At 71.1% G+C, this 55916-nt stretch carries 60 protein-coding genes (2 of these 60 running past the window's edge); 31 read left to right on the forward strand and 29 right to left on the reverse strand.

The features are described from left to right. The 5 genes from H295_RS0135920 to H295_RS0135940 all read right to left on the reverse strand — a co-directional run. Positions 1 to 53, reverse strand: partial view of a hypothetical protein gene (locus tag H295_RS0135920; protein ID WP_020140193.1) — the 5' end (the start) only. The gene continues 928 nt to the left of window position 1, outside the view; the window shows 53 of its 981 coding nt (coding positions 1-53); the start codon lies at positions 51 to 53; its stop codon lies beyond the left edge, outside the window. Further along, positions 50 to 898 carry a hypothetical protein gene (locus tag H295_RS0135925; RefSeq protein WP_020140194.1) on the reverse strand — a complete coding sequence of 283 codons (849 nt, stop codon included), beginning with the start codon at positions 896 to 898 and terminating at the stop codon, positions 50 to 52. The genes H295_RS0135920 and H295_RS0135925 overlap by 4 nt, the downstream gene beginning before the upstream one ends. Further along, entirely contained in the window at positions 895 to 1617 is a 723-nt protein-coding gene (locus H295_RS0135930) for a hypothetical protein (protein WP_020140195.1), read from the reverse strand. The genes H295_RS0135925 and H295_RS0135930 overlap by 4 nt, the downstream gene beginning before the upstream one ends. Positions 1618 to 1874: 257 nt before the next feature. After that, entirely contained in the window at positions 1875 to 2744 is an 870-nt protein-coding gene (locus H295_RS0135935; RefSeq protein ID WP_020140196.1) for a hypothetical protein, read from the reverse strand. Next, entirely contained in the window at positions 2741 to 3445 is a 705-nt protein-coding gene (locus tag H295_RS0135940; RefSeq protein ID WP_028810056.1) for a hypothetical protein, read from the reverse strand. Before H295_RS0135940 ends, H295_RS0135935 begins: the two co-directional genes overlap by 4 nt. Positions 3446 to 3618: 173 nt before the next feature. Between H295_RS0135940 and H295_RS0135945 the strand changes: the two genes are divergently transcribed. The 7 genes from H295_RS0135945 to H295_RS0135970 all read left to right on the forward strand — a co-directional run bounded on the left by H295_RS0135945 (position 3619) and on the right by H295_RS0135970 (position 7216). Beyond that, a complete protein-coding gene (locus H295_RS0135945; protein ID WP_020140198.1) occupies positions 3619 to 3981 on the forward strand; it encodes a DsrE family protein in 363 nt (120 codons plus the stop codon). A gap of 113 nt (positions 3982 to 4094) precedes the next feature. Continuing rightward, positions 4095 to 4823, forward strand: coding sequence for a DUF2993 domain-containing protein (locus tag H295_RS0135950; protein WP_028810057.1), 729 nt, complete (start codon positions 4095 to 4097; stop codon positions 4821 to 4823). Between the two features lie 217 nt (positions 4824 to 5040). Then, the gene (locus H295_RS48825; RefSeq protein ID WP_350751515.1) at positions 5041 to 5121 is read left to right on the forward strand and encodes an Ms5788A family Cys-rich leader peptide; all 81 of its coding nucleotides are present in this window, start codon (positions 5041 to 5043) and stop codon (positions 5119 to 5121) included. A 110-nt stretch (positions 5122 to 5231) separates the two neighbouring features. Next, positions 5232 to 6071 carry a sulfurtransferase gene (locus tag H295_RS0135955; protein ID WP_020140200.1) on the forward strand — a complete coding sequence of 280 codons (840 nt, stop codon included), beginning with the start codon at positions 5232 to 5234 and terminating at the stop codon, positions 6069 to 6071. A gap of 64 nt (positions 6072 to 6135) precedes the next feature. Further along, on the forward strand, positions 6136 to 6423 hold the full coding sequence (locus H295_RS0135960) for a DUF1416 domain-containing protein (protein ID WP_007382995.1): 288 nt from the start codon (positions 6136 to 6138) through the stop codon (positions 6421 to 6423). Between the two features lie 94 nt (positions 6424 to 6517). Then, a complete protein-coding gene (locus H295_RS0135965; RefSeq protein ID WP_020140201.1) occupies positions 6518 to 6778 on the forward strand; it encodes a DUF3099 domain-containing protein in 261 nt (86 codons plus the stop codon). 9 nt (positions 6779 to 6787) lie between these two features. Beyond that, positions 6788 to 7216: a VOC family protein gene (locus H295_RS0135970; RefSeq protein ID WP_051135672.1), complete on the forward strand. Its 429-nt coding sequence runs from the start codon at positions 6788 to 6790 to the stop codon at positions 7214 to 7216. Here the strand turns inward: H295_RS0135970 and H295_RS0135975 are convergent. Genes H295_RS0135975 through H295_RS0135985 form a run of 3 tightly spaced genes read right to left on the reverse strand, consistent with a single transcriptional unit; the run spans position 7209 to position 9652 of the window. Continuing rightward, positions 7209 to 8507 carry a hypothetical protein gene (locus H295_RS0135975; protein WP_020140203.1) on the reverse strand — a complete coding sequence of 433 codons (1299 nt, stop codon included), beginning with the start codon at positions 8505 to 8507 and terminating at the stop codon, positions 7209 to 7211. The two genes, H295_RS0135970 and H295_RS0135975, sit on opposite strands and share 8 nt — an antisense overlap. Continuing rightward, on the reverse strand, positions 8504 to 8764 hold the full coding sequence (locus tag H295_RS0135980) for a MoaD/ThiS family protein (protein ID WP_020140204.1): 261 nt from the start codon (positions 8762 to 8764) through the stop codon (positions 8504 to 8506). Before H295_RS0135980 ends, H295_RS0135975 begins: the two co-directional genes overlap by 4 nt. Before the next feature lie 39 nt (positions 8765 to 8803). Beyond that, complete coding sequence (locus tag H295_RS0135985; protein WP_028810058.1) at positions 8804 to 9652, reverse strand: alpha/beta hydrolase; 849 nt, start codon at positions 9650 to 9652, stop codon at positions 8804 to 8806. Positions 9653 to 9771: 119 nt separating this feature from the next. On the opposite strand from H295_RS0135985, the gene H295_RS0135990 reads away from it, so the two are divergent. The 6 genes from H295_RS0135990 to H295_RS0136015 all read left to right on the forward strand — a co-directional run bounded on the left by H295_RS0135990 (position 9772) and on the right by H295_RS0136015 (position 15494). Next, positions 9772 to 10539 (forward strand): response regulator transcription factor, encoded by a 768-nt coding sequence (locus H295_RS0135990; RefSeq protein ID WP_020140206.1) that lies wholly within the window; start codon positions 9772 to 9774, stop codon positions 10537 to 10539. A gap of 119 nt (positions 10540 to 10658) precedes the next feature. After that, positions 10659 to 11681 carry a LacI family DNA-binding transcriptional regulator gene (locus H295_RS0135995; RefSeq protein ID WP_078616851.1) on the forward strand — a complete coding sequence of 341 codons (1023 nt, stop codon included), beginning with the start codon at positions 10659 to 10661 and terminating at the stop codon, positions 11679 to 11681. A gap of 132 nt (positions 11682 to 11813) precedes the next feature. Next, on the forward strand, positions 11814 to 12977 hold the full coding sequence (locus H295_RS0136000) for a S1C family serine protease (protein ID WP_020140208.1): 1164 nt from the start codon (positions 11814 to 11816) through the stop codon (positions 12975 to 12977). Positions 12978 to 13005: 28 nt separating this feature from the next. Continuing rightward, a complete protein-coding gene (locus H295_RS0136005; protein WP_020140209.1) occupies positions 13006 to 13197 on the forward strand; it encodes a hypothetical protein in 192 nt (63 codons plus the stop codon). A gap of 99 nt (positions 13198 to 13296) precedes the next feature. Beyond that, positions 13297 to 14034 carry a response regulator transcription factor gene (locus tag H295_RS0136010; RefSeq protein ID WP_020140210.1) on the forward strand — a complete coding sequence of 246 codons (738 nt, stop codon included), beginning with the start codon at positions 13297 to 13299 and terminating at the stop codon, positions 14032 to 14034. Beyond that, positions 14031 to 15494 carry a sensor histidine kinase gene (locus H295_RS0136015; protein ID WP_028810060.1) on the forward strand — a complete coding sequence of 488 codons (1464 nt, stop codon included), beginning with the start codon at positions 14031 to 14033 and terminating at the stop codon, positions 15492 to 15494. The genes H295_RS0136010 and H295_RS0136015 overlap by 4 nt, the downstream gene beginning before the upstream one ends. A 15-nt stretch (positions 15495 to 15509) precedes the next feature. On the opposite strand, the gene H295_RS0136020 is transcribed toward H295_RS0136015, so the two are convergent. The 8 genes from H295_RS0136020 to H295_RS0136055 all read right to left on the reverse strand — a co-directional run bounded on the left by H295_RS0136020 (position 15510) and on the right by H295_RS0136055 (position 24182). Then, entirely contained in the window at positions 15510 to 16268 is a 759-nt protein-coding gene (locus tag H295_RS0136020; protein ID WP_020140212.1) for an enoyl-CoA hydratase/isomerase family protein, read from the reverse strand. Continuing rightward, the gene (locus tag H295_RS0136025; RefSeq protein WP_020140213.1) at positions 16265 to 17515 is read right to left on the reverse strand and encodes a cytochrome P450; all 1251 of its coding nucleotides are present in this window, start codon (positions 17513 to 17515) and stop codon (positions 16265 to 16267) included. The genes H295_RS0136020 and H295_RS0136025 overlap by 4 nt, the downstream gene beginning before the upstream one ends. Before the next feature lie 92 nt (positions 17516 to 17607). After that, a complete protein-coding gene (locus H295_RS0136030) occupies positions 17608 to 18963 on the reverse strand; it encodes a cytochrome P450 (protein WP_020140214.1) in 1356 nt (451 codons plus the stop codon). Between the two features lie 10 nt (positions 18964 to 18973). Further along, complete coding sequence (locus H295_RS0136035) at positions 18974 to 19534, reverse strand: GTP-binding protein (protein WP_020140215.1); 561 nt, start codon at positions 19532 to 19534, stop codon at positions 18974 to 18976. A gap of 1 nt (position 19535) precedes the next feature. Further along, on the reverse strand, positions 19536 to 19919 hold the full coding sequence (locus H295_RS0136040) for a DUF742 domain-containing protein (protein ID WP_028810061.1): 384 nt from the start codon (positions 19917 to 19919) through the stop codon (positions 19536 to 19538). Then, the gene (locus H295_RS0136045) at positions 19912 to 20757 is read right to left on the reverse strand and encodes a roadblock/LC7 domain-containing protein (protein ID WP_020140217.1); all 846 of its coding nucleotides are present in this window, start codon (positions 20755 to 20757) and stop codon (positions 19912 to 19914) included. The genes H295_RS0136040 and H295_RS0136045 overlap by 8 nt, the downstream gene beginning before the upstream one ends. Next, positions 20754 to 21947, reverse strand: a complete 1194-nt coding sequence (locus H295_RS0136050) for an ATP-binding protein (protein WP_051135673.1) — start codon at positions 21945 to 21947, stop codon at positions 20754 to 20756. The genes H295_RS0136045 and H295_RS0136050 overlap by 4 nt, the downstream gene beginning before the upstream one ends. A 435-nt stretch (positions 21948 to 22382) precedes the next feature. After that, positions 22383 to 24182 carry a bifunctional metallophosphatase/5'-nucleotidase gene (locus H295_RS0136055; protein WP_020140219.1) on the reverse strand — a complete coding sequence of 600 codons (1800 nt, stop codon included), beginning with the start codon at positions 24180 to 24182 and terminating at the stop codon, positions 22383 to 22385. Between the two features lie 145 nt (positions 24183 to 24327). Here H295_RS0136055 and mshD point away from each other — a divergent pair, with 145 nt between their 5' ends. Further along, positions 24328 to 25254 (forward strand): mycothiol synthase, encoded by a 927-nt coding sequence (mshD, locus tag H295_RS0136060; protein ID WP_020140220.1) that lies wholly within the window; start codon positions 24328 to 24330, stop codon positions 25252 to 25254. 158 nt (positions 25255 to 25412) lie between these two features. Here the strand turns inward: mshD and H295_RS0136070 are convergent, their stop codons facing one another. The 5 genes from H295_RS0136070 to H295_RS0136090 form a co-directional block, all read right to left on the reverse strand. After that, positions 25413 to 26072, reverse strand: a complete 660-nt coding sequence (locus tag H295_RS0136070) for a hypothetical protein (RefSeq protein ID WP_020140222.1) — start codon at positions 26070 to 26072, stop codon at positions 25413 to 25415. Positions 26073 to 26241: 169 nt separating this feature from the next. Continuing rightward, entirely contained in the window at positions 26242 to 27783 is a 1542-nt protein-coding gene (locus H295_RS0136075; protein WP_020140223.1) for a hypothetical protein, read from the reverse strand. After that, on the reverse strand, positions 27780 to 28640 hold the full coding sequence (locus H295_RS0136080; RefSeq protein ID WP_020140224.1) for an ABC transporter ATP-binding protein: 861 nt from the start codon (positions 28638 to 28640) through the stop codon (positions 27780 to 27782). The genes H295_RS0136075 and H295_RS0136080 overlap by 4 nt, the downstream gene beginning before the upstream one ends. Positions 28641 to 28719: 79 nt before the next feature. Continuing rightward, complete coding sequence (locus H295_RS0136085; protein WP_028810064.1) at positions 28720 to 29547, reverse strand: membrane protein; 828 nt, start codon at positions 29545 to 29547, stop codon at positions 28720 to 28722. Between the two features lie 38 nt (positions 29548 to 29585). Beyond that, positions 29586 to 30128: an RNA polymerase sigma factor gene (locus H295_RS0136090; protein WP_020140226.1), complete on the reverse strand. Its 543-nt coding sequence runs from the start codon at positions 30126 to 30128 to the stop codon at positions 29586 to 29588. Between the two features lie 122 nt (positions 30129 to 30250). On the opposite strand from H295_RS0136090, the gene H295_RS0136095 reads away from it, so the two are divergent. The 9 genes from H295_RS0136095 (at position 30251) to H295_RS47675 (ending at position 39079) form a co-directional block, all read left to right on the forward strand. Continuing rightward, entirely contained in the window at positions 30251 to 30643 is a 393-nt protein-coding gene (locus H295_RS0136095) for a GntR family transcriptional regulator (protein WP_020140227.1), read from the forward strand. Then, positions 30640 to 31563: an ABC transporter ATP-binding protein gene (locus tag H295_RS0136100; RefSeq protein ID WP_020140228.1), complete on the forward strand. Its 924-nt coding sequence runs from the start codon at positions 30640 to 30642 to the stop codon at positions 31561 to 31563. The genes H295_RS0136095 and H295_RS0136100 overlap by 4 nt, the downstream gene beginning before the upstream one ends. Then, a complete protein-coding gene (locus tag H295_RS0136105) occupies positions 31560 to 32501 on the forward strand; it encodes a hypothetical protein (RefSeq protein WP_020140229.1) in 942 nt (313 codons plus the stop codon). The genes H295_RS0136100 and H295_RS0136105 overlap by 4 nt, the downstream gene beginning before the upstream one ends. Next, the gene (locus H295_RS0136110; protein ID WP_020140230.1) at positions 32498 to 33244 is read left to right on the forward strand and encodes a hypothetical protein; all 747 of its coding nucleotides are present in this window, start codon (positions 32498 to 32500) and stop codon (positions 33242 to 33244) included. The genes H295_RS0136105 and H295_RS0136110 overlap by 4 nt, the downstream gene beginning before the upstream one ends. Before the next feature lie 725 nt (positions 33245 to 33969). Further along, positions 33970 to 36204, forward strand: coding sequence for an RNA degradosome polyphosphate kinase (locus tag H295_RS0136120; RefSeq protein ID WP_020140232.1), 2235 nt, complete (start codon positions 33970 to 33972; stop codon positions 36202 to 36204). Further along, positions 36185 to 37255, forward strand: coding sequence for a CHAD domain-containing protein (locus H295_RS0136125; RefSeq protein WP_020140233.1), 1071 nt, complete (start codon positions 36185 to 36187; stop codon positions 37253 to 37255). Before H295_RS0136120 ends, H295_RS0136125 begins: the two co-directional genes overlap by 20 nt. Beyond that, entirely contained in the window at positions 37252 to 37659 is a 408-nt protein-coding gene (locus H295_RS0136130; protein WP_020140234.1) for an NUDIX hydrolase, read from the forward strand. Before H295_RS0136125 ends, H295_RS0136130 begins: the two co-directional genes overlap by 4 nt. A gap of 311 nt (positions 37660 to 37970) precedes the next feature. Continuing rightward, entirely contained in the window at positions 37971 to 38804 is an 834-nt protein-coding gene (locus H295_RS0136135; protein WP_020140235.1) for a hypothetical protein, read from the forward strand. 98 nt (positions 38805 to 38902) lie between these two features. Beyond that, complete coding sequence (locus tag H295_RS47675) at positions 38903 to 39079, forward strand: hypothetical protein (RefSeq protein ID WP_020122926.1); 177 nt, start codon at positions 38903 to 38905, stop codon at positions 39077 to 39079. 42 nt (positions 39080 to 39121) lie between these two features. Here the strand turns inward: H295_RS47675 and H295_RS0136145 are convergent, their stop codons facing one another. Beyond that, on the reverse strand, positions 39122 to 39460 hold the full coding sequence (locus H295_RS0136145) for a metal-sensitive transcriptional regulator (protein WP_028810065.1): 339 nt from the start codon (positions 39458 to 39460) through the stop codon (positions 39122 to 39124). 200 nt (positions 39461 to 39660) lie between these two features. Here H295_RS0136145 and H295_RS0136150 point away from each other — a divergent pair, with 200 nt between their 5' ends. Further along, positions 39661 to 40281 (forward strand): DUF47 domain-containing protein, encoded by a 621-nt coding sequence (locus tag H295_RS0136150; protein WP_020140237.1) that lies wholly within the window; start codon positions 39661 to 39663, stop codon positions 40279 to 40281. An 8-nt stretch (positions 40282 to 40289) separates the two neighbouring features. Next, positions 40290 to 41288 carry an inorganic phosphate transporter gene (locus tag H295_RS0136155; RefSeq protein ID WP_020140238.1) on the forward strand — a complete coding sequence of 333 codons (999 nt, stop codon included), beginning with the start codon at positions 40290 to 40292 and terminating at the stop codon, positions 41286 to 41288. Between the two features lie 126 nt (positions 41289 to 41414). On the opposite strand, the gene pstB is transcribed toward H295_RS0136155, so the two are convergent. The 4 genes from pstB to pstS form a co-directional block, all read right to left on the reverse strand. Continuing rightward, on the reverse strand, positions 41415 to 42191 hold the full coding sequence (gene pstB, locus H295_RS0136160; protein WP_020140239.1) for a phosphate ABC transporter ATP-binding protein PstB: 777 nt from the start codon (positions 42189 to 42191) through the stop codon (positions 41415 to 41417). Positions 42192 to 42231: 40 nt separating this feature from the next. Further along, positions 42232 to 43281 (reverse strand): phosphate ABC transporter permease PstA, encoded by a 1050-nt coding sequence (gene pstA, locus H295_RS0136165; protein WP_020140240.1) that lies wholly within the window; start codon positions 43279 to 43281, stop codon positions 42232 to 42234. Then, positions 43278 to 44279 (reverse strand): phosphate ABC transporter permease subunit PstC, encoded by a 1002-nt coding sequence (gene pstC / locus H295_RS0136170; RefSeq protein ID WP_028810066.1) that lies wholly within the window; start codon positions 44277 to 44279, stop codon positions 43278 to 43280. Before pstC ends, pstA begins: the two co-directional genes overlap by 4 nt. 118 nt (positions 44280 to 44397) lie before the next feature. After that, on the reverse strand, positions 44398 to 45519 hold the full coding sequence (gene pstS, locus H295_RS0136175) for a phosphate ABC transporter substrate-binding protein PstS (RefSeq protein ID WP_020140242.1): 1122 nt from the start codon (positions 45517 to 45519) through the stop codon (positions 44398 to 44400). Between the two features lie 296 nt (positions 45520 to 45815). Here pstS and H295_RS0136180 point away from each other — a divergent pair, with 296 nt between their 5' ends. Then, complete coding sequence (locus H295_RS0136180) at positions 45816 to 47357, forward strand: FAD-binding oxidoreductase (RefSeq protein ID WP_020140243.1); 1542 nt, start codon at positions 45816 to 45818, stop codon at positions 47355 to 47357. Between the two features lie 9 nt (positions 47358 to 47366). On the opposite strand, the gene H295_RS0136185 is transcribed toward H295_RS0136180, so the two are convergent. From H295_RS0136185 to H295_RS0136195, 3 genes are all read right to left on the reverse strand, one after another. Beyond that, positions 47367 to 48065: a phosphatase PAP2 family protein gene (locus H295_RS0136185; protein ID WP_020140244.1), complete on the reverse strand. Its 699-nt coding sequence runs from the start codon at positions 48063 to 48065 to the stop codon at positions 47367 to 47369. A 169-nt stretch (positions 48066 to 48234) separates the two neighbouring features. Next, positions 48235 to 49242: an NlpC/P60 family protein gene (locus tag H295_RS0136190; protein ID WP_020140245.1), complete on the reverse strand. Its 1008-nt coding sequence runs from the start codon at positions 49240 to 49242 to the stop codon at positions 48235 to 48237. A 101-nt stretch (positions 49243 to 49343) separates the two neighbouring features. After that, on the reverse strand, positions 49344 to 50054 hold the full coding sequence (locus H295_RS0136195) for a trypsin-like peptidase domain-containing protein (protein WP_020140246.1): 711 nt from the start codon (positions 50052 to 50054) through the stop codon (positions 49344 to 49346). Positions 50055 to 50310: 256 nt separating this feature from the next. On the opposite strand from H295_RS0136195, the gene H295_RS0136200 reads away from it, so the two are divergent. The 5 genes from H295_RS0136200 to H295_RS0136220 all read left to right on the forward strand — a co-directional run. After that, entirely contained in the window at positions 50311 to 51183 is an 873-nt protein-coding gene (locus tag H295_RS0136200; RefSeq protein ID WP_020140247.1) for an alpha/beta fold hydrolase, read from the forward strand. 255 nt (positions 51184 to 51438) lie between these two features. Then, the gene (locus H295_RS0136205; RefSeq protein WP_020140248.1) at positions 51439 to 52782 is read left to right on the forward strand and encodes a S53 family peptidase; all 1344 of its coding nucleotides are present in this window, start codon (positions 51439 to 51441) and stop codon (positions 52780 to 52782) included. Between the two features lie 366 nt (positions 52783 to 53148). Further along, the gene (locus H295_RS0136210; RefSeq protein ID WP_020140249.1) at positions 53149 to 54432 is read left to right on the forward strand and encodes a S53 family peptidase; all 1284 of its coding nucleotides are present in this window, start codon (positions 53149 to 53151) and stop codon (positions 54430 to 54432) included. Between the two features lie 338 nt (positions 54433 to 54770). Beyond that, a complete protein-coding gene (locus tag H295_RS0136215) occupies positions 54771 to 55079 on the forward strand; it encodes a hypothetical protein (RefSeq protein WP_020140250.1) in 309 nt (102 codons plus the stop codon). Positions 55080 to 55277: 198 nt separating this feature from the next. After that, on the forward strand, positions 55278 to 55916 hold the 5' portion of the coding sequence (locus H295_RS0136220; protein WP_020140251.1) for a hypothetical protein. It continues 192 nt past the right edge of the window; only the first 639 of its 831 coding nucleotides appear in the window; the start codon lies at positions 55278 to 55280; the stop codon falls past the right edge of the window.

A 55916-nucleotide genomic window follows, 5' to 3' on the forward strand; every position in this document is an offset into this window, starting at 1 on the left:
TCCGCGGGGGCCGGGCTCGTGCTGTGGTCGGTTTCTTCTGCCTGGTGGGTCATACGGCCTCCCCCGGCTCCTCGATGCGGTCGAGCTGTTCGCGCAGGAACATGGTTATGCCTGTCTTCTGGAGGGGTTTCGCGCTGGTCGCGTTGAGGGTGACCAGGACGTTGCCCTGCGCGGCGACGCAGTACATGGACTGGAGGCCGTTCTTGCCGTCCTTCTTGTCCGACGGCGGCAGATAGCACGCCGCGTCCTTGTGCCCCTCGATCTTCGGGCCCTTGTCGAAGATCCCGAGGGCGTCGAGGAAGCCCTGTTGGGAGCGGGCGAGGCCGCGGACCGCCGTCGTACTCGCCATCTGGGCCAGCTGGACGGTCACCACGGAGGCCTGGTCCGTGTAGACGGAGGACAGCTCCTCGGTGCTGACGTAACTGCGCATCGCGATCCCCGAGATGCGCTGCTTGTCGATCCGCTTCTCCAGCTCCTTGCGCTGGCTGCGCGGCAACCCGCTGAGCGACTCCTTCGCCAGCGCCGTCGCCCGGGCCCCGCTGAGCTGCGCGTCGGATCCGAACTGCGCCATGTCCGGCCCCCGGCTCCAGCCGTCGGCCCCGTACGGCACGAGCATCGCGCCCAGTCCCTTCTGGGGCGCTGCCTTCGCCTCCCCGGCCCCGGCCCTGCCCCCCTTCGGGAACGTCCAGACGGGCGCGCCCGCGTCACGGTTCGCGCCGTTCACGGTGACGACCGTGAAGCCCACCCCCGCCACGACGGCCCCTGCCGCCACGACCGAAACGGCGATCACGGCGATACGGCCGCCCCGGCGCCCGCGACCGGCAGGGACCGGTTCCGGAGCAGCCCCCTCGCTCACCGCGCCCCCGGCGTTCCCGGCACTCTCGGCGTTCTCGCTCACAGCCGCTCCATCTGCCGCTCGGCCAGGTCCATGATCGTCTTCTTGGGGATGGGCTTGGTGTCGTAGATCCAGGTCATGAGTGCGACGTCGCCCCGCCACGCGTACGCCTCGGCGTAGTACTGCGGCAGGTAGCCGGGCTTGGTCTTCGGCTTGTCGTGGACGTACACCATGCCGTCCTCCGTACCGGGAAGCGCCCAGCTCCGGGTGGCGGACTCGCCGGCCGCCCAGGACTGGTTGCCCGACGTGACCTCGGAGGCCGCGAGGACCTCCTCCTGCCGGAACTGGACCAACCGGACCTCGAAGTCCGCCTGGCCCTTGGTCCACCCGGTGGACACCGCTCTGCGGAACTCGTCGCTGACTGCGTCGCCGAAGGCCGCGCCCGGCTTGACGTAGGTGTCCGCGTACGCGGGCAGGCTCAGCCAGCCGTCGACCGAGGACAGCCACACCGCCTTCTCCGTCCCGGCCGGCTTCTTCACCAGCAGCTTCCGCAGGTCGCCGTCGGTCTTGACGCGGCGGTCCTGTGCGGCGGACAGCGGCGCGGGGCCGTCGTCCTTCGCCTGGGCCAGTGTCGGCTGGGAGAGCGAGGGCAGCGGGGTGGGGTCGCGGTCGGCCTGGATCAGGTATCCGGCGCAGGTCCCGGCCACGACGCCGAGCACGGCCGCGGCGGCGATCAGCAGAGTCGTACGGCCCCGACGGCGCGGCGGCCGGGCCTCGGCCAACGGTGCCGACGCAACCGGCTCACCCGGCGTCGCCGACGTGGCCGGCTCAGTCGACGCGGCCGGCTCAACCGGCTCAAGCGACTCAACCCGGTCAACCGACTCAACCCGCTCGTCGGCCCTCTCTTCGGGCACTTCCACTGCGTCCCCCACAAAGCGTGAAGCGCGCATTCCGTATGCGCGCTTCACATGAGACCTCCGGTCAATCCCCAGAGTTGTACGGCGGGTTGATCACGATCCGGACACATCCGCCGCCCGGTTCAGGTCAGGAGCTGGCTCTGGAGGGCCAGGGTCTGGAGGAAGGGCACGGTGCCGACGGTCCCCTCACGGGACTGGAGCACCACGGCCAGCACATCCCCCGCGGACAGATAGGCCTGCCGGACATGTTCCCTGCCGTACGGCCGGGTCTCGTCGTACACGGAACGGCGGATCTCCTCGATACCGGTCGTGTCGGGGAGTTCCCGGTCGGAGACGGCCCGTTCGGCGCCGCGCACCCGGTGTCCTGGGGCGTCCAGGCCCGCCATGTGCCGGTGGAACAGGTCGTCCACGACCGCCGACGTACCGAAGTGGAGCAGGTAGACACGGGTCCGGGTGCCGTCCTCGGTGGTCCAGCCGCGTGCGGTGACGTGCCGCAGACCGGTGTCGACGAGCAGCTGCCCGAGGGCCGCCCGGTCCGGCTCGACGTACTCCGACAGGAAGTCCTCGGTCGCCAGCCATCCGTCGGAGCCGCGCAGCGCCCGGTCCTCCACCGCGCCCTTCGGCGCGGGCAGGACCAGGGCCCGCGGATCCGCGTGGTGGGCGCCGGGCCGGTCCTCGTCGGCGAACGGGGCCGGGCTGTCGGAGGGCAGTGGCGGGCTGCTCAGGCGCGGGAACTCCCACAGTCCGCCCGCCTCCGCCGCGAGTCCGGGCAGGTCTCCCCGGTCCAGACGGCCGATGCCGTACGCCGTCGCGGTTCCCGCCACGGCGAAGACCGCCGCCGCGGTGATCCAGCGCAGGGCGGAGGCGGCGCCGCGCAGACGGCCGCGCGGGGACGGCCGGGACACGCCCCCGCTCCCCTCGTCCAGGACAGGCTCCGTCGCCGCGGCGTCGCCGCCCGTCCCCCCGGCTCCGCCGCTCGTCGTGCCGCTCACACTCGCTCCATCTGCCGTTCGGCGAGATCCATGATCGTTCGCCAGGGGACCGGGTCGTCGTCGTAGACCCAGATGTGCACGGAGAGGTCCCCGCGAGACGCGTGGGCCTCCGCCCTGTAGTACGGGGCGCCGCCGGGCTCCCGGTACAGCTTCGGGTGGACGTACGCCCTGCCCTCGCCGGTGCCCGGGATCGGCCGGCTCTCCACGTCCGGGTCGGTCTCCGCCCCGTAGCGGGTGCCCGCGCTGTCGTTCGCGGGTGCCGCGAAGTCCTTCTGCTGCTCGAACTGGGCCAGCCAGACATGCACTTCCTGACCGCCGGCCTCCCAGCCGGTGACCGCGGCCCGCAGGAACTCCTGCTCCTCGAGGAAGGTGTCAGCGGCCTCGACGGCCTCGGGGTCCCCCCACATGTCGGCGTAGTCGTACAGGTTCATCCAGCCCTGGGACGGCACCGAGTCCGGGGTGATCGCCCCGCTGGGCTTCTCCAGCAGCAGTTCGCGCAGGTCGCCGTCGTTCCTGACCTTGCGGTCCCGCGCCTCGGTGAGCGGCGCCGGCTGCGGCCCGCGGGCCTGCGGGAGCGGCGGCTGGACGAGCGTGGGCAGCTTCGGCTCCCGGCCCGCCTGGACCAGGTATCCGGCCCCCGCCCCGGCCACGACGCCGAGGGCGGCCGCGAGGGCGGTCAGGTGTCTCTTCGGGCTCTTCAACGGCGTCTCCCACGAGGTGCGCGGCACGCGTTCCGCGCACGTGCCGCACAGGAGACCGCCGGTCGGGGCCCGGAGTTGCGGCGGCGGCGATCACGATCCGGCCACGTCCGACCGTGACAGCAGGTCAGGGTGGGTCACGTCGCCCTGGCCGTCGTACGCACTACCCTTCCCGCATGGCGAAGAAGCTCGTGATCAAGGTGACCGCCGGGGCCGATGCCCCCGAGCGTTGCTCGCAGGCGTTCACCGTGGCGGCGGTGGCCGTGGCCAGTGGGGTGGACGTGTCGCTGTGGCTGACCGGGGAGTCGGCGTGGTTCGCGCTGCCGGGCCGGGCCGCCGAGTTCGAGCTGCCGCACGCGGCGCCGCTGCCCGAACTGATCGAGGCGCTGCTCGCGGGCGGTCGGGTCACCCTGTGCACGCAGTGCGCGGCCCGGCGGGACATCACGGAGAAGGACGTCATCGAGGGCGTACGGATCGCGGGGGCGCAGGTGTTCGTGCAGGAGGCCCTGGCGGACGGGACGCAGGCGCTCGTCTACTGAACCGTCACAGGTGGTCGACAATTCGAGGAAGGCCTTACCCGGCGCGGTTAATGTCGGGCTCGACGGTCATCCGTTCGTCGACACCCATCGCCGCTCCCTGGGGGAACCACCGCATGCGCGCCCTGCGAATACTTCTGATCACCGCCGTGATTCTCGGCGGGCTCTTCGTCGCCGCCGACCGGCTGGCGGTCCACTTCGCGGAAGGTGAGGTCGCGGACCGGTTGCAGTCACGGGAGGGGCTGACGACGACGCCGAGCGTCGACATCAAGGGGTTCCCGTTCCTGACCCAGGTGGCCGGCGGCCGGCTCGACGACGTCCAGGTCGGGATGAAGGAGTACGACGCGGACACCGGCACCAGCGGCGGCAAGATCCGCATCGACGACCTGAACGCCGCCATGAAGGGCGTGGCGTTCTCCGGCGACTACAGCTCCGCCACCGCGACCACCGCCGCCGGCAGCGCGGCCGTCAGCTACGACCAGCTGCTCAAGGCCGCCAAGTCGCAGGAGACCCGGCTGCCGTTCGGCATCACCGCGAAGGTCGTCGGGCTCTCCGACGGCGGCGACGGCAAGATCAAGGTCGACATCAAGGTGAGTGCCCTGGAGAAGCCCGTCTCCGTGCTGAGCACCGTGAGCGTCGTCGACGGCGACACCGTGCGGGTGCACGCCGACTCGATCCCCAGCTTCGGCAACATCACCCTCGCCGACTCCGACTTCCGTTCCATCGCCGACTTCGACCAGAAGATCGAGGGCCTGCCGGGCGGCATCAAGCTCGACAAGGTGCAGGCGGGTGCGAACGGTGTGGAGATCGCGGTGAAGGGTTCGAACGTCAGGCTCGCCGGGTAGGACGAGCGTCGGACCGGACACCGGGGGCGCAGACCACCGAGGAGTCCGACAGGCGAGACGGTGATGTCCGTACCGCAGCTGTGATGACCGCTACATCCGCCCGGAGCCCGTGGGAACACGGCCCGGGCGGCTCTCTGGTCCCACATTCCGGACGATCGCATCTCAGCATGCGACACACCGGTGACATGCCGGTATGTCCGTCCCTACGATCGAGCCCATGAAGCGACAGGCGGATCTCACGAAGCGGCGGGCAGTAGACCTGTGCCGCGTCGCCGCCATGCTCTGTCGCCCCTTCTGAGCGGACGGCATCGACCTCCGCATCCCCTTGCCCTGGCGCCCCCAGGGCATCCGTGCGCCCCGCGCACCCTTCCGCACGCCCCGCCGCAACTGCCCCGGAGGAGAAAGAGCATGAGCCGCAGCGACGTCCTGGTCGACGCCGACTGGGTCGAGGCCAACCTCGACAACCCGAGCATCGCGATCGTGGAGGTGGACGAGGACACGTCCGCCTACGAGAAGAACCACATCCGCAACGCGATCCGCATCGACTGGACCAAGGACCTGCAGGACCCGGTCCGCCGCGACTTCGTCGACCAGGAGGGCTTCGAGAAGCTCCTGTCGGCGAAGGGCATCGCCAACGACACCCTGGTGATCCTCTACGGCGGCAACAACAACTGGTTCGCGTCCTACGCCTACTGGTACTTCAAGCTCTACGGCCACGAGAACGTCAAGCTCCTCGACGGTGGCCGCAAGAAGTGGGAGCTGGACGCCCGCGAGCTGGTCGAGGACGTGCCCGAGCGCCCCACGACCGACTACAAGGCCAAGCCGCAGAACACGGCCATCCGCGCCTTCCGTGACGACGTGGTGGCGGCCATCGGTGCGCAGAACCTGGTCGACGTGCGCTCCCCCGACGAGTTCTCCGGCAAGCTGCTCGCCCCCGCGCACCTGCCGCAGGAGCAGTCGCAGCGTCCGGGTCACGTCCCGTCCGCGCGCAACATCCCGTGGTCGAAGAACGCCAACGACGACGGCACCTTCAAGTCGGACGAGGAGCTCAAGGAGCTCTACGCCGAGGAGCAGGTCGACCTCGCCAAGGACACCATCGCGTACTGCCGTATCGGTGAGCGCTCGGCCCTGACCTGGTTCGTGCTGCACGAGCTGCTCGGTGTCGAGAACGTCAAGAACTACGACGGCTCCTGGACCGAGTACGGCTCCCTGGTCGGCGTTCCGATCGAGCTCGGCGCCAACAAGTAAGACCCACCCGCAAATCCCGACCGGCCTTCCTTCCGGTCAGACCCTTCTGAATCTGGAGAAAGACATGTGTGGAGCGAAGGCCGGCGGCCCCGACGCCTCGACGATCAAGCCCGGTGAGACCACGATCCAGGGCCAGGTGACGCGTGACGGCGAGCCTGTGGTGGGCTACGTCCGCCTCCTGGACTCGACCGGCGAGTTCACCGCCGAGGTGCCGACCTCCGCGACGGGCCAGTTCCGCTTCTACGCGGCCGAGGGCACCTGGACCGTCCGCGCCCTGGTCCCGGGCGGCACCGCGGACCGCACGGTCGTCGCCCAGCAGGGCGGCCTGGCCGAGGTCGCGATCGCGGTCTGAGGCGGTTGAGCAGTGGAAGGGCCGTACCCCTGCGGGGGTGCGGCCCTTCCGGCCTGTGCGGCCCTTCCGGCCTGTGCAGGCCTACGCTGGAGGCATGTTGGCGCGACGACGGCATGTCTACTTCGCCATGATGGGCACGTGCATCGGCCTGTTCGTCCTGGCCTGGGGAGTCGTGCGGCTCTGGTCGGTCCCGGTGGCCGTGGGAATGTGCGTGGTGGCCATGGTGATCCCGCCGCTCGCCGCGATGGTCGCCAACCGGCGCGGCCCCGACGACCGCTGGTGGGACGACCCCTCCGGCGACCCCAAGTCCGACGAGTGGTGGGACGAACTGGACGGGAAGAAGCGGCGCCAGTAGGAAGCGGGCATGTCTTCTCCCGTGAGCAGCAGGAAGCCCGCCAAACCCGCCACGCCGTCCGCGAGGCTGTCCACCGTCGTCCTCGACGCCCACGACGCCCACGAGCTCGCCGCGTTCTACCAGCGCCTGCTCGGGTACGTGGTGCGCGCCGAGGAGCCGCACTGGGTGCTCATCGGCCCGCCGCCGGGCACCGCGGGCACGTCCCTCGCCTTCGAGACCGAGCCCGACTACGTCCCTCCGGTCTGGCCCACCCGCAGGCCCGGTGACCAGCAGATGATGCTGCACCTGGACATTGAGGTGGACGACCTGGCGGCGGAGGTCGCACGGGCCGTGGCGGAGGGGGCGCGGCTCGCCGACCACCAGCCGCAGGACGACGTACGGGTGCTGTACGACCCGTCCGGGCACCCCTTCTGCCTCTGGGTCGAGACACCTAGCTGATCGCCCGGCCCAGCACGTACACCGCCGGGGCCGCCGCCGCCAGGGGCAGCGCGACGCCCGCTGTGAAGTGCACGAAGCGGGACGGGTAGTCGTAGCTCGCGACCCGGTGGCCGATCAGCGCGCACACCGCCGCGCCCGCGCCGAGCAGCGCGCCCTTCGCGCCGAGGCCCGTCATCCCGCCGACCGCGATGCCCGCACCGGCCGCGGCGAGCAGCGAGACGACCACCGAGGCCGGGGTCGGCAGGGGCAGCGCCCGGGCCAGGACGGCCACGGCCACCGCGGCCGCGCCCACCGACACCGCGTCCGGGTCGGCCGCCAGGTAGCCGGTCGCCACGATCGCCAGGGCCGCCGAGGCGACGGTCGCCATCAGGCCGTACATCCGCTCGTCCGGGTCGGCGTGCGAGCGGAGCTGCATCACCAGGCTGAGCAGGACCCACACGCCGAGGGTGCCGAGGATCGCGGCGGGCCCGTTGGACCGGCCCGCCACGAGCAGTGCCGCGTCCGCGACCAGCGCGCCGAGGAAGGCCAGCGCGATGCCCTGCCGGGCGGGCCACATGCCGTTCAGCCGGAACCAGCCGGCCGCGGTCACCGCCTGGAGGGCGACGAGAGGCACGAGAAGGGCGTACGACCCGACGGCCGCCGTACCGGACAGCAGCAGGCCGAGGAGAGCGGTGAGCGCGGCCGGCTGGATGCCGGGCTCGATGATCGGTGACCGTCCTTCGAGCCGGGCACGCTGGGCGTCGGTGACGCGGGAGTTCCCGGCGAGGGTGGCGGGGCCGTAGCCGGAGGGCGGGGCGGAGTCGGCACCGGCGCCCGTAGGCGCAGAGCCGGAAGCCGCCGCTGGGCCATGACCGGTGGGGCCGTACGCGGCCGGGGCCGCGCCTGCCGCGGGGCCGTACCCGTCCGAGCCGGGAGCCGCCTGCGCGGAGCCGTACCCACCGGATCCGGGTGCCGCCTGGGCGGAGTCGTAGGCGCCGGCTCCCTGGGCTGCCTGGGAGGAGCCGTACGCACCGGCACCCGGAGCCGCCTGCGCCGAGCCGTACCCACCCGCGCCCCGGTCCGTGCCGTATCCCTGGGGATCGCCCTCGTACCCCTGCTGCGGCAGGTACGCCGTCTCCGGGGCGGCCTGGGCCGGGGTGTGGAGCTGGGTGTCCCAGGTCTGGCCCTGCCACTGCTGGGTGTGCTGCTGGGCTGCCTGCGGGTCCTCGTAGCCCTGGTCCGCGTGGGCCGGCCAGCCCTGCTGCGGATACTGGTCGTAGCCCTCGTACGGCTGGTTCGGCTGGTTCGTCATCGTGATCCTCCTGCGAACGGCGGGAGCACCTCGACCGTGCCGCCGTCGGCCAGCCGTACCGTCTCATGTCCGCGGGTGCCCACGGGGTCACCGTCGACGAGGAACGAGCATCGCCGCAGGACGCGCACGAGTTCACCGGGGTGTCGCTCACGCGCCGCGTCCAGCGCCTCGGCGAGCGTGGCCGCGTCGAACGGCTCCTCGGCGATCCCGGCCGCGGCCTTCGCGGCGGCCCAGTAGCGCACCGTGACCTTTGGCATCCGCTTCCTCAATCGAATCGGTGGTGTACGGGCCCCAGGCTAGCCGCCCGCTGTGACAGCCCAGTCCCCGATCCGGTCCAGCAGCTCGTCGCCGACCGCGTGCTCGGCGTGGCCCATGGGCTCGATCCACAGCTCGCCGTGGTCGCCGGCGGCTGCCGCGAGCATCCGCGGGTGGTCGAGGGGGAAGTAGCCGTCGCGGTCGCCGTGCACTATGAGGAGCGGGGCCGGGGCGATCCTCGGGACCGCGTCCACCGGGGAGAGCGGGACCGGGTCCCACTCCCGGTGGTGGATGCGGGTGCGGAAGCCGTAGCGGCCCACCAGGCGGCCCGCGGGGCGGGTCACCAGCCAGTGGAGCCTGCGCATGGGGGCCGTACCGCGGTAGTACCAGCGGGCCGGGGAGCTGACCGAGACCACGGCGTCCGTGCGGGCCTGGGTGTCCGGCCCGTACAGCGCCGCGTGCCGCAGCACCACCGAGCCGCCCATGGAGAAGCCGACGGTCGCCACGCGCGTGTGGCCGAGTCCACGGGCCCACTCCACCGCGGCGGCCAGGTCCAGCACCTCGCGGTCGCCGACCGTCGAGCGCCCGCCGGAGGCGCCGTGGCCGCGGAAGGAGAAGGTGACGACGGCGCCGTACCGCGTGAGGGCCCGCACCACCCGGCGAACATGAGGCCGATCCACATCGCCGGTGAAACCGTGCGCGACGACGAACACCAGGTCACGGGAGGGTGGCCGGGAGGAGTCGTATACGAACGAGGGCGGATCGTATACGGAATCGATCGTCACACCGTCGACGGTGTGCAGAAACGTCCGTATAGGTGCGCGTCTGTGCGTCTCAGAGTGCGGACGAGCCGTGGAACGTGCCACACGACCTGCCGGATCCATGCTCATGTGGGCTATTCTCCTGGGAAGAGGACTCGGGCGACGCAGCCCCCGGGTCCTTTTGTGCTTTCGGATACGCCTGTATACGAAAGCAACGACCTCGCCGGGACCGAGGAGGAACCAGACGTATGAGTTCTCTGCTGCTCCTGACCAACGCCCTCCAGCCGTCGACGGAGGTGCTGCCGGCCCTCGGCCTGCTCCTGCACAACGTGCGCGTGGCACCCGCGGAGGGACCCGCGCTCGTCGACACCCCCGGTGCCGACGTCATCCTCATCGACGGACGCCGTGACCTGCCCCAGGTGCGCAGCCTGTGCCAGCTGTTGCGCTCCACGGGACCGGGCTGTCCGCTCATCCTCGTCGTGACCGAGGGCGGCCTCGCCGCCGTCACCGCCGACTGGGGCATCGACGACGTGCTCCTCGACACCGCCGGACCGGCGGAGGTCGAGGCGCGGCTGCGGCTCGCCATGGGCCGCCAGCAGATCGTCAACGACGACTCCCCCATGGAGATCCGCAACGGCGACCTCTCCGTCGACGAGGCCACCTACTCCGCGAAGCTCAAGGGCCGGGTCCTCGACCTCACCTTCAAGGAGTTCGAGCTCCTCAAATACCTCGCCCAGCACCCGGGCCGCGTCTTCACGCGCGCGCAGCTGCTCCAGGAGGTCTGGGGTTACGACTACTTCGGCGGCACCCGAACGGTCGACGTGCACGTACGACGTCTGCGCGCCAAGCTCGGACCCGAGCACGAGTCGCTGATCGGGACCGTCCGGAACGTCGGTTATCGATTCGTTACGCCCGAGAAGGGCGACCGGATCACCGACGAAGCGAAGGCCAAGGCGGAGCAGGCAAAGGCGGACGAAGTGGACGAGAGCCCCGCCCTCGAAGACGTAGAGGCGTAAGGGGCCCCGCGCATGGGCAGGGCTCCCGCGCCGACGCACGCCCGCGAGTCCCCTCGCGGGGGTACGGAGGCCTCCTTCACGCCCTGCCCAGAGCGGGTCCATCCGCGTAGACTCCGCGCGTGGCCAAGGTAACCAGGGATGACGTGGCAAGACTCGCGGGAACGTCCACCGCGGTGGTCAGCTACGTCATCAACAACGGACCCCGGCCGGTTGCCCCGGCCACGCGCGAGCGTGTCCTCGCCGCGATCAAGGAGCTGGGGTACCGGCCCGACCGGGTCGCCCAGGCGATGGCGTCCCGGCGCACCGACCTCATAGGCCTGATCGTGCCGGACGCGCGCCAGCCGTTCTTCGCCGAGATGGCGCACGCGGTGGAACAGGCCGCCTCCGAGCGCGGAAAGATGGTGCTGGTCGGGAACTCCGACTACATCGGCGAGCGCGAGGTCCACTACCTGCGCGCGTTCCTCGGGATGCGGGTCTCCGGGCTGATCCTGGTCTCGCACGCGCTGAACGACAACGCGGCCGCCGAGATAGACGCGTGGGACGCCCGGGTCGTCCTGCTGCACGAGCGGCCGGAGGCCATCGACGACGTCGCCGTCGTCCTCGACGACGTCAACGGCGCGAAGACCGCCGTCGAGCACCTGCTGGGCCACGGCTACCCCTATGTCGCCTGTATGGGCGGCACCGCCGACACCCCCTCCGTCGGCGACCCGGTCTCCGACCACGTCGAGGGCTGGCGGCAGGCCATGCAGGACGCCGGGCTGCCCACCGAGGGACGGCTCTTCGAGGCGCCGTACAACCGCTACGACGCCTACAAGGTGGGCCTCGAGATCCTCGCCGGGCCGCAGCGCCCGCCCGCGATCTTCTGCTCCACCGACGACCAGGCGATCGGCCTGCTGCGGGCCGCGCGGGAGCTGCGCATCGACGTGCCGGGCGAGCTCGGGGTCATCGGGTTCGACGACATCAAGGAAGCCGCGCTCGCCGATCCGCCGATGACGACCATCGCCTCCGACCGCTCGGCGATGGCCCGGGCCGCGGTGGACCTGGTCCTCGACGACGGGCTGCGGGTGGCCGGCTCCCGCCGCGAGCGGGTCAAGGTGTTCCCCTCCCGCCTGGTCGTACGGCGGTCCTGCGGCTGCGGGTGAGGTATCTGAAGACCGTCTGAGAACACCTGACCGGAGGCCCAGCAGCGGCCTTATATCGGGCATACGAGGTTCTGTCGGGCTTCTCAGGGAGCACTCAGCCAGCTCTCATGGTCGCCGGACAAGCTGTGTGACATGACCGAGAGCTTCCGCCGCGACGGCGAGTACGAGCAGTACGACAACCCCCACCAGGGCGCCCAGCAGCAGCACGCTTCGTCGCCCGTGAACCCGGAGTGGCCGCCCCCGCCGGCCCAGCCGCCCGCACAGCACACCCAGCCCACGACGCCGATCCAGCAGCCGGCCGCCTACGCGTCAGGTTCGTACGGCGGCGGTGGGTCCTACGGCGGCGACGGCAACGGCGGCGGAACCGCTCTCCACACCGCACCCCCCGCCGGGCCCGCCCCGACGCCCAAGCGGCGCTCCCGCGGCCCGATCGCCCTCCTCGCTGCCGTGGCCATCGTCGCCGCGGTGATAGGAGGCGGCACCGCCTACGGCATCCAGGAGCTGACCGGCAACGACACGGTCACCTCCAGCAGCACCAGCACCAGCGTGGTGCCGTCCTCCGCCAAGGGCACGGTCGCCGGCGTCGCCAAGGCGGTCAGCCCGAGCATCGTCGAGATCAACGCCACCTCGAACTCCGGTGAGTCCACCGGATCCGGCGTGATCATCACCAGCGACGGCGAGATCATCACCAACAACCACGTCGTCGCCGGCGCCTCCACCATCAAGGTGAGCACCAGCAACGGCAAGACCTACACCGCGAAGGTCGTCGGCACCGACCCCAAGAAGGACCTCGCCCTCATCAAGCTGGAGAACGCCTCCGGTCTGACCGTGGCCACCCTCGGCAACTCCGACGGCGTCCAGGTCGGCGACCAGGTCGTGGCGATCGGCTCCCCCGAGGGCCTGACCGGCACCGTCACCAGCGGCATCGTCTCCGCCCTCAACCGGGACGTCACCGTCTCCACGGAGGAGGGCCAGCAGCAGCAGAACCAGGGCGGCGGGTTCGGCGGCGGCAACGGCCAGTGGCCGTTCGAGTTCGGCGGCCAGCAGTTCAACGGCGACACCGGCTCGTCCACGACGACGTACAAGGCGATCCAGACCGACGCCTCGCTGAACCCCGGCAACTCCGGCGGCGCGCTGATCGACATGAACGGCAACATCATCGGCATCAACTCGGCGATGTACTCGTCCACTTCGGACTCCTCGCAGGCCGGCAGCCAGGGCCTCGGGTTCTCCATCCCGATCAACACCGTCAAGTCCGACCTGGCCACGCTGCGGGCCGGCGGCACCGCCAACTGAACCTCCTCCACCCGGTAGGGAGCACGTCATGATCCAGCAGGTCTCGCACACGGTGTCCGGCGCCGATCCGGCCGGGTTCGCCCTGGCCCTCGACGTGGCGTACGCACTGCACCCGCCGGTGCCGCGGGCGCCCGAGGTGGCGGCCACGACGACCGCCACGGCGGTGGCCCGCCGCGGGGCGACCGCCGGCCGCGCCCGCCGTCGCAGCACCACCCGCTGACCCCGTGCCCTTGTCGCACCGGGCGGGAACCGTGCGAGGCTGAAAGCGTTCACCCGCCGGCTCCCCGCCGTCCCCACCGCACCCGAGGAATCCGAAGCCATGAGCCCCGCCGAAGGCGACCGTGACCCCCAGCGCATCCTGATCGTCGACGACGAGCCGGCCGTACGCGAAGCACTTCAGCGCAGCCTCGCCTTCGAGGGCTACGACACCGAGGTCGCCGTGGACGGGGCCGACGCCCTCGACAAGGCGGGCGCGTACCGGCCCGACCTGGTCGTCCTCGACATCCAGATGCCCCGCATGGACGGGCTCACGGCCGCCCGGCGGATCCGCGGCGCGGGCGACACGACCCCCATCCTGATGCTGACGGCCCGCGACACGGTCGGCGACCGGGTGACCGGGCTCGACGCGGGCGCCGACGACTACCTGGTCAAGCCGTTCGAACTGGACGAGTTGTTCGCCCGGGTCCGGGCGCTGCTGCGGCGGTCCTCCTACGCGGCGGCGGCCGGGGCGGCGTCCGCCGAGGACGACGAGGCGCTCACCTTCGCGGACCTGCGCATGGATCTGGCGACGCGGGAGGTCACCCGGGCGGGACGGCCGGTGGAACTGACCCGCACGGAGTTCACGCTCCTGGAGATGTTCATGGCCCACCCGCGGCAGGTGCTGACGCGGGAGCAGATCCTGAAGGCGGTCTGGGGCTTCGACTTCGAGCCGTCGTCCAACTCGCTGGACGTGTACGTGATGTACCTGCGCCGCAAGACGGAGGCGGGCGGCGAGCCGCGGCTCGTGCACACGGTGCGGGGCGTGGGGTACGTGCTGCGGCAGGGCGGCGCCGAGTGAACAGGGTGGTACGGCGGTACCGGTCCCTCCCGATCCGCTCCCGCCTGGCGCTCCTGGTGGCGGCGGCGGTGGCGTTCGCGGTGGCGGCGGTGTCGGTGACGTGCTGGTTCATCGTGCAGGGGAAACTGTACGACCAGGTGAACAACGATCTCGAGAAGATGCTCGGACGCGGCGTCGGCCCGGACGGGGTGGTCGTGTGCGCCAGCCCCCCGCAGAAGAACGACACCGACAACGACGAGTTCCAGCCCCGGAACGGCTATGTGCAGTTGGTCAGGCAGGACGGCACCACCTGTGTCCCCCGGTACTCCGAGGGCACGGTCAAGGTCACCGGGTCGGACAAGGACGTGATCAAGGCAGCCAACCTGAGGACGGGCACCTACCGCAACGGCACCGACGAGAACGGCAACCCGGTCCGCGTCCTGACGGTCTACAAGGGCATCGACGCAGTCACCTCGCAGCCGGCCGCCCTCATGGTCGCGACCTCGCTGAAGGGGACCCAGTCCACCCTCAACGAACTCGCCCTGATCCTCCTCCTCGTCTCCGGCGTGGGCGTGCTCGGTGCCGGGGCCGCCGGGCTCGCCGTTGCCCGGGCCGGGCTGCGGCCCGTCGACAAGCTGACCGAGGCGGTGGAGCACGTGGCCCGCACGGAGGACCTGAGCATCCGCATCCCCGTCGACGAGGACGCCGAGGACGAAGTCGCCCGGCTGTCCCGGTCGTTCAACTCGATGACGAGCTCCCTCGCCAGCTCCCGCGAGCTCCAGCAGCAGCTGATCGCCGACGCCGGCCACGAGTTGCGCACCCCCCTCACCTCCCTGCGCACCAACATCGAGCTGCTCACCCGCAGCGAGGAGACCGGCCGCCCCCTCCCCGAGGCGGACCGCAAGGCGCTGCTCGCGTCGGTGAAGGCGCAGATGACCGAACTGGCCGCCCTGATCGGCGACTTGCAGGAGCTGTCCCGCTCGGAGGGCCAGCGCGGCGAACGCGTGCAGGTGGTGTCCCTGGAGGACACCGTCGAGGCGGCCCTGCGCAGGGCACGTCTGCGCGGACCCGAACTGACCATCGACGCCGCGCTGGAGCCCTGGTACACCCGGGCCGAACCGGCCGCCCTGGAGCGAGCCGTCGTCAACATCCTGGACAACGCGGTGAAGTTCAGCCCCGAGGGCGGCACCATCGAGGTCCGCCTGGACGGCGGCGTGCTCACGGTCCGCGACCACGGCCCCGGCATCCCCGCCGAGGAACTCCCGCACGTCTTCGACCGCTTCTGGCGCTCCCCGTCGGCCCGCGCCCTCCCCGGCTCGGGGCTCGGCCTGTCCATCGTGGCCCGCACGATCGAGCAGTCCGGTGGCCAGGTGACCCTGGACCACGCGGACGGCGGCGGCACGGTGGCGACCGTACGGCTCCCCGGGGCCCCGACTCCCCCTCCGGAGACACCGGAGACGCAGGACCCGCGGACCCCGTGAGGTCGTACGTCGCCCCTACCCCATCCGGGCCAGGTGCGACGTCAGGAGGTGGGAGTCGAGGAGGGCGACGTCGGCCGTGCGGTCGGCGCGGGCGTATCCGGCCAGCATCCGTTTGGTCAGGACCAGGGCCTCGCGCGAGCGCCGCAGCAGCGGTCTCGTCCATCTCTCGACGACCTGGTCCAGCTGATCGAGGGGAGCGGTCTTGTGGAGGATGCCGAGGCGGTGGGCGGTGGGTGCGTCGAACGGGTCACTGGTGAGCATGAGTTCACGGATCCTCGCGACTCCGGCTTCGGAGATGAGGCGCCCCATGGCGCCTCCCCAGGCGGGCGGCAGGCCCACTCCGACCTCCGGCATGCGGAACCGGCAGGTGTCGGCACCCGCCCGCAGATCGCAGTGGGCGGCGAGCGCGAGACCGGCACCGAGGACACCGCCGTGCAGCCGTCCGATCGTGATGGCGTCGGTGTTCTCCAGGGCCTGGCACAGGCGGTGGGCCTTGTCGCCGATGCGCCGCAGGGTGACCCCCGTGGGGTCCGCCGCGAGGGCGGCCGCGTACTCGCCGCGGTCGGCTCCCGTGCAGAAGTCCTCGCCCCGCGACGACAGGACGAGCACCCGGACGTCGGGCCCCAGGTTGTCGAGCAGGTCGGTGAGGGCGTCCACGACGGCGATGCTCAGGGTGTCGTCGCGCCGGGAGGGGTTGAGCTGCACGTGGAGTACGGATCCGTCCTGGTCGACGGATATGACGTCGTGCGCGGTCGTGAGTGCTTGGTTCTTCATGCGAGGTCGACATCCAGGTTCAGCAGCCGCCTGAACGCCACCCGGGGCGCCCGGGTCGGGGGGCGCACGAGGGTGAGACGAGGCAGGCGACGGACGAGTTGACGGAGCAGGGTGTTCGCTTCCAGCCGGGCCAGTGGTGCGCCCAGGCAATAGTGGATGCCTCCGCTGAAGGCGAGGTGCGCGGGCCTGCGGTGGGGGTCGAACTCCTCGGGGCGAGGGTGTTTGCCCGGGTCCCGGTGGGCCGCTCCCACCATGAGGTGGACCATGTCGTCCGTGCGGATCTGGACGCCGTCCAGGAGGCAGTCCGCGGCGGACACCCGGCTGATGACGTGGGTGGGAGGGTCGTAGCGCAGGGTCTCCTCGACGAAGGCGGGCACCAGTTCGTCGGGGTCGGCGGTGACCAGGTCCCAGCGGTGCGGGTTCTCGACGAGCAGCAGGGTCGTCGTCGAGAGCAGCGTGGAGGTGGTCTCCAGCGCCGCCAGCAGGACGAACAGGGCCAGGTAGTAGACCTGTTCGTCGGCCTTGTCCTGGTCGGGTTCGAGTAAGTCCCACGTCCTGATCCACTGCGACACGGGATCCTCGTGCAAGCGTGTACGACGGTCGCGTACCAGTTCGAGGAAATATGTACGCAGCTCCGCCATGGCCACATCGGAGCGGACCAGCTGGCTGGCGGTGGGGAGCAGTTCCTGGGTGAAGACCTGTTCGTGGGTCAGGTCCCGAAGGCGTGGCCAGTCGGCGGCGGGCAGGTCGAGCCAGCGGCCGACGGTGGCGATCGGGAGTTCCTCGCTGACCAGCGCCGCGAAGTCCGCCTCTCCGTCGCGCAGCCGGTCGACCAGCGCGTCGAGAAGTCGGTCGGTGTCCTCGGTGACGGTGCGGCTCAGCTGCTCGATGGTCCCGCGGTCGAAGGAACCGGCCGCCCGGCGCACCCGGGTGTGGTCCGGGGGGTTGAGGGCGGGCAGCGTGCTGCTGATCTCACGGGCTGAAGGAGCGTTCCAGCGGGTGCGGGGTCCTTGCCGGTCCCGCCAGGGTTTGTCGGGCTCGAGCCAGGCACTGCTGCGCAGTATCTGGTCGCACAGTTCGTAGCCGGTCACGAGATAGCCGCCCCAGGGCGCGGGAATGACCGCGCCCTGACTGCGGAGTTCCTGATAGATGGGGAAGGGATTGTCCTGGCCTCGTTCCGTCCGCAGACGGGAGATGAGGGACACTGCGGCCCGGCGGTCGAACGACGGAGTCGTGACGCTTCCCACGATGACGGCCCCTTTCTGAGCACAGCCGCCATACGTACCCGCCGGATGATTGAAGCATCCAATAACACAGTGTTCTTAAAGCGTTACTTACGTCACTCGCCCCTCGTCCAGGCCAGGAAGCGGCTGAACAGACCCTTGGCGGGGGCGGCGTGAGCCGGCCGGGAGGCGGTGGGTGCGGCGGGCGTCGCCACCGGGCGGACGGTCTCCGTGGCCCTGGCGGCGACGGGGGCGGCTGCCGGTGCCAGGGGCGGGGTGAACCGGATGGGAACCGTCACCAGCGAACGGCTCCACGGCCCTTCGCTCCAGGCGAGCGACTTGAACGCGATGCGGGTCTCGACGTCGTGCAGCCGGTTGAGCAGAGCCTCCACGGCACTGATGACGATCATGACCGCCGGGTCCTTGGCCGGGCAGGCGTGCGGCCCGGCTCCGAACGCCAGATGCGCCTTGGAGCTGAGCTGCTCGCGGTGCACGGCCAGTTGGGGGTCGTTGTTGGCCGCCGCGAAGCTGATGAGAACCGGGTCACCGGCTCGCAGCGTCCGGCCGTCGACCTCGACGTCGTGGGTGGGGTAGTGGGCCGCGTAGTTGGCGATCGGCGGGTACTTCCACAGCGTCTGGGCCACCGCGTCCTCGACCGAGAGCCCTTCGGACCAGTCCTCGCTGAGGTACAGGGCGGTGGCGGTGCCGATGGCGGCCGTCAGCGGCGCGGTGCCGCCGGAGAGCAGCGTCACGAGCTGGTGGAGCACTTCCTCGTCCGTGAGCTGGGCCGGGTGCACCATCAGACGCGTCGTCAGGTCCGCTCCGGGGCTGCGGCGCTTGAGACCGATCAGCTCCATCAGAGCCCCGCCGAGCGTCTCGTCCGCACCGGGGGTGCCTTCGAAGATGCCGCTGATCCCCGCGATGACGCGGTCGCCGATCTCCGCCGGGCAGCCGAACAGCTCGCTGAAGACGAGCAGCGGCAGCGGCCCGGCGTAGTCCGCCATCAGGTCCGCCTGCCCGCGGGCGCCGAAGCTGCTGATCAGATACCCGGCCGACTGCTGCACCTGCCGGACCAGCTGGAGCTCGTCGACGGTGGCCAGGCTCTCGGTGACGGCCTGGCGCAGCCGGGCGTGGCGCGCGCCGTCCGCGAAGAGCGCGTTGGGCCGGTAGCCCATCATGGGCAGCGCCGGGCTGTCCGCGGGGACCCGCCCCTCGTTGAGGGCGTTCCAGCGCCGGGAGTCCCGGACGAACGTCGTGGGGTCGTGCAGGATCTTCAGCGCCGTGTCGTAGCTGGTGACCAGGTCGACCTCGACCTCGGGCGCGATGTCCACGGGAGCGATCGGGCCGAGCGAACGCAGGTACTCGTAGGTGCCCTCGATGTCGGAGCCGAACTGCGGGCCGTACAGCGGGACGTTGCCGTGTGCGGGGCAGCCGGGCGGTATCTCCGGGGTGGTGTCGGGGTGGTTCTGCATGCCGTGACTCCTAGACAAGCGTGGACATGAGGTGCTGCACGAGGGTGATGAGTGCCTGGGCCGACGACTGCTGATCGCGCGCGTCGACGTCGACGACGGGGACCTCCGGAGGCAGGTGCAGAGCCTCGCGTATCTCCTCGCAGGCGTACATCGGCGTCCCGTCCTTGGTGTTGACGCCGATCGTCATGGGCAGGTCGAACTTCTCGACCAGGTCCAGCACCGGGAACGCCTCGTCCAGGCGGTCGGGGTCGACGAGGATCAGGGCGCCCAGAGCGCCTCTCGACAGCTCCTCCCACATCTCCTTGAAACGCTCCTGACCCGGCGTCCCGAAGAGATAGAGGACCAGCTGCTCGTTGAGGGTGAGCCGCCCGAAGTCCATGGCCACGGTGGTGGTGGTCTTGTCGGGCATGTTCGCGAGGTCGTCGTAGCCCTCGCTGGCCTCGGTGATCTCCTCTTCGGTCTGGAGCGGGACGATCTCGGAGAGGCTGCCGATGTACGTGGTCTTGCCGACCCCGAAGGGGCCCACGACGAGGACCTTGACGGCCGTGGTGACGGTTGGTTCCAGGTACATGTCACGCTCCGAGAGTCTTCTGCAAGCCGTCGACCACGGCTTGGAGCAGGGCGCGGTCGTGAGCCACGGCCCGCGGCATGGGAGGCCGCACGTAGACCAGCCCGACCTCGACCAGGTGCGCGATCAGGATGCGCACGATGCCCAGGGGCAGCTGTGTGCGCCCGGCCACTTCCGCCACGGACAGGAGTCCGTCGGAGACCAGGTCCATGACCCTGCGGGCTTCGGGGGTGAGCGTGCGCGCCGCGGCCGGCGTCTCGTCCAGAGCGGTCACGAGCGCGGTGCGCGAGTACTCGTGGTCCGCGGGCAGGTCCCGGCCGTCGGCGATCACATGGAGAGGAACTAATTCGGACGTCAGTTCCAGCGCCGGTTCTTGATCGTCATGCATGGCCCACCGTCCCTGTCTGCGGTGCCGAAGCGGCGTTCAGTGCGGGCACCGCGTCCGCCAGTCGCGACACGAACATCTCGATGTCGCAGTCGTGTTCGGCCGACGCCGCCAGGTAGGCGCCCTCGCCGGCCGCGATCAGGAAGACCCAGCCGTGCTCGAACTCCACGAGCGTCTGGCGCCACGTGTCCTGGAGCCCGCCGGCGAACTGGGCCGTGGCCCGGCTGTAGGCCACCAGGCCCGACATGGCGGCGGAGATGATGTCCGCCATGTCCTTGCCGATGCCCGACGTCGTCCCTCTGGGCAGTCCGTCGGTACCGAGCAGCACGGCGTGGCGCGCTCCCCGTACCCCGGCGACCGCCTTGTCCAGCTCGGCGAGCACGAAGCCCTGGCCGCCCGACGTCTCGTCCTCGGCCAGTTGGGCGTCGACCGTCACGGCCTTCGCACCGCTGACCCGGGGTGCGGAGGTGAGCTGGTCACCCAGCCGGGCGACGAGCCGTTGCATACGGAACGAGATCGCCCCGAGATCGACGTCGGGGGCGGCGGCGGCCGCCAGGTAGGCGCCCTTGCCCGCCTCGGTCACGAACACCCAGCCGTCCTCGAACTCGACGAGGGTCTGATTCCACTGCCAGTTCTGCACCGGGCCCGCGAACCGTGCCGTCGCCCGGCTGAGCGACTGCATGCCCGCCATGGCGGCGGAGATCGTCCTGACGCCTGCGCTGGTCAGGCCGTCCGTCGCGCCCTTGGAGATGCCGTCCGCGGACAGCACGACGGCATGCCGTGCGGCGGGGACGTTGGCCACGATGTCCTCGACCATCCACGACAGATCTGCGGTGGTCATCGGTCCTCAGACCCTTCGAATGACGAAGACTCGTCTTCTCGGCCCAGGAGAGTGCCGCGCTGGAAGCCCGCGAGCCGGGAGCGGCTGGGGCTGACCTCGCGCACCGGCGACGAGTCGTCCCGACGGCCGGCGTCGCTGACACTCGCGATGGGCGTCTGGCGCTGGCCGCGCTTGGGGAGTCCGTGAGCGGTACGTCCGACGGGCTCGACCGCCTGCGGCTGCCTCGGCTGGCCCTCGTTGCGCCGGATGCTCACCGGAACGTCCTGGGCGGGCGGTGGCATCTCCTCCATGGTCCACAGCTCCTCGGGCAGACGCACCACGGCCCTGACACCGCCGTACCGGGAAACGCCGGTGACGTCGACGCCGAAACCGTGCTGACGGGCGAGCAGGCCGATCACGGGGAAGCCGAACTTGGGCTGGTTGCCGAGCCCGGAGAGCCGGGGCGGGGTCTCGCCCGACAGCAGTTCCATCGCGGCCTGCCGGTCCTCGTCGCTCATGCTGACGCCCGCGTCGTCGATCACGATGCACATGTTGCTCTGCACCCGCTGGAACGTGACGTCGATCGGCGCGTCGTTCTGCGAGAACGTCGCGGCGTTGTCCAGCAGCTCCGCGACCGTCAGAGCCACCGGCGCGACCGCCGTCGCCTTCAGCGCGACATTGCTGCCCTGCATGATGTCGACCCGCTGGAAGTTGCGGATCTGGCCCTGGGCGCTGCGCACCACGTCGTAGATGCTCGCCGGCTTCGTGCGGCGACCGAGCGGCCCGCCGCACAGGACCGCGATGCCCTCTGCCTTGCGTGCCATCTGTGCGTTCGCATGGCGGACTTCGAGCAGGTCCTTCAGAACGGGGTGGTTCCCGTACTCGCGCTGAAGCCGGTCCAGGAGGGTCGTCATCTCCGCGGCCAGACTCTGGAGGAAGCGGGCCGAGCCCTTCAGAACGCCCTTGGTCCGGTCCTCCGCCACCTGCTCGGCTTCCCGGATGACGTCGGCCTGCTCCTGCTGGAACTGCACCAACTTGCTGTTGGCGGCCTCTACTTGGCGCCGAGCGGCTTCTTGCGCCTGCGCCACCTCGGCCTCTGCCTGCCGGAGTTTCACCCCCAGGGCTCTGCTACGAAGAGTGAGCGCCACGGCCGCAGCAACGGCCAACGCCGCCACCGAAGCCAGGCACCATATGAGTGCCACTTGATTCATGGGAGCCTTTCCCGGCACGGTTGCAGACATCACGGATCTATCGCGCGATGATCCACAGCGCATTCACCAGGAACAAACGGCTGCTGTCACGGCAAGGAAGCCAACCCCCATATGGCACCCGACCCGAGTGGATCAAGGTCGCGGACGCGGGAATGCTATCACCGCATTACTTCGCACAGGAGGCCGCGGTGGGGCCGTCCGACGCCATCAACGCGACCGCTACACAACGCTGTTGGAAGCGGCCGTGCCACTCTGCACCGGCCTTCCGGGGCCCGCGTCTCGACCTGGTAATACTCCGTCAGAGACGGAAGGGCCGTGCACCTCGGCTCGTTCTGATCACGAGCGACGGTGACGGAGAGTGAAACGCATCCCGACTCGGCGAGGGAACCGGACTGGTGCCGGTCCCCTCGCCTTCACCAGGCCGACGGGAGGTCCCTACCGAACGACAGTGATCCGGTTCGCCGTCGGTGGGGTGATCGGGGCGGTCGCCGACGAGTTGGCCGTGAGGTAGTCCACCAGCGCGGCCAGGTCGTCGCCGCCGACGAGGTCGTTGGTGCCCTGGCCCAGGGTGGTGAAGCCGTCACCGCCGCCCGCGAGGAAGCTGTTGGTCGCGACCCGGTAGGTGGCCGCCGGGTCGATGGCCGTGCCGTCGAGCTTCACCGAGTCGACGACGATCCGGGCGGCGCCGGTCTTCGTCAGGTCGAGCGTGTAGGTGAGGTTGGCCGACGGCAGCAGGATCTTCGGGGAAGCCTCGTTCGACCCGCTCACCTGCTCCTGGAGCACCTTGACCAGCTGGGCGCCGGTGAAGTCCTGGAGGTTCACGGTGTTGGAGAACGGCTGGACGGTGAAGCCCTCGGCGTAGGTCACCACACCGTCGCCCTCGGTCCCCTTGGCCGCGTAGGTGAGGCCCGCGCGGACCCCGCCCGGGTTCATCAGCGCGAGGTCGGTCCCGGCGTCGAGCTTTCTGCCATGGGCGAGTTGGGCGTCGGCGATGAGGTCGCCCATGGGCGACTCGGTGCCGGTGCTGGGGACGTCGGCGGAGATGTACCCGATCGCGCGGTTGCCGATGGGCGCCGCGAGGGTGTTCCACCTACCGATCAGCTCGGTCATGTCCGGCGCCTTGGGGACGGTCCGGGTGACCACGTGGTTCGCCGACTTCACGGCCGTACGGACGATGTCGCCGGTGAAGCGGTCGTACGTCAGCGTGGTGTCCGTGTAGAGACGGCCGAACGAGGCGGCCGAGGTGACCATGCGGGGCTTGCCCGACGGGTCGGGGATCGTGCACACGTACGCGGCGTGGGTGTGGCCGGTGACCAGGGCGTCCACGGACGGCGAGATGTTCTTCGCGATGTCGACGATCGGGCCGGAGATGCCGTCGCCCGGGCCCGGGGAGTCGCAGTTGTAGTTGTAGGAGCCCGAGGCCGGCTGGCCGCCCTCGTGGATGAGGGCCACGATCGACTTCACGCCCTGCTTCTGGAGCTCCCGGGCGTACTTGTTGATCGTCTCGGCCTCGTCCTTGAACTTCAGGCCCTTGACGCCCTCGGCGGAGACGACACCCGGGGTGTCCTCCAGCGTGACGCCGATGAAGCCGATCTTGACGCCCTTCTTCTTCCACACCCAGTACGGCTTGAGGATCGGCTTGCCGGTCTTCTCGCTGAGCACGTTGGCCGCGAGGTAGGGGAAGTCGGCGCCCTCGAACTTCTTGTCGGTGTAGCAGCCGGCGGTGGGGTGACAGCCGCCGTTCTGGAGCCGGGCCAGTTCCTTGGCGCCCTCGTCGAACTCGTGGTTGCCGACGCTCGTCACGTCCAGGTCGAGCTTGTTCAGCGCCTCGATGGTCGGCTCGTCGTGGAAGAGACCCGAGACGAGCGGCGAGGCGCCGACCATGTCACCACCGGCGGCGGTGACGGAGTACGCGTTCCCCTTGCGCGCCTCCCGCAGATGGGTGGCGAGGTACTCGACACCGCCGGCGTCGATGGTCTTCGTGGTCCCGTCCGCCTGGAGCTCGGTGACCCGGCCGGAGGAACCGGACGGCGGTTCCAGGTTGCCGTGCAGGTCGTTGAAGGACAGCAGCTGGACGTCCTGGTAGCGGCTGGGCAGCGGCTTGCCGTGCTTGTTGTCGTGCGCGCCGGCGGGCAGCGCGGCGGCGAGCGCGCCGACGGTGGCGAGACCGGCGGCCGCGGCCAGGAGCCGGTACGTGCGTCTGCGGCGCGGTTGCTGCTGGGACTTGGCTGGCATACGCCCCCCTGAGTTCGGGATGTGAGAGTGCCCCCGTCCGGCGCAGCCTAGGGTCAACGCGCGTAGCGCAACAGAGGTTTCGTGGTTACATCCTGGTTGCTTCTTTGCCGCCGCTTTGCCCGGACCTGCCCTTACCCTCGTAGCCATGACCAGCGACGACATCGCACGCCCCGGCACCGCCCGTTCCCTCGAAACCCTGTCGGCGCTCTCGCCGGACCAGACCGGGGCCGTCCTCGCGCTCCTCGCCGAGGCCACGGAGGCCGACGGTCAGCAGGCGGTGTCCGAACAGGGCCGGTTGCAGCTGCGCGGCGGCGCCCGCGAGGGCGTCTCCCATCTGCTCCTGTACGTCGGCGACGAACTGGTCGGCTACGCCCAGCTGGAGGACACCGACCCGGTGGAGGCCCCGGCGGCGGAGCTGGTCGTGCACCCCGGGCACCGCGGCCACGGGCACGGCCGCGCGCTGGGCTCCGCGCTCCTCGCCGCGTCCGGCAAGCGGCTGCGGGTGTGGGCGCACGGCGGCCACAGCGCCGCCCGCCATCTCGCCCAGGTCCTCGGTCTGACCCTCTTCCGTGAGCTACGGCAGATGCGGCGCCCGCTGGCCGGCCTGGAGCTGCCCGACCCGGTGCTGCCCGCCGGTGTGACGGTCCGTGCGTTCGTGCCCGGCGAGGACGACACCGACTGGCTCACGGTGAACGCCGCCGCGTTCGCCCACCACCCCGAGCAGGGCTCGCTCACCCAGCGCGACCTCGACGACCGCATGGCCGAGCCCTGGTTCGACCCGGCCGGCTTCTTCCTGGCGTTCCGCGCCGGTGAACTCGTCGGCTTCCACTGGACCAAGGTCCACGCGGCCGAACAGCTCGGCGAGGTCTACGTCCTGGGCGTCCGCCCCGGCACCCAGGGCGGCGGCCTCGGCAAGGCCCTCACCACGATCGGCCTGCGCCACCTCGCCGCCCAGGGTCTGCCCACGGCCATGCTGTACGTCGACGCCGACAACAAGGCGGCGGTGTCGGTCTACGAGCGCCTCGGCTTCACGACGTACGAGACGGACCTGATGTACCGCACGGAGACGTGAGCCTCCCGGTGCGGCTGAGCGAGCTCGTCGCGCTGGTTCTCGGCGATCTGTCGGCCACCCCCGTGGGCCGGTACGGCTCCGTCTGAACACGCGTCATCCCCGTGGGCCGGTACGGCACCGCCTCAGCACACGACACCCCCGCCCCCGTCGACGCCCCCTCACGACGCCGCGCGGAGCCGCCTCAGGCTGCGTACCGGCTCCGGCGCACAGACCACCGCCGTCACGAGCGCGGCCGTCAGCACCACGGCCCACCGCACATGCGCCGCCGCCCACGCGGGGTCGCCGACCGGGACGAACAGGGCCCAGCGGGACGGGATCAGGGCGGGGGCGAGGAGGGCGAGGGTCAGCAGGCCCGCCGCCACCGACGCGCCCGGCTCGGGCTCCTCGGTGAAGCGGACGACCACGGACGCGGCGGCCAGGGCGAGGGCGGCCGTGGCCCCGGCTTCGAGGGTGACCGGGCCGACCGGGGGCCGACTCCGCGCCGGTACGAGGAGCAGCGCGGCCGTCCACCACACCGCGGCGACCGGGGCCACCAGTGCGACGCGCAGCGCGGTCCGGGCCCACCGCCGGGTCGGGACCGGGGTGGTGAGCCGGCGGGCCGGGTCGTCCAGGAGGAAGGCGAGGCCGAGGGCGAAGACCAGCGCGGCGGCCCGCAGCAGGTTGAGCCCGAGCCACTCGTCGGGCGTCCCGCCCAGCAGCCTCGGCAGCCCGACGACCAGCAGCCCCGCGACCGCGCCGACCCCGACGACCCGCCACGGCACCGTCCGCCCCACCGCCACGACCAGCCCCCGGCTCAGGCCGGACCGGAGCCGCCCCACCCCGACCACTCCAGCCCCCTCGACCGCCGCGCTCCCCCGCCGCCACACCGGCCCGCGCCCCGCCGACAAGACCCGCCCCCGGCTCACACCGGACCGCGGCCCTCCCGCCTCGCCCCCTCCAGCCACCTCGGTCACCTCGGTCACCTCGGCCACCGCATCCCTCCGCCCCTCACTCCCCGGCACAGTCCTTCGCCCCCTCCGGCGCCTTGACGCCCAGCAGCCGTGCCACGTGGGTCGTCGTGACCCCGGGTGTCGTCAGGCCGGTCCAGTTCCGCCGCACGGCCGCCGTCGCCTCGTCGCGCGGGCGGTCCAGCAGTTCCCGTACGACATCGGTCTGGGCGGCCGACATGGACAGCCCGTCGGTCGGGGCGAGCACGCTCGCCGCGCCGGTGACGCTGTCGTCGATGCGGACGGCCGCGAGGTCGGTCAGCGGATGGGCCGACCCGCCCAGGACGAGCCACATGACGGTGACCACCCGCCCGTCGCACAGCTCACCGCCCTTCGCCTCGGACCCGGCGACCAGCACCGAGGCGGCCCCGACCGCGAACTCGGGGACCCGGTTGCCGCCCCAGCGGGTGCCGACGGTCACCTGGCCGGGCGTGGTGAGCGCCGGGATCGCCGAGTCACCGCCGAGCCCGTACCGCGCCTCGACCCGCTGCCGTACGAGAAGGGGCTGCCGGGCGGCCGCACCGCCGGCCAGGGACCGGACGCGGTCCACGGTCCGTGCCCAGTCGTCCGCGCGGCCCGTCCACTCGGGGAAGGCGCAGTACGTCGAGCCCGCCCGCCGCACGCACGACTGGTCCCGCTGCGGGGCGACCGAGGCCCGCTCCCGCGCGGCCGCCAACTCCGGTGACACACCCCCGGACTGGGCCACCGCCCCCACCAGCGTCAGCACCAGGGCACCCACCGCACCGGCCCGCAGGGACCACGTGCGGCCCCCGCTCACCAGCACCGCGACGAGCGCCACCAGCAGGATCAGCCCCGTCAGATACAGCGCGTGCCAGGCGGCCGGGCGGCCGAGGAGGTCCGAGGGGAGGACGGTGGTGCCGCTCACCTCGTCCACGACCGGCGACAGCCAACGCGACCACTCCGCGCCGCCGGTGCTCGCGGAGACGAACACGCTCACGACGACGAGACCGATCACCGCGACCGGCGCCGCGAACACGGTCGGCACCAGCCGGGCCAGCAGCACCCCGAGCGCCCCGCACAGCAGCACGAACAGCGGGCCCACGGCCAGTTCGGCCGGCGAGCCGTGGCCCACCGCGCCGGGCCTGAGGGCCTGCCGGGTGAACTCGCCGAGCACGACCAGCGCGGTGACGGCGGCGAACGGCACCACCGACAGGACGTGGGCGACCGTCCGCCGCCACGGCTCCATGACCAGCACGTCGAACTGCCGGTCGGTGCCGCGCCGGCGGGAGCGCAGCGTGCACCGGTTGACGCACACGAACAGCGCGATCCCCAGCAGCAGGGGCCCGGTCTGGGTCTCCCGGTCGACGTCCTGGAGGGCGGGGTAGGCGTCCATGCCGTCCTTGGAGTGGAACAGCGTCCAGGCGGTCCAGCCGACGTACAGCAGCAGGGTCGCCGCCACCGGGAGGTACTGCAGCAGGTCCCGCGCCTCGAAGCGGGCGAGCGCGACCACGGCCGCCCACGACGGCCGCGGATCCGTCTCGTGCACGGCGGTCCCGGCCGCCGTCTCCGTCAGCACGCTCACGCCGCCGCCTCCGCACTCGCGTCGTCCAGGGTCAGCAAGTAGCCGTCCTCCAGGGTGGGTTCGAGGAGCTCGGCGTCCGCGGGCGGGTCTCCGACGTTGCGGAAGGAGCCGGTGCCGGTGCGCCAGCCCGCCTTCGCACCCGGGGCGCGTTCCGTGCTGCTCCACACCCGGCCGGCCGCGCGGGCGGTCAGTTCGGCGGGGGTGCCCGCGAAGAGGATGCGGCCGCGGGCCATGACCAGGACGCGGTGGCAGAGCATGGCCACGTCCTCGGTCTGGTGGGTGGACAGCAGAACCGTCCGACCCTCTCCCGCCCCGGCGATCAACTCCCGGAACCGCATGCGCTGTTCGGGGTCGAGGCCGACGGTCGGCTCGTCGAGGACGAGGAACCCCGGGTCCCCGACGAGGGCTGCGGCCAGCGCGACCCGCTGCCGCATCCCGCCGGACAGCTTCTTGATGCGCTTGCCGCGCACGTCCCCCAGGTCGACCTCCTCCAGCACCCGCCGCACCTCGCAGTGGCGGGCGGTGCGGTCGGTGAGTTCCTTGAGGATCGCCACGTAGTCGACGAACTCGAAGGCGCTGAAGTCCGGGTGCAGGCCCGGGGTCTGGGGCAGGTAGCCGAGCGAGCGGCGGACCTGCCGGCGGCCGCGCGAGGTGCCGGGGTCGTGGCCGAGGACGGTGAAGGAGCCCCGGTCGGCGGGCACGGCGGTGGCGAGCACCCGGAGCAGGGTGGTCTTCCCGGCGCCGTTGGGCCCGAGCAGCCCGGTCACACCGGGCGTGAGCCGCAGCGACACGTCGTCGAGGGCACGGGTCCCGCCGTACCGGAGCCCGAGCCCCGAGGCGGTGACGGTGGTGGTCATGCGGTCCCCCTGAGTGAGGGCGATCGGGTGATCGCCGTGATCGGAGCAGTCGTGCGTACGGCGGTCCCCCGGGCCGCCGTCATTCCGCGCTCCCGTTGAAGAGGTCGAAGCGGTCGCGGACCACGAAGAGCAGCCCGGCGGCGAGCGCGGCGACGGCCGCGGCCACGCCCTGGCCGGCCGCGGTGAACGGCGCGAGCGAGCCGGCGTCCCGCTCCTGTGCGGCCTGCGCGGCCAGCAGGACGGCGATCCAGGCGCCGCCGACCAGGGACGGTGCGAGGACCGGGCCGAGCCGCGGGGTGAGGGCGAGGCCGGTCGCGGTGAGCGCGAGCGCGGGCAGCAGCCAGGCGAGCGCGCGCAGGCCGTAGCCGGGCAGGGCGAGGGTGGCGAGCCCGTTGAGGCCGAGGCCCGCGGCCAGCACGGCGAGCGTGCGGATCATCAGCAGCCGGAAGCCGTGCAGGGGCGCGACGACCGCCATCTCGTACGTCGGGTCGAGCGCCGGGCCGTAGGACAGCGCGACACCGGCCAGGGGAAGCAGCGGGGCGAGGGCGAGGAACAGGGCCGGTGAACCGGCCGTGTGCACCACGCCGACCGTGGCCAGCAGCAGGAACACCACGGCCGCCAGCCAGGAGCGGCGCAGCACCGGGGTGGCCGTCAGCAGCCGGGCCGTGTGGTCGGCGATCCCGGCCCGGACCAGCAGGGACTCGAACCATCCCGGCCGGGGTGCGTCCAGCTCGGCGTCCAGCCGCTCCCAGCCGGCGTCCAGCGCGACCGGGTCGGTGACGCCGGCCAGCAGCGCCCGGCACGCGGCGCAGGCGGCCAGGTGGGTGTCGGCGGACCAGAGCAGGGGGGCGGTCAACTCGCCCCGGACGTAGGCCCGTAGATCGTCCTCGGCCACATGCCAGGTCATGCCGCCACCTCCCTCGGGGATGTCGGGGGTACTCGTGCTCATGCCAGCTCCTCCCGCAACTGCTTGCGGGCCCGCATCGCCCGGGTCTTGACGGTGCCGGGCGGGATGCCCAGCAGGACGGCGGCCTCCCGGGTGGTCAGACCGTCGATGACCGTGGCCTGGAGGACCGCCCGGAGCTCCGGGGAGAGCCGGACGAGGGCGCCCGCGAGGTCTCCGTGCTCCACCCCCGCGAGCACGCGTTCCTCCGCGGACTCCTCGTCGCGGTGCCGGATCCGGGCCAGGGCCTGCCGGAGCCGCCCCCGCGCCCCGTCGCCGCGCAGCGCGTCGATGAGCCTGCGCGAGCCGATCCGCCACAGCCACCCGGCCACATCGCCCTCCTCGCGGTAGCGGGCGGTCCCCCGCCACACCGCGAGGAAGGTCTCCTGCACGACGTCGTCCACCAGGCCCGGATCGGCGCACCGGCCGCGCAGCCTGGCCAGCAGCCAGGGCGCGTACCGCCGGTACAGCTCCTCGAAGGCGCGCCGGTCCGCGTCCGCGGCGATGGCCCGCAGCAGCTCTCCGTCGCTTCTCGTCTCCCTCACGCCCCTTCATCGGACGACCCCCGCTGACCGGTTCACGCGGCGACGGGAAATCCTCGCTTGACTTTTCCGGACCCCTTGGACCACCCTTTCACTACTCAATTAGTGAAAGGGTGGTTGTCCGCGTGGTCGAGTACCGCATCGACCGGCGCTCCGGCGTCGCCACCTACGTGCAGATCGTCCAGCAGACCAAGCAGGCCCTGCGGCTGGGCCTGCTGGAACCGGGCGACCGGCTGCCCACGGCCCGAGAGGTCGTGGAGGCCACCGCCATCAACCCGAACACCGTGCTCAAGGCGTACCGCGAGTTGGAACGCGAAGGCCTCGTCGAGGCCCGCCGCGGCCTCGGCACCTTCGTCCGCGGCACGCTCGGCACCGGTGTCCAGGCCGCCGACATCCCCCTCCGTGCCGAGCTCGGCGAATGGGCCGCGCGGGCCCGGTCGGCGGGCCTGGGGCGCGAGGACGTCGACGCGTTCTTCACCGCCGTACTCGACGAACACTTCCCGAAGGGGGACCAGTGAGTTCCACCAGCACCACCCCGGCCGTCGCCCTGGAGGCGTCCGGCCTGGGCAAGCGGTACGGCAGACGGGGCGCCGCCCTCGACGGCTGCTCCTTCCGGCTGCCCACGGGCCGCATCAGCGCACTGGTCGGACCCAACGGCGCCGGGAAGTCCACCCTGCTCGCCATCGCCGCCGGCCTGCTGCGGCCCACCTCCGGCACGCTCACCGTCCTCGGCGGCGCGCCCGGCGAGCACCGTGACCGGGTCGCCCACCTCGCCCAGAACAAGCCGCTCTACCCCCAGCTGACCATCGCCGAGACCCTGAGCATGGGCGCCGAGCTGAACCCGGCCCGCTGGGACGCCGCCTGCGCGGCCCGGATCGTCGAGCAGGGCGGCCTGGACCCGAAGTCCCGGATCCGCTCGCTCTCCGGCGGCCAGCGCACCCGCGTCGCCCTCGCCCTCGCGCTCGGCAAGCGGCCCGAGCTGATGCTCCTCGACGAGCCGATGGCCGACCTCGACCCGCTCGCCCGGCACGAACTGATGGGCACCCTGATGGCGGACGCGGCCGAACACGGCACCACCGTGCTGATGTCCTCGCACATCGTCGCCGAGCTCGCCGACGCCTGCGACCACCTGCTGCTCCTGGGCGGCGGCCGGGTCCGGCTCGGCGGCGGCATCGACGACCTGCTCACCGCCCACACCGTGGTCACCGGCCGCGGCACCCCGGAGGATCTGACCCGCAGCGGGCACACCGTGATCGAGTCCCGCACGGCCGGCCGCGGCCTCACCGCCCTGATCCGCCGGGACGGACCGGTCGACGAGGGCTGGGCCACCGAGGAACCCTCCCTGGAGGAACTGGTCCTCGCCCATCTGCGCGCCCCCGCAGCCCCCGCGCTGCTCACCCCGAGCACGACCCCGGCCCCGCAGGCGGTGACCGCGTGAGCGCCCCGACCCTCGCCACCGCCCCCGCCCCCGCAGCGCCCCGGGGCGGCCGGCCCCGCGGCCTGGTCCGCACCGTCCTGCGCCTGCACCGCGGCGCGCTGTGCATCTGGCTCGCCTTCGTGGCCGGCACCGCGGGGCTCCTGCTCTGGCTCCTCGGCCCCGGCGCCGACATCGCACAACGCGCGCTCGACACCTACGGCTACTCCGGGCTCATCATGGCCATGGGCTCGGCGGACGAGTACAGCAGCCGGTTCTACTACGCCGACACCCTGCTCACCCTGGGCTCCTTCGCCGTCGCCCTGTTCGCCGGGGGCCCGCTGATCGCCCGGGAACTGGAGACCGGCACCGCCCAGCTCGCCTGGACCCAGTCGGTCTCGCCGGTCCGCTGGCTCGCGGTGAAGCTCGCCGTACCGGCCGCCTTCACCGTCGTGGGGACGGGCCTGCTCACCCTGCTGTACCACCAGCTGTGGTCCACCCACAGCAACCTCCTGATCGCCGGCATCCAGCCCCGCGCCCTCTACTTCTCCCTCGGCCCGGCCACCGTCGCCGCCCCGCTGCTCGGACTCGCACTCGGCGCCCTGATCGGCCTCGCGGTCCGCCGCACCCTGCCCGCGCTCGCCTTCAGCGGGTTCGCCTACTTCCTCGTCTACGCCTTCCGCGGCAACCACTGGCCCTTCCAGGGCCGCTACCAGGCGCCCGAGCTGCACTCCCGCAGCCGGGCGATCACCTCCACCGGCGCCCGCGTCGCCGACCCGGACTGCTACGACGACAAGGCCTGCCTCGCGCAGCACCACGTCGTCGGCTTCTCCCGCGAGTACCTGCCGTCCTCCGACTACTGGCCCCGCCAGCTCCTGGAGACAGGTGTCCTGCTCGCCCTCACCGCCGTGGCCGTCGCCCTCGCGTTCGGCCTCCTGCGCAGACGGGCGGCGACGGGATGAGCGCGCCGGCCCTGCCCCGGACCGTACTGCGGCTGCACCGCACGGCACTGCTCGTGTGGACGGTGTTCGTGCTCGGCTCGGTGGGCTACCTGGTGTGGCTGACCGAGGTCACGGCCGACTCCGTCCGCGAGACGCTCGACGCCTGCCCCGACAACGGGATCCTGTGCGGGATCGACGCCTGGCACGCCTACAGCGGCGCGATGGGCTGGACCAGCACGTTCATGTACTACAGCTACTGGGCCGTGGCCGCCTGGGCGGGCGGGGCGCTGATCGGCCGCGAGCTGGAGAGCGGTACCGCCCGGCTCGCCTGGACCCAGGGCGTCACCCCGAGGCACTGGCTCACCGCCAAGCTCGCCCTGCCCGCGGCGGCGCTCGTCGTGGGCGGCGCGGTCTTCGTCCCCGTCTACCGCTGGGCCTGGTCGGCGCACCGCGACCTGATGGGCGACAGCCTCGCCTTCAACGACGTGTTCGCCGACCACGGCCCCCTGGTGGTGGCGTACGGCCTGTGCGCCCTGTCCGTGGGCGCGCTCACCGGCCTCCTGCTGGGCCGCGCCCTGCCCGCTCTGGCCCTGTCGCTGGCCCTCACCAGCCTCCTCAACCGCACCCTGGAACACCACCGCCCGAACCCGTTGCCCTCCACGGCCTTCTGGCCCGCCCACCTCACGGAAACGGCCCTGGTCCTCACGCTCACAGCCTTGGCAACCCTGGCCGCCTACTGGCGACTGCGCCGCATCACCCTCTGACGAGCAGAGCCCCACCCCGGGCGCCGGTCCTGCCCCCGGCAACCGGACCACCCTGCCCTCAGGGGTGGCAGCCCCAGCCGCCTCAGCCGCCCCAGCCGTCAGCAACCGCCACGCGGCCTCCACCCCCGCGGCCGTCACCCGTCCCCGACGACCGTGGCGTCCCCTCGGCGGCCCAGCGACCCGCACCCGCCATCCGTTACCGGGCCGCGTGGAAGTCGTGACCCGCACAGCCGAGGAACCGGTACCCCGTGCCCTCCACTCCGGCAACCGGCACCCCATCCCTCCGGAGCCGTAGCACGCGCCCAGCGGCAGCTGATACCGCCCCGGCGACGGCAGCCGGCGCCTCATCCCGGGCAACCACGGCTTCTCCGCGGCGGCCACGGACCCCGCCCCACGCACCGTTCCCCCTGGCCCTTCGGGAACCGTCCCAGTCCCCCGGCGGCCGACACCGGCCCCGCGGCCACAGCAGCCGGCACCCCACCCCCACCAACCACCACCCCCTCCGCGGTCGCGCCCCGATATCCCTACCGCCATGTCTCTGTAACCGTCGGTTCAGACAGGCTTGCGAGGCTCAGTGGATGAAGCCCGTCGTGCCAGAGCCTTCGCCGCCGCCCGAGGGGGTCCGGAGGAACGGGGGCGTTCCGGTCGGGACCTCGGTCGCCGCCGTGCTCCCGCTCGCCGCCTCCGACGCGCCCGTTTCGCGGTCGGCGCGGAAGAATGGGTCCATGAGCCAGTCGAACGCCCAGGCAGAGGTCCAGCACGTGCAGCCCTCCGTGGGCTCCATAGCCGCGCACCGCCCGCACACCGTGTCGGCCACCGTCTCCGATCTGGAACCCGACCTCGACGCCGATCTCGACGCGTACGAGGAGATCCCGGTCGACGGTGCCGCCCAGCTCCCGCAGGGTCGTTTCCTCGACCGGGAACGCAGCTGGCTCGCGTTCAACGAACGCGTCCTGGAACTCGCCGAGGACCCCAACACCCCCCTCCTCGAACGCGCGAACTTCCTCGCCATCTTCGCCAGCAACCTCGACGAGTTCTTCATGGTCCGGGTGGCCGGACTGAAGCGCCGTATCGCCACCGGAGTCGCCACCCGCTCCGCCTCCGGCCTCCAGCCCCGCGAGGTCCTGGAGATGATCTGGGCCCGTTCCCGCGAGCTGATGGCCCGGCACGCCGCCTGCTACCACGAGGACGTCGCCCCCGCGCTCGCCGAGGAGGGCATCCACCTGGTCCGCTGGAACGAACTCCAGGAGAAGGAGCAGGCCCGCCTCTTCACCCTGTTCCGGCACCAGATCTTCCCGGTCCTCACCCCCCTCGCCGTCGACCCCGCGCACCCCTTCCCGTACATCTCCGGCCTCTCCCTGAACCTGGCCGTGATCGTGCGCAACCCGGTCAACGGCAACCGCCACTTCGCCCGGGTCAAGGTCCCGCCGCTGCTGTCCCGCTTCCTGGAGTCCTCTCCCGGCCGGTACGTCCCCATAGAGGACGTCATCGGCGCCCACCTGGAGGAGCTGTTCCCGGGCATGGAGGTGATGGAGCACCACACCTTCCGGGTCACCCGCAACGAGGACCTGGAAGTCGAGGAGGACGACGCCGAGAACCTCCTCCAAGCCCTGGAGAAGGAGCTCATGCGGCGCCGCTTCGGCCCGCCGGTGCGCCTGGAGGTCGAGGAGTCCATCGACCGCGAGGTGCTGGACCTGCTGGTGCGCGAGCTGAAGATCTCCGAGGCGGAGGTCTACCCGCTGCCCGGCCCGCTCGACCTCACCGGCCTCTTCCGCATCGCGGGCCTCGACCGTCCCGAGCTGAAGTACCGCAAGTTCATCGCCGGCGTCCACCGCGACCTGGCCGAGGTCGAGTCCGCGTCCGCGCCGGACATCTTCGCCGCCCTGCGCACCCGTGACGTCCTGCTGCACCACCCCTACGACAGCTTCTCGACGTCCGTCCAGGCCTTCCTCCAGCAGGCCGCCGACGACCCGGACGTCCTCGCCATCAAGCAGACCCTGTACCGCACCTCCGGCGACTCCCCCATCGTCGACGCCCTCATCGACGCCGCCGAGGCCGGCAAGCAGGTCCTCGTCCTGGTCGAGATCAAGGCCCGCTTCGACGAGCACGCCAACATCAAGTGGGCGCGCAAGCTGGAGGAGGCGGGCTGCCATGTCGTCTACGGCCTCGTCGGCCTGAAGACCCACTGCAAGCTGTCCCTGGTGGTCCGTCAGGAAGGCGACACGCTACGGCGGTACAGCCACGTCGGCACCGGCAACTACCACCCGAAGACCGCACGCCTCTACGAGGACCTCGGCCTGCTCACCGCCGACCCGCAGGTCGGCGCGGACCTCTCCGACCTCTTCAACCGGCTGTCCGGCTACTCCCGCCGCGAGACCTACCGCCGCCTCCTGGTGGCCCCCAAGTCCCTTCGCGACGGCCTCATCGCCCGTGTGAACAAGGAAGTACAGCACCACCGCGCAGGGCGCCCGGCCTTCATCCGCATCAAGGTCAACTCGATGGTGGACGAGGCGCTCATCGACTCGCTCTACCGTGCCTCGCAGGCAGGCGTGCCGGTCGACGTCTGGGTGCGCGGCATCTGCGCGATCCGCCCCGGTGTCGCGGGCATGTCGGAGAACATCCGGGTCCGCTCGATCCTCGGCCGGTTCCTCGAGCACTCCCGGGTCTTCGCCTTCGGCAACGGCGGCGAGCCCGAGGTGTGGATCGGCAGCGCCGACATGATGCACCGCAACCTCGACCGCCGGATAGAGGCCCTGGTCCGGGTCACCGACCCGGCCCACCGGGCAGCCCTGAACCGGCTGTTGGAGACCGGCATGTCGGACACCACCGCGTCCTGGCACCTCGGCCCGGACGGCGAGTGGACCCGGCACGCGACCGACGCGGACGGCCAACCCCTGCGCAACGTCCAGGAGATGCTCATAGACGCCCGGAGGCGCCGGCGTGGCACAGCAACACCTTGAACCGACCGGCCCGCTCGCCGGGCCCGTCGGAACCGTGACCGGGGACGCCCTCGCGGGTTATCTGCGGTCCCAGGCCACGGAGTTCCTCCGCGCGCTCCGCCAGCACCGCGAGTCCGGCGGTGCGGCGGCGGGCGCAGAGGACCCCGCGGACGCGGCCCGGGCCCTGCGCCGCTCGGTCCGCCGCATCAGCGCCAGCCTCCACACCTTCCGCCCCCTCCTGGACGCCGACTGGTCGGAGTCCCTGCGCCCCGAACTGGCCTGGCTGTCCGGGACCCTGGGCATGGAGCACGCCTACGAGTCCCGGCTGGAACGGCTGTTGCTGGCCCTGCACCGCCTGTCGGGCGCGGTGTTCCCCACCCAGGGGGTGGGCGCCACGGCCCACCCCGCCCCCGACCGCGCCCCCACCCCGGACCGCACCCCCTCCCCCGCTCCCGACCGCGGCAACCTGACCGTCGGCGCGGCGAAGGCGGGCGCCCTCCTGGACCGCCAGCTCACCCTGGCCCGCACCCGCGCCCACTCCACCGCCCTCCAGGCCCTCGGCTCCTCCCGGTTCCACGCGGTCGCGGACACCGTCGCCTTACTGGCCAGCGAGGTCCCCCTGGTCAAGAGCGCCTCCGGCACCGACCTGCACCCCCTGGCCGCGGCGGCCCAGGAACGCCTGGAGGACGCGGCGACGGCTCTGCCGCTGGTCACCGCGGGCCACCCCTACAACGCCGAGGCCCTCATCCACGGCCTCTCCCCCGACCCCTCCCCCCACCCCCAGGACGCCCCCTGGCACCAGGTCCGTCTGCTGCTGCGCCTGCACCGCTACGCCCGCGAGGTCCTGAGCCCCGCGGTGGACGTACGGCTCCTGACGGCGGGCCAGTGCCTGGACCGGCACCGGGACGCCTCGGAGGCGGCGGCAGCCGCGGCCTCGGCGGCCCGCACCCCCCGTATCGCCCCGGCCACCGCGTACGCCCTCGGCGTCCTGCACGCCGACCAGCGCCACGAGGTGGAGGCGGCCCGGTTCGCGTTCCAGCAGTGCTGGCAGAAACAGGCGGTGAGCACATGAGCGACGACGACTCCGTCATCCAGGCAGCCGGCTGCGTCCTGTGGCGCCGCTCCCCGCTCGACGGCGACCTCGAGATCTGCCTGGTCCACCGGCCGAAGTACGACGACTGGTCGCACCCCAAAGGCAAGTTGAAGCCCCACGAGAACGCCCTCGCCGGTGCCCTGCGCGAGGTCGAGGAGGAGACCGGCTATACGGCCGAGCCCGGCACCGAGCTCCCCACCGTCCGCTACATGGCCAACGGCCGCCCCAAGCGGGTGCGTTACTGGGCGGCCGAGGCGACCGGCGGCGGCTTCACCCCCAACGACGAGGTGGACCGCATCCTGTGGCTCTCCCCCGCCGCGGCCCGCAGCCGTCTCACGCAGTACCGCGACCGCACCCTGATCGACGAACTGCTGCCGCTCTAGCCACCGAACCACCGCTCAGGCACTGCTCGCATGCCCCTCCGCGTCCGTCCGGGCCTGGCTGCGGGCTCTGCGGGCCGGGCCGCGCCAGCCGCAGGTGCACCGGGCCAGACAGAAGCGGCCCTGTTCGACCATCTGTGTCCGGTGGGCCGGTGCGTCGGGGGGAGGTGGGGGGATCCTGTCCTGCTGCGCCACACCGACAACGTTACCCACCCCGGGTAAACGGCGGGTGTGCGCGTGACGGGCCCACCCCGGCCGTCGTTAAGCGAGACGACACGGGTCCTTGACGGACGTATCGGCTGGGGGTAACGGCGATGGCGGAGCGGCAGCACAGGCGGGCCCGCGGGACGGTCGTCGCGGCGGTGCTCATGGCCGGCGCCTGCGCCGCCGGCTGCTCGGGCACCGGCTCCGGCCCGGACGACGCGGCCGCGGCCGACCCGGTCGGAACCCTGCGCCGGGCCCCCGACACCCTGGTGGACACCGGCAGTTCGAAGGCCAGCACCTCGATGGAGATGGCCACCGGCGGCACCCGGGTCACCATCCGCGGCGAGGGCGTGTACGACTACCGCGGGCGGCTCGGCCGGCTCAGGGTGCTGCTGCCGCAGGACCCGGCCGGCACCAGCGAGCACCAGCCGATCACTGAACTCCTCGCCCCCGGAGCCCTGTTCATGAAGAACCGGGGTGCCGGGGTGCCCGCCGACAAGTGGGTGCGCGTGGACACCGCCGGACTCTCCGACGGCAACCTCGTCACCGGCGGGGCCACCGACCCGCTGGCCGCCGCCGAGGTGCTGCGCGGGACCAGGACGGCGACGTACGTCGGGACGACCGAGCTGGCCGGGACCGAGGTGCGGCACTACCGGGGGACCGCGGATCTCACCGCCGCCGCGAAGAGCGCCTCCCGGGCCAACAGGGCCGTCCTGGCCGCGGCGGCGAAAGGGTTCGCCACGGCCGCGGTGCCCTTCGACGTCTACCTCGACGACCAGGGCCGGATCCGCAAGGTCCGGCACCGCTTCAGCTTCGTCAACGGACAGCGGCCGGGCACCGTCGCGGTCGCCTCGACGACCCTGCTGTACGACTTCGGGGTGCCCGCGGACGTACGGCTGCCGGCCGCGAGGGACATCTTCGCGGGCAAGATCGCCGACGGATGAGCGGTCGTGACGGGCGTCAAGGACTAGCCCGTCCGTGCCATGCGCGGTATGTAGGCCGCTCCCTACTCTAGGAAGTCGGTAACGGCAGAGAAGAGGTGATGCGCGTGGCTCCGGTCGGCGGTACGGCGGTTCAGGACCACGTGGCCCTCGCCGAGATCGAACTGTGCGGAGAGCTGATCATCGCGGCCTCGGCCGCGGACGACCGGCTCAGCCTGGAGAGCATCGACGAGGTGCTGAAAGTGGCCGAGGAACGCGCGGACGCCCCCGGCCGCTGAGCCGGGGGCGCCTGTTCCGTCGTGGCGTCACATGGCAACCGGTCAGGTGCGCAGCAGGCGGCCGATGGCCTTCGTGGCCTCGTCGACCTTCGCGTCGATCTCGGCGCCGCCCTTGACGGCAGCGTCGGCGACGCAGTGCCGCAGGTGTTCCTCCAGAAGCTGGAGGGCGAAGGACTGGAGCGCCTTGGTGGAGGCGGAGACCTGCGTGAGTATGTCGATGCAGTAGACGTCCTCGTCGACCATCCGCTGGAGGCCGCGGATCTGGCCCTCGATCCGGCGCAGGCGCTTGAGGTGCTCGTCCTTCTGCTTGTGGTAGCCGTGGGTGGTGTTTTCGGTCACCGTCTCGGAGGGCGCCGGGGCGCCGGTGTCGGTCGTCGTCATCGCGTCCTCCACAACAAGGGGCATTCGTATACCCCTCCTGGGTATATCGTACCGAAGTTTCCCGGGTATAGGGCCTGCGGACGGCCCCCGTGCCAACCACTGTGCCTGATGGGCGACACTGGGGGACGGCCCATTAGCCGTGGCCGGATGATGCACTTAGCATCACCCTGACCGAAACCGATGCACCCCGAGGACCCCTTGTGCGCTTTCGTCTGACCCCCAGGGAGACGAGCTTCTACGACATGTTCGCCGCCTCCGCGGACAACATCGTCACGGGCTCGAAGCTCCTGATGGAACTGCTCGGGGCGGACACCGCCGGCCGGGCCGAGATCGCAGAGCGTATGCGGGCCGCGGAACACGCCGGTGACGATGCCACGCACGCGATCTTCCACCAGCTGAACTCCTCGTTCATCACGCCGTTCGACCGCGAGGACATCTACAACCTGGCGTCCTCCCTCGACGACATCATGGACTTCATGGAGGAGGCCGTCGACCTGGTCGTCCTCTACAACGTCGAGGAACTGCCCAAGGGCGTCGAGCAGCAGATCGAGGTCCTGGCGCGGGCGGCCGAGCTGACCGCCGAGGCCATGCCGAACCTGCGGACCATGGACAACCTGACCGAGTACTGGATCGAGGTCAACCGCCTCGAGAACCAGGCCGACCAGATCCACCGCAAGCTGCTCGCCACGCTCTTCAACGGCAAGTACGACGCCATCGAGGTGCTCAAGCTCAAGCAGATCGTGGACGTCCTGGAAGAGGCCGCCGACGCTTTCGAGCACGTGGCGAACACGGTGGAGACCATCGCCGTCAAGGAGTCCTGAACCCTTCCATGGACACCTTCGCTCTGATCGTGACCATCCTGGTCGCGCTCTTCTTCACGTACACCAACGGCTTCCACGACTCCGCGAACGCCATCGCGACCTCGGTGTCGACACGGGCGCTCACGCCACGGGCCGCGCTCGCGATGGCAGCGGTCATGAACCTGGCAGGCGCCTTCCTGGGCTCCGGGGTCGCGAAGACGGTCAGTGAGGGCCTGATCGAGACGCCGGAGGGCTCGAAGGGGATGGCCATCCTGTTCGCGGCCCTGGTGGGCGCGATCGTGTGGAACCTCGTCACCTGGTACTTCGGACTGCCCTCCTCGTCCTCGCACGCGCTGTTCGGCGGCATGGTCGGAGCCGCGCTCGCGGGCGGCACCGAGGTGATCTGGAACGGCGTCCTCGACAAGGTCGTCATCCCCATGTTCCTGTCCCCGGTGGTCGGCCTGGTCGCCGGTTACCTGGTGATGACGGCGATCATGTGGATCTTCCGGCGGGCCAACCCGCACAAGGCCAAGCGGGGCTTCCGGATAGCGCAGACCGTGTCCGCGGCCGGCATGGCCCTCGGCCACGGCCTCCAGGACGCCCAGAAGACCATGGGTGTCGTGGTGATGGCCCTGGTGATCTCGGGCCACGAGACGTACGGCGACCCGATCCCGGTCTGGGTGAAGATCGTCTGCGCGGTGATGCTGTCGCTGGGCACCTACGCGGGCGGCTGGCGCATCATGCGCACCCTGGGCCGCAAGATCATCGAGCTGGACCCCCCGCAGGGCTTCGCCGCGGAGACCACCGGTGCGGCGATCATGTTCACCACCGCCTACCTGTTCAAGGCGCCGGTTTCCACGACCCACGTCATCACCTCGGCGATCATGGGCGTCGGCGCCACCAAGCGCGTCAACGCGGTCCGCTGGGGCGTGGCCAAGAACATCGTCCTCGGCTGGTTCATCACCATGCCGGCAGCGGCGATCGTGGCCGCCTGCTGCTACGGCATCGTGAACCTGCTGTTCCTGTAGACGCCGAGCACGTTCCTGTAGGCGCCGCGCACGTACGACGACGGGCCCGCCCCCTGATCCGGGGGCGGGCCCTTTTGTGTCCTCGCGGTGGCACCGCCATGCAGCACCGCGAGGGGTTCGGGAGGCCTAGCCGAAGCGGCCGGAGATGTAGTCCTCCGTGGCCTGGACCGACGGGTTGGAGAAGATCCGCTCCGTCTCGTCGATCTCGATCAGCTTGCCGGGCTGCCCGACGGCGGCCAGGTTGAAGAAGGCCGTGCGGTCGGAGACACGGGCGGCCTGCTGCATGTTGTGCGTCACGATGACGATCGTGAAGCGCTCCTTCAGCTCACCGATGAGGTCCTCGATGGCGAGCGTGGAGATCGGGTCGAGGGCCGAGCAGGGCTCGTCCATGAGCAGCACCTTCGGCTCGACCGCGATGGCGCGGGCGATGCACAGCCGCTGCTGCTGACCGCCGGACAGACCGGAACCGGGCTTGTTCAGCCGGTCCTTGACCTCGTTCCAGAGGTTGGCGCCCTTGAGGGACTTCTCCACGATGTCGGTCAGTTCCGACTTCTTGTACGAGCCGTTCAGGCGCAGGCCCGCCGCCACGTTGTCGAAGATCGACATCGTGGGGAACGGGTTCGGGCGCTGGAAGACCATGCCGACCTCGCGGCGGACGGACACGGGGTCGATGCCCTGGCCGTACAGGTCTTCGTCGTCGAGGAGCACCTTGCCCTCGACGCGGCCACCGGAGGTGACCTCGTGCATCCGGTTGAGGGTGCGCAGGAACGTGGACTTGCCGCAGCCGGAGGGGCCGATGAAGGCCGTCACCGAGCGGGGCTCGACCGTCATCGAGATGTCTTCGATCGCCTTGTGGGAGCCGTAGTAGGCGGTGAGCCCACTCACGTCGATTCGCTTGGCCATGACTACTTCACTTCCAGATCTCGGTCGCTGTGTGGCCGCGTCAGCGACCGGTCTTCGGGGCCTTCCAGCGGGCGATGCCGCGGGCCACCAGGTTCAGGATCATCACGAAGGCGATCAGCGTCAGCGACGCCGCCCACGCTCGGTCGTACGCCGCACCGGCGCCCGCGCTGTTCGCGTACTGCTGGTAGATGTACAGCGGGAGCGACTGCTGCGCACCCTCGAAGGGGTTGGCGTTGATGAGCGAGTTGCCCCACACCAGGAGCAGCACCGGCGCGGTCTCACCGGCGATACGGGCGACCGCCAGCATGATGCCGGTGGTGATGCCGCCGATGGAGGTCGGGACGACCACCTTCAGGATGGTCCGCCACTTCGGGATGCCCAGCGCCAGGGAGGCCTCGCGCAGCTCGTTCGGGACGAGCTTGAGCATCTCCTCGGTGGAGCGGACGACGACCGGCATCATCAGGATCGCCAGGGCGAGCGAGCCGGCGAAGCCGAAGGGCTGCATGTCGAACATCAGCATGATCGAGAGGATGAACAGACCGGCCACGATCGACGGGATGCCGGTCATGACGTCGACGAAGAACGTGACGGCCTTGGCGAGCCTCCCGCGCCCGTACTCCACGAGGTAGATCGCGGTGAGCACACCGATCGGCGCCGCGATCAGGGTGGCGAGGCCGACCTGCTCCAGGCTGCCGAGGATGGCGTGGTAGATGCCGCCGCCCGGCTCGTCGTCGGCGACCAGGCCCATCGAGTGGGTCAGGAAGTAGAAGTCGAGGACCTTCAGACCGCGCGCGACGGTCGACCACACCAGGGAGACCAGCGGGACGACGGCGAGCAGGAAGGCGACCCAGACCAGGGAGGTGGCGACCCGGTCCTTGGCCTGCCGGCGCCCCTCCACCCGGGCGGCGATGCCGTACGTGCCGAGGACGAACAGCAGCCCGGCTATCAGCGCCCACTGGATGCTGCTGTGCAGGCCGGCGGCGAAGCTGATGCCGATGCCGAGGGCGACGGAGCCGGCGGCGATCGCGTACGGCGACCACTTCGGCAGGCGGGCACCCTTCAGGGTGCTGACGGTGGCTGCGGTGCTCATGCGTTGGCCCCCGAGTACTCCTTGCGGCGGGCGATGATCATGCGGGCCGCGCCGTTGACCAGCAGGGTGATGACGAACAGGACCAGACCGGACGCGATCAGCGCGTCCCGGCCCAGCTCGCTGGCCTCACCGAACTTGCTGGCGATGTTCTGGGCGAAGGTGCCGCCGCCCGGGTCGAGCAGGCTGGCCTGGATGTCGAAGGACGGCGAGAGCACGGTGGCCACGGCCATCGTCTCGCCGAGCGCGCGGCCGAGACCGAGCATCGAGGCGGAGATCACACCGGAGCGGCCGAAGGGGATCACCGCCATGCGGATCACCTCCCAGCGGGTGGCGCCGAGCGCCAGGGCCGCCTCCTCGTGCATCTGCGGGACCTGGCGGAAGACCTCGCGGCTCACGTTGGTGATGATCGGCAGGATCATGATCGCGAGCAGGATGCCGACGGTCAGCATGGAGCGCGGCGCGCCCTGCTGCCAGGAGAAGATGCCGGTCCAGCCGAAGTAGTCGTTCAGCCAGCCGTACAGGCCGTTCATGTGCGGTACGAGGATCAGGGCGCCCCACAGGCCGTACACGATGGACGGCACGGCGGCGAGCAGGTCGATCACGTAGGCGATCGGACCCCTCAGCTTGCGCGGGGCGTAGTGCGTGAGGAACAGCGCGATGGCGACCGCGATCGGGACGGCGATGGCCATGGCGATGATCGAGGAGACGATCGTGCCGAAGGCGAGCACCGCGATGCCGAACTTCGGCGGGATCAGCTGGGTGTTCCACTCGAACGCGGTGAAGAAGTTCGCCTCGTCCTTGCTGATCGCGATCGAGGCGCGGTAGGTGAGGAAGACCGCGATCGCGGCCATGATCACCAGCAGCAGGATGCCCGACCCGCGGGAGAGACCGAGGAAGATCCGGTCACCGGGTCGGGTGGCACCACGGGCCGCGCGCTTCTGCTCGGCCACGGTCGGCTGGGGACTGGGGGGAGGTGCGTCTTTTATCTGTGTGTCCATCGGGTTCTCCGGTCTGCGGAGCCGTACACGGGGTGCGGCTCCTGGCGGCGGTGCACCGGACGGTGCGGCCGGCCGGGGTCCCGTGCTGCGGGGCCCCGGACCGGTCCGCACACTCAGGTCAGCTCAGGCTCTCGATGGTGGTGCGAACCTTGGCGATGATGTCGTCGGGGATCGGCGCGTAGTCGTTCTCCGCGAGGATCTTCTGGCCGTCCTCGGAGGCGATGTAGCGCAGGAACGCCTTGGTGGCGGCGAGGGTGTCGGCCTTGTTGCCCTTGTCGCAGACGATCTCGTAGGTGACCAGGACCATCGGGTACGCACCCTCGGCCTTGGTGCCGTAGTTGAGCTCCAGCGAGAGGTCGGAGCCGGTGCCGACGACCTTGGCGTCGGCGATGGCCTTGGTGGCGTTCTCGACGGTCGGCTCGACCGGGGCGGAGGCGCCGGTGTTGATGCTGACCGGCGTGATGCCGTCCTTGGCGTAGGAGAGCTCGAAGTAGCCGATGGCGCCGTTGGTCTGCTTCACCTGCTGAGCGACACCGGAGGACTGCGCGGCGGACTGGCCGCCCTTGGCCACCCAGGTCTTGCCGTGCTCGTAGGGCCAGTCGCTCTTGGCGGTGGCGATCAGGTACTTGGTGAAGTTGTCCGTGGTGCCGGAGTCGTCCGAGCGGTGGAACGCCTGGATCTTGAGGTCCGGCAGCTTGACGCCCGGGTTCAGCTTGGCGATCGCCGGGTCGTTCCAGTTGCTGATCTTCGAGTTGAAGATCTTGGCGATGGTGGGCGCGTCCAGCGTGAGCTTGTCGACACCGGAGATGTTGATGCCGAGGGCGATCGGGCCGCCGACCATCGGGAGGTCGATGCCCTGGCCGCCGGAGCAGACCTTCTTGGAGGCGGTGACCTCTTCCGGCTTCAGCGCGGAGTCGGAACCGGCGAAGGCGACCTGGCCGTTGTTGAACGCGGTCACACCGGCGCCGGAGCCGCCGCCCTTGTAGTTGATCTGCACGCCACAGGCCTGCGTGAACTGCTTGACCCAGGCGTCGATCGCGTTCTTCTGCGCGGAGGAGCCGTCGGCGAGCAGCTGGCCCTTGGCGTCGTCGCACTTGATGTTGCCGGCGGCGGCCGTCGTGGCACCGCCGCTGCCGCCGCCGCTGGTGTCGTCGGAGCCGCACGCCGTGAGGGCCAGGGCGCCGGAGACGGCGAGAGCACCGAGAGCGAGGGCCCGCCGGTTCTTGCGCTGAAGCTTCACTTGAGTTCCTTCCGGGAGCCGCCGTCCTGAATCCGGCGGCGTGCGCGAAGTCTGGGTGACACGGGTGCGCCGTCGTGGCGCACCTCGCATCGCGTAAGGCCGAAATTAGGCAGATCAGGTGAAGGCGCTTATGGCCGGAAGTGAACGAGGGGTGAACCCCTGAGAAAGGTGCGGTGAGGTCACGGAACGCTCACGTCGAGGGCACGGTGTGATTCCGGAACCGGCACGGGAACCCTCACTCCCACAACCCCGTCTCGTTCCACGGAAGCCGACGAGGCAGACGAAAGGCACGACACATGGAACGGCGTACGTTCATCGCAAGCGGCACGGCCGTGCTGGCGGCGGCCGGCACCGCCGCGTGCAAGGGCAAGGACAGCGCAGGTGCCGCGCAGAGCACCCTCGACCAGCGGCTCTCCTCCCGTACGCCTGCCTCGGCCGCCCCGAACTGGGCCGCGCTCGGCCGCGACCTCGACGGCACCCTGGTCCGCCCCGGCGAGGCGAACTGGACGACCGCCCGTCAGCTCTACAACACCCGCTTCGACTCGCTCAGGCCCGCCGCGGTCGCGTACGTGGCGCACGCGGACGACATCCGCAGCACCCTCGCGTACGCCCGCGCGCACGGCCTGCGGGTCGCGATCCGCAACGGCGGCCACTCCTACGCCGGCTGGTCCTCGGGAAACAACCGGCTGATCGTCGATGTCTCCGAGCTGAACCGGGTCCGGGCCTCGGGCGGCACCGCCGTGGTCGGCGCCGGCGCCAAGCTGATCGACGTCTACCGGGCGCTCACCGCGAAGGGCGTGACGATCCCGGCGGGCTCCTGCCCGACCGTCGGCGTCTCCGGCCTGGTCCTCGGCGGCGGCCACGGAGTGGCCTCCCGGGCCTACGGCCTGACCTGCGACAGCCTCACCCAGGCCACCCTGATCACCGCCGACGGCAAGCAGCTCACCGCGAACGCCGGCACGAACAAGGACCTGTTCTGGGCGCTGCGCGGCGCGGGCAACGGCAACTTCGGCGTGGTGACCGAGCTGCACTTCAGGACCCACCCGGCCCCGCAGGGCGTGACCGCGTACGCGACCTGGCCGTGGTCGAAGGCGGCCGCCGTGCTGAAGGCCTGGCAGGAGTGGGGTCCCGGCCAGCCCGACGAGATCTGGTCCTCCTGCCACCTGGAGAACGGCGGATCGCCCTCGGTGGCGGTGGCGGCGTTCTCGATGGGCACCTACGGCGAACTCCAGAACGCGCTCGACCGGCTGGCCGACCGGGTCGGTTCACCGGCCCGCAGCGTCACGCTCCGACGGCACTCCTACGAGAGCGCGATGGAGGCGTACGCGGGCTGCTCGTCCTTCGCCACGGACGCCCAGTGCCATCTGCCCGGCTCCACCCCGAACCGCAACCCGCACGGCGCGCTCGGCCGCGAGACCTACGCGGCCCGCTCGGACTTCTTCGACCGCTCGATCTCCGCGGCGGGCATCCGCACCCTGCTGTCGCACATCGCCTCGGTCCGGGGCGGCTCGGGCAGCGTGGCCTTCACGGCCCTCGGCGGAGCGGTCAACCGGGTCTCCCCCACGGCGACGGCCTTCGTCCACCGCCGCTCCCGGATGCTGGCCCAGTACATCGCGTCCTGGCGGCCGGGCACCGCGGGCACGGCGGCCCAGTCCTGGCTCACCGGCACCCACGACGCGATGAAGCCGTACGCCTCCGGGGCGGCCTACCAGAACTACACGGACCCGACCCTCAAGGACTGGCGCAAGGCGTACTACGGCGACGCGGTGACCCGGCTGACGAAGGTGAAGAAGCAGTACGACCCGGAGGGGTTCTTCTCGTACCCGCAGTCGCTGTAGCGGTTTTCGCTACGCGGCCAGGTCCCTCTCGGTTCCCGGCGCTCCCTGCCGGGTCCCGGGAATCACCGCACCCGCCCGCTCGGTCCCCCGCGCCCGAATCAGCCACGCGCCTTTCGACGACCCCTCGATCGCCCTCGTCAAAGGGGTCAACAGGGCCATCGCGAGCGGGGAAAGCAGCAGCGCCACAGCCGTTCCGAGCGCGAACCCGCCGACGACATCCGTCGGATAGTGCACGCCCATGTAGACCCGGCAGAACCCTTCGAGCAGCGCGAGCAGAATCCCGATCACGCCGAACTTCCGGTGGGCGACGAACAACGCGACCGCCATCGCCATGGTGATCGTCGCGTGGTCGCTCACAAAGGAATAGTCGGTCTTCCCGGAAACCAGGACTTCGAGCCCCTCGTGGGTCCGGAACGGCCGGGGCCGCTCGACGAATCCCCTTATGGGGATGTTCACGAGAACGGCGAGCGCGGCGGCGAGCGGCGCCCAGAGGAGCGCGGCCACGGAGGACGCGGCGTCCTCACCCCCGCGCCGGCGCCCGCTCCACCAGCACCACAGGATGAGCAGCACCATTCCGAGCAGGATCCCGTACTCCCCGACGTACTCCATGACCCGGTCGAACCAGTGCGGGGCGTCCTTGGCCAGGCCGTTGATGTCGTAGAGCAGGTCGACGTCAGGGTTCGACCCGGTTTCGGCGAGAACAGCCATGGTGCTGCGGCCCCTTCGTCGTCTTTCCCGGCGTACCCATGTGCGCTCGGCTACGCCCTCAGGAACGCACGGCTCCCGTTAATACGTTCCACGTTCCACTGAATGATCACGCAGACGTTATCGAAGAGAGACACATCGCCGCAGCTCAGGGGGTGGGTTTCACGCTCGGTCACACGGTGGTGGGCAATGCTTTCGCGCCATCTTCGGTGACCCGGGTAGCGCCGAAGTACTCAGAAGTGTCGATCGGGTCGAACCGGATCACAGCACCTGTTCTCGGTGCGTCGATCATGTATCCGCCGCCCACATAAATACCCACATGATGGATGGCACGCGAATTTGTCGGGTCCTTGGAGAAGAACACCAGGTCTCCCGGCAGCAGTTCACTTCTGGCCGGATGAGGGCCCGCGTTGTACTGGTCGTTCGCGACGCGGGGAAGAGTGACGCCCACGCTCTCGTAAGAGGCCTGCGTCAGCCCCGAGCAGTCGAACCGCCCGCCCTGGGCGGCCGTACCGGTGCCGCCCCACAGATAAGGCGTCCCGAGCTTCTTCTGCGCGTAGTAAATGGCCCCCGCGGCCTGCTTGGAGGGATCGACCCGGCTCGTCGGCGCGGCGAAGCTCTCCTCCAGGGTCGTGATGGTCTTCACGTAGTTCTGGGTTTCCTTGTACGGCGGCACGCCCCCGTACTTGATGACCGCGTACGCGCCCGCGTTGTAGGAGGCGAGCATGTTGTCGGTGAGGTTTCCGGGCACGTCCTTCACATAGGACGCGAGCGAGCAGTCGTAGGAAGCCGCCGACGGAATGGCGTCGTTGGGGTCCCAGACGTCCTTGTCGCCGTCCCCGTCGCCGTCGACGCCGTGCGTGGCCCAGGTCCCCGGGATGAACTGCGCTATCCCCTGCGCCGCGGCCGCGCTCTGCGCGTGGGGGTTGAACCCGCTCTCCTGGTAGAGCTGGGCGGCGAGCAGGGCCGGGTTGATGGCGGGGCAGAGGTTGCCCCACTTCTGCACGAGCGCCTGGTAGGCGGCCGGCACGGCACCCTTGGCCAGGGATCTGGTGGCTCCGCCCACCCCGCCGGCGAGGTTGCCCGCGACGACGTAGACCCCGACGACGAGCAGCATCACGAAGCTGAGCCCCGCCCCGAGAGCGGCGCCCGCCACGAGCCACGCCTTACGCACCGTCAACCGCCCCTCACCGACCGGGAGTCCGCCCGCGCCAGTTTATGAGCTTCCCCGCCGGAAACCGGGGTACTCGGCGGGGTCGGCGCAAAGATCACCGCAGTGCGTCAGCAGACGGCCTCCCGGTAGAGCCCGGCGGCCTCCGCACCCAGGACCACGCTGTACGACACGTCGGGCGTCAGTCCGCCCTCCTCGTGCCCGCCCAGCACACCCACGACCTGCCCGTCGCCGTTCACCCAGGGGCTGCCGCTGGTCCCGCCGGTGAACTCCGGGCAATCTATGCGCTGTTGCGTACGGCTGTGCGCGGTGGGCCTGTTGGTGCAGCTGATCGGCACGTCCCGGGAGGAGGGGTACCCGGTGACCGTGACGGCGGTGGCCCCGGTCGCCGTACCCGTCGTGAACCGGTCCGCGCCGACGCGGTCCTGGACCTTCCCGTCCACGGTGGCGAAGGCGAGGTCGCTGTCCTCGTCCTGCGCCTTGGACCAGCCCTCGGGCAGGTACCGCTTCTCCACCTTCCACTTCCCGTAGGGCGCCCGGCCGTCCCGGTACCCGGGCTCGAACACCAGGTCGTCGCTGTCGTCGAGACAGTGCGCGGCCGTGACGACGAGGTCCTTGTCCGGGCTGCGGACGACGGAGGCGGTACAGACGTGCTGCTTGCCGTCGAACAGGGCGCCCACCAGGGCGTTCTGCCTGGTGGCGGGGGCGACCTCGGTCACCCCGAACGGCCCTGTGCCGTCGTCGGCGATCGCCTCGGAGGACGCGGTGACGGCGAGCAGGACGACGACGGCGTACAGAGCGGTACGTGGCGTGCGCTTCATCGGACGCCAGCATTCCGCACGAAGGTGAGAAAAGCGTCAACTGAGCGTACGAGTGTGGACGGAGCTCCCCTGGGAAGTCGGTTCCGAACGCCCAAGGGCCACGACTCCGTCCGCCTGCCCAGACGCCGACACCGGCCCCCGCAGCACAGCCGCCCTCGCCGGGTCCGTACGGTGTCCGGCCGCCCGCACGCCACACCGGCACCGGCCCGCCGCACAGCCCAGCCGGATCCGCCCGCCCCGCCCCCAGGAGGACCCCGTGTTCGACGGCTTCGAGCTGACCCACCGCCCAGGCCGCGACGGCGTCCGGCTGCGCGTACGCCACGGCGGCACCGGCCCCGCCGTCCTCCTGCTGCACGGCCACCCCCGCACCCACGCCACCTGGCACCGCGTGGCCCCGCTGCTGGCCGCCGCCGGGCACACCGTCGTCTGCCCCGACCTGCGTGGGTACGGCGGCTCCGACAAGCCCCCGACCGACCCGGAGCACCGCCCGTACTCCAAGCGCGCGATGGCCGGGGACTGCCTCGCGGTGATGCGCGGGCTGGGGCACGAGCGGTTCGCGGTCGTCGGCCACGACAGGGGCGCCTACGTGGCCACCCGCCTCACCCTGGACCACCCCGAGGCGGTGTCCGCGCTCAGCGTGCTGGACGCGGTCCCGATCGGGGAGGCCCTGCGCCGCTGCGACGCCGGTTTCGCCGCGAGCTGGTGGCACTGGTTCTTCCTCGGCCAGACCGCCAAGCCCGCCGAACGCGTCATCGACGCCGACCCGGACGCCTGGTACACGGCCACACCCGAGCAGATGGGCGCCGAGGCCTACGAGGACTTCCACCGCGCGATCCACGCCCCGGCCACCGTGCACGCCATGTGCGAGGACTACCGCGCCGGGCTCGGTGTCGACCGGGAGCACGACGACGCCGACCAGCGGGCCGGCCGGCGCATCGGCTGCCCGCTCCAGATCCTGTGGGCCACCCGCGACGACATGGCCGAGCTCTACGGCGACGTCGTCGCCGTCTGGCGCGACTGGGCCGGCGCCCACCTGGAAGGTGCCCCGATCGACTCCGGCCACCACATGGCCGAGGAGGCCCCGCAGGCCCTCGCGGACGCCCTGCGCGCCTTCTGGCAGAAGGTCTGACGCCCCTCTCCGTGATCCTTCGATTGTGTGCGACGCGTGTAGATGGTCAAGCCGTGACCATCCCCCGCCCATCCAGCCGCCATTGATCAGCAATCCCGCAACGCCCTTCGGTAAGGCGGTAGTCAGGATTCCGAAACCCGTCTTGTTGTCACGTACTCAACAAGGCGATGGTCTACGCGGGTCGCCGCCCCCACCGGAACCTCACCGGTGGTCCCCCACTGCAGGCCTCTGCAACCACTCCCAGGAGGCTGTACGTTGCGTACTTCCAACTCCCCCCACATAGCCGGCAGATGGCGCCGGGCCGGCTCCACCGCCGTGGCCACCACCGCCCTCGTGTTCGCCGGCCTCGGCACCGCCGCCCACGCGACGGCGGCCACGCCCGACCACGTGAGAGCCAAGACCGTCGCCACCGCCGTCGCGAAGGCGCACGTGCAGTACGAGAGCGCGTGTGACGCCACCCCCAAGAAGGGCTACGCCGCCTGCAACGCCCTGCGCGTCACCGCCGGCACCACCGCCTTCATGGAGAAGCAGGCCGCGCTCAAGGGCGTGACCGCCAAGACACTCAAGCCGAACGCCTCCTCCGCCACCCCGACCGGTTACGGCCCGAGCGACCTGCGCTCCGCCTACGGCCTGACCTCCGCGTCCGCCAACAACGGCGCCGGCCAGACCATCGCCATCGTCGACGCCTACGACGACCCCAACGCCGCCGCGGACCTGGCCACCTACCGCAGCTACTACGGCCTGCCGGCGTGCACGGTCGCGAACGGCTGCTTCAAGAAGGTCTCCCAGACCGGCTCCACGACTTCCCTGCCCACCGCCGACAGCGGCTGGGCCGGCGAGATCTCCCTCGACCTCGACATGGTCTCCGCGATCGCCCCCAACGCCCACATCCTGCTGGTCGAGGCGAGTTCGTCGAGCATGGCCAACCTGGGCAAGGCGGTGAACGAGGCCGTCACCCTGGGCGCCAAGTTCGTCTCCAACTCCTACGGCGGCTCCGAGTCGTCGTCGGACACCTCGTACGACTCCTCGTACTTCAACCACCCGGGTGTCGCCATCACCGTCTCCGCCGGCGACGAGGCCTACGGCGCCGAGTACCCGGCCGCCTCCAAGTACGTGACGGCGGTGGGCGGCACGGCCCTGAAGACCTCCTCCACCACCCGCGGCTGGACCGAGACGGTCTGGAAGACCAGCTCCACCGAGGGCACCGGCTCCGGCTGCTCGGCCTACGACGCCAAGCCGTCCTGGCAGACCGACACCGGCTGCACCAAGCGCATGATCGCCGACGTCTCCGCCGTCGCCGACCCCGCCACCGGCGTCTCCGTCTACGACTCCTACGGCTCCGACGGCACCGGCTGGAACACCTACGGCGGCACCAGCGCCTCCGCCCCGATCATCGCGTCGGTGTACGCCCTCGCGGGCACCCCGGGCAGCAGCGACTACCCGTCGCAGTACCCCTACGAGGACACCGCCGCCCTCAACGACGTGACCTCGGGCAACAACGGCACCTGCTCCACCAGCTACTTCTGCACCGCCGGGACGGGCTACGACGGCCCGACCGGCCTCGGCACCCCGCAGGGCCTGGCCGCCTTCGGCGGCTGAGCCACCCCCTGAACGTCCCCGTCGGGTCACGGGGACGCCGCCCTTGAGAGGGGGACGTGGGGTCCCCTCGGCGGCACCACGGCAACGGGCCACGACATCCGGTCGCGGCCCGTTCGCCGTATCTCCGCGCGTCACACACCTGTGAATCAGGTCAAGCGGGCGCCGCCCGCAGTCCAACGGCCTTTCATCGCCGGGTAATCCGAGCCCCGCTTCGGTAAGGCGTGAGTCAGGATTCCACCGGCTCCCTTGTTGTCACGTCCTCAACAAGAGGACGGTCGTCGCAGGCCGCCGCCCGCCACCCGGGACACCCCACCGACGGCACGCACCCGCACCGCCCCTGTTCCCCCGTCATCAGGAGGCTGCATCTTGCGTACCAACTCCCCCCACAGACGGCCCGGATGGCGCCGCGTCGGCACCGCCGCGGCCGCCACCGCCGCCCTCGCCCTGGCCGGCCTCGGCACCGCCGCCCACGCGGACGCCACGACCTCGTCCAAGGTCACCTGGACCGCGACCCCCTGCGCCACCCCCAAGAAGGCCGGCGAACTCGCCTGCAACTCCCTGCGCGTGACCGGCGGCACCACCGCCTTCCAGAAGGCCCAGCAGGCCCGCGGCGTCACCCCGAAGGCCGCCGACGCCGCCACCCCCACCGGCTACGGCCCCACCGACCTGCGGTCCGCCTACGGCCTGACCGCGGCCGCCGCCTCGGGCGGCACCGGTGCGACCGTCGCCATCGTCGACGCCTACAACGACCCCAACGCCGAGGCCGACCTCGCCACCTACCGCTCGTACTACGGCCTCCCCGCCTGCACCACCGCCAACGGCTGCTTCAAGAAGGTCTCCCAGACCGGCTCCACCACCTCCCTGCCCTCCAGTGACGCCGGCTGGTCCGAGGAGATCTCCCTCGACCTCGACATGGTTTCCGCGATCGCCCCCAACGCCCACATCCTGCTGGTCGAGGCGACCTCGCCCACGATGGCCAACCTCGGCAAGTCGGTGAACGAGGCGGTCACCCTCGGCGCCAAGTTCGTCTCCAACTCCTACGGCGGCTCGGAGTCGTCGAGCGACACGTCCTACGACTCCTCGTACTTCAACCACCCCGGCGTCGCCATCACCGTCAGCGCCGGCGACTCGGGCTACGGCGCCGAGTACCCGGCCGCCTCCAGGTACGTGACCTCGGTCGGCGGCACCGCCCTCTCCACCTCCTCCAACGCCCGCGGCTGGACCGAGAGCGTCTGGAAGACCAGCTCCACCGAGGGCACCGGCTCCGGCTGCTCCGCCTACGACGCCAAGCCCTCCTGGCAGACCGACACCGGCTGCACCAGGCGCATGATTTCGGACGTCTCCGCCGTCGCCGACCCGGCCACCGGCGTCTCCGTCTACGACTCCTACGGCATCACCGCCGGCTGGTACACCTTCGGCGGCACCAGCGCCGCCGCCCCGATCATCGCGAGTGTCTACGCGCTGGCCGGCACCCCCGGGAGCAGCGACTACCCGGCCCAGTACCCCTACAAGCACACCTCCGCCCTCAACGACGTGACCTCGGGCAACAACGGCTCCTGCACCACGAGCTACTTCTGCACCGCCGGGACGGGCTACGACGGCCCGACCGGCGTGGGCACCCCGGAAGGAGTAACCGGCTTCACCAGCTGACTCTCCGTCAACGAACGGGCCGCGGGGCTCCCCTCCCGCGGCCCGTTCGTCATACCGGGGGCGGTCCGGGTTAGCCTTCACCCGCAGAACATCGGTGCCAGAAGCACCGCAGGTCGTAAGAGGGGTCAACGACGGAACCACACGACAGGTTCCGCTCAGGCCTCATTGCCCGGCGTGACCTGCCGTGATACACAGAGTGACCAGACAGTCATTCGTACGAAACCCGTCGGCCAATGCCGCCAAGTCGACATACGACGGCAGAATTGTCGGCGACAATGAGGACTGACCTCTGCGCCCACGCAGGGGGACGGAACTACCCACCAGGGGCGGTGACTTACATGTTCTTTGCGGCCGACAAGGGCGACATCAACACCATCATCGGCGGGATCGCTCCCGACTGGGGGCCTTTCGGGGCGCTGGGGACCGAGGCCAAGACGATGATCCAGGTCGTCATGGCGGTCGCCATCCTGCTCTGCCTCGGCATCGCCATCTGGGGCGCCGCCAAGCAGCGCATCGGCGCCACCGCCCTGCGGGACACCTTCAGCGCGGAACAGGGCAAGGGCCTCATCGTCGCGGGCCTGACCGGAGTCTTCATCATCGGCTCCCTGGGCACGCTCTTCACCATCGTGTACGGAATGGCCGTATAGCCGCAGCGTCCGGTCGACGCACCTCCAGTCCGGCCGGGCGCTCCCGGTACCCCCTCCTACCCCACCCGTCCGCAGTGCCCACCGGCTGAGGTTGCGTTCCCTGATGTCGAGTCACCACACCGCACCCGCGCGGGAACCAGCGCGGCTACCGTCGTACTCCTACGGGTTTTCGTACGACGTCGAGGGGGCGTGAGCGGCATGAGTCCGGACGACGACCACGAGGGCTACGGCGGCACGGGCCAGACCCGCACCCGCTACCCCGAGCGCCCCGGCGACGTCTACGGCGGCGCCCGCCGCACCCCCCGCTCCTCCTCCAGAAGCCTCGTCACCGTCGTAGGCGTCATCGTCCTCCTGATCGCAGCAATCGCCTTCGCGAACCGCGGCGACAACGCCTCGGACTCGACGGCGACGGGGACGGGGGCGGGGGGCGAACCGAAGAGCTCCTCCACGGCCCCGAGCGGCACCAAGCCCGTGAAGAGCACCTCGGGTGCGATCCCCACCGGCTACGCGCACGACACGCAGGGCGCCCAGAGCGCCGCGGCGAACTACGCGGTGGCGCTGGGCGCGGCCGACATGTTCAACAAGGCCCAGCGCGACGCGATCCTCCAGACCGTCATCGCCCCGGCGCGCCTTGCAGGTTTCCGATCGACCCTCGACCAGGCCTACACGCCGGCCTTCAACAAGACGGTCGGACTGAACGACGACGGCTCCGCACCCGCCGGCTCCACCTTCGTGTCCCGTACGAGTCCCATCGGCACCAAGGTCACCGCGTCCGCCCAGAACAGCGTGACCGTCGAGGTCTGGTGCAGCGGGCTGCTCGGCATGGCGGGCGAGAAC

The organism is Streptomyces sp. 351MFTsu5.1, from assembly GCF_000383655.1.
Taxonomy (GTDB): domain Bacteria; phylum Actinomycetota; class Actinomycetes; order Streptomycetales; family Streptomycetaceae; genus Streptomyces; species Streptomyces griseorubiginosus.

Coding starts and splice junctions, on each gene's coding strand:
- H295_RS0135945 (WP_020140198.1), top strand. CDS start 3,619: ATGGCGAAGAAGCTCGTGATCAAGGTGACCGCCGGGGCCGATGCCCCC.
- H295_RS0135950 (WP_028810057.1), top strand. CDS start 4,095: ATGCGCGCCCTGCGAATACTTCTGATCACCGCCGTGATTCTCGGCGGG.
- H295_RS48825 (WP_350751515.1), top strand. CDS start 5,041: ATGAAGCGACAGGCGGATCTCACGAAGCGGCGGGCAGTAGACCTGTGC.
- H295_RS0135955 (WP_020140200.1), top strand. CDS start 5,232: ATGAGCCGCAGCGACGTCCTGGTCGACGCCGACTGGGTCGAGGCCAAC.
- H295_RS0135960 (WP_007382995.1), top strand. CDS start 6,136: ATGTGTGGAGCGAAGGCCGGCGGCCCCGACGCCTCGACGATCAAGCCC.
- H295_RS0135965 (WP_020140201.1), top strand. CDS start 6,518: ATGTTGGCGCGACGACGGCATGTCTACTTCGCCATGATGGGCACGTGC.
- H295_RS0135970 (WP_051135672.1), top strand. CDS start 6,788: ATGTCTTCTCCCGTGAGCAGCAGGAAGCCCGCCAAACCCGCCACGCCG.
- H295_RS0135975 (WP_020140203.1), bottom strand. CDS start 8,507: ATGACGAACCAGCCGAACCAGCCGTACGAGGGCTACGACCAGTATCCG.
- H295_RS0135980 (WP_020140204.1), bottom strand. CDS start 8,764: ATGCCAAAGGTCACGGTGCGCTACTGGGCCGCCGCGAAGGCCGCGGCC.
- H295_RS0135985 (WP_028810058.1), bottom strand. CDS start 9,652: ATGAGCATGGATCCGGCAGGTCGTGTGGCACGTTCCACGGCTCGTCCG.
- H295_RS0135990 (WP_020140206.1), top strand. CDS start 9,772: ATGAGTTCTCTGCTGCTCCTGACCAACGCCCTCCAGCCGTCGACGGAG.
- H295_RS0136000 (WP_020140208.1), top strand. CDS start 11,814: ATGACCGAGAGCTTCCGCCGCGACGGCGAGTACGAGCAGTACGACAAC.
- H295_RS0136005 (WP_020140209.1), top strand. CDS start 13,006: ATGATCCAGCAGGTCTCGCACACGGTGTCCGGCGCCGATCCGGCCGGG.
- H295_RS0136010 (WP_020140210.1), top strand. CDS start 13,297: ATGAGCCCCGCCGAAGGCGACCGTGACCCCCAGCGCATCCTGATCGTC.
- H295_RS0136020 (WP_020140212.1), bottom strand. CDS start 16,268: ATGAAGAACCAAGCACTCACGACCGCGCACGACGTCATATCCGTCGAC.
- H295_RS0136030 (WP_020140214.1), bottom strand. CDS start 18,963: ATGCAGAACCACCCCGACACCACCCCGGAGATACCGCCCGGCTGCCCC.
- H295_RS0136035 (WP_020140215.1), bottom strand. CDS start 19,534: ATGTACCTGGAACCAACCGTCACCACGGCCGTCAAGGTCCTCGTCGTG.
- H295_RS0136040 (WP_028810061.1), bottom strand. CDS start 19,919: ATGCATGACGATCAAGAACCGGCGCTGGAACTGACGTCCGAATTAGTT.
- H295_RS0136045 (WP_020140217.1), bottom strand. CDS start 20,757: ATGACCACCGCAGATCTGTCGTGGATGGTCGAGGACATCGTGGCCAAC.
- H295_RS0136050 (WP_051135673.1), bottom strand. CDS start 21,947: ATGAATCAAGTGGCACTCATATGGTGCCTGGCTTCGGTGGCGGCGTTG.
- H295_RS0136055 (WP_020140219.1), bottom strand. CDS start 24,182: ATGCCAGCCAAGTCCCAGCAGCAACCGCGCCGCAGACGCACGTACCGG.
- mshD (WP_020140220.1), top strand. CDS start 24,328: ATGACCAGCGACGACATCGCACGCCCCGGCACCGCCCGTTCCCTCGAA.
- H295_RS0136080 (WP_020140224.1), bottom strand. CDS start 28,640: ATGACCACCACCGTCACCGCCTCGGGGCTCGGGCTCCGGTACGGCGGG.
- H295_RS0136085 (WP_028810064.1), bottom strand. CDS start 29,547: ATGACCTGGCATGTGGCCGAGGACGATCTACGGGCCTACGTCCGGGGC.
- H295_RS0136110 (WP_020140230.1), top strand. CDS start 32,498: ATGAGCGCGCCGGCCCTGCCCCGGACCGTACTGCGGCTGCACCGCACG.
- H295_RS0136120 (WP_020140232.1), top strand. CDS start 33,970: ATGAGCCAGTCGAACGCCCAGGCAGAGGTCCAGCACGTGCAGCCCTCC.
- H295_RS0136130 (WP_020140234.1), top strand. CDS start 37,252: ATGAGCGACGACGACTCCGTCATCCAGGCAGCCGGCTGCGTCCTGTGG.
- H295_RS0136135 (WP_020140235.1), top strand. CDS start 37,971: ATGGCGGAGCGGCAGCACAGGCGGGCCCGCGGGACGGTCGTCGCGGCG.
- H295_RS47675 (WP_020122926.1), top strand. CDS start 38,903: ATGCGCGTGGCTCCGGTCGGCGGTACGGCGGTTCAGGACCACGTGGCC.
- H295_RS0136145 (WP_028810065.1), bottom strand. CDS start 39,460: ATGACGACGACCGACACCGGCGCCCCGGCGCCCTCCGAGACGGTGACC.
- H295_RS0136155 (WP_020140238.1), top strand. CDS start 40,290: ATGGACACCTTCGCTCTGATCGTGACCATCCTGGTCGCGCTCTTCTTC.
- pstB (WP_020140239.1), bottom strand. CDS start 42,191: ATGGCCAAGCGAATCGACGTGAGTGGGCTCACCGCCTACTACGGCTCC.
- pstA (WP_020140240.1), bottom strand. CDS start 43,281: ATGAGCACCGCAGCCACCGTCAGCACCCTGAAGGGTGCCCGCCTGCCG.
- pstC (WP_028810066.1), bottom strand. CDS start 44,279: ATGGACACACAGATAAAAGACGCACCTCCCCCCAGTCCCCAGCCGACC.
- H295_RS0136180 (WP_020140243.1), top strand. CDS start 45,816: ATGGAACGGCGTACGTTCATCGCAAGCGGCACGGCCGTGCTGGCGGCG.
- H295_RS0136185 (WP_020140244.1), bottom strand. CDS start 48,065: ATGGCTGTTCTCGCCGAAACCGGGTCGAACCCTGACGTCGACCTGCTC.
- H295_RS0136195 (WP_020140246.1), bottom strand. CDS start 50,054: ATGAAGCGCACGCCACGTACCGCTCTGTACGCCGTCGTCGTCCTGCTC.
- H295_RS0136215 (WP_020140250.1), top strand. CDS start 54,771: ATGTTCTTTGCGGCCGACAAGGGCGACATCAACACCATCATCGGCGGG.